Source organism: Cohnella sp. 56, from assembly GCF_037963805.1.
Lineage (GTDB): Bacteria > Bacillota > Bacilli > Paenibacillales > Paenibacillaceae > Cohnella.
Genome location: NZ_JAZDQE010000024.1, coordinates 1 through 54,132 on the forward strand (window position 1 = coordinate 1; position 54,132 = coordinate 54,132).

A 54,132-nucleotide genomic window follows, 5' to 3' on the forward strand; every position below is an offset into this window, starting at 1 on the left:
CTGAGCCAGGATCAAACTCTCCATAAAAGTGCTTTTGACGAAAGACGTTTCGTTAGAAACGACGACAGTCAAACGCACCAGGGTAGTTCGACTTGCTCATGATAATGCTGGTATAACTTTTGCTTCCGCCCCGAAAGGCTTCAGCGTCCGTTTGTTTTAACGCTCGATGTTCAGTTTTCAAGGAGCAATCTTTGCCATCCGTACGTAATATTTCCTCGTAACGGCGACTTTTATAATATATCACAGCGGGCATATGCATTGCAACTTGTAAGATATGTAATTTCTCCACATCGTCAACTTGCAACAGCTTGTCCGTTCCCCTTCAGGAGGGGCGATTGATAATTTAACATATTCCTCGATGGGTCGTCAACCCTTTTATTGCAACTTTTTATCGAAGCCTGTTTGCTCTTCGCATTATTTGTAGCGCTGATTCCGCAGACCGGAGGCGTACCTGGACAGCTCCTTGGGAGCCGCTATTCTTGCATACATTCTGAAGATGGTCTTGTAGCGTTTGAAGATAGCTTCCTTGACCGGTCCTTCCATCCTCCGATCGCCGAGGTCGAGCAGCATCTCGTCAAGCTCTTTGCGGAGCATGTAATCCAACTCTCTGCATTCCTTGTCCGTGAACATCATCCCCAGCATACGTACCGCAGGCCCCCTGTACAATCCCAGCATCGCAGGCGTCCATCCGCCTTTTAGCGTTTTACTGTTATGCACCAATTCCGGCGGATTTATGACAGGGGGCTCCTCAAAAAAATTATGATCTTACGAGATACAGCGTAATTGTGCTCTCGATCGCCGCCGCAGCAAGCAGTAGAAGCGCTACGACAGCGTAGATGACGACCGAGCCGCGCAGAACCCGCACGAACTCCGCCCACGGTTGCGGCTTGCCGGTCATTGACCGCCCCAAGCCTTGCAGTACTCTAGCCCCCAGCAGAATGCCGTATGCCGCCGCCAGGAAAACTGCAGGCAGCTCCAGAATGCCGTGCGGCAATATCCCTCTGACGATCATCGACCAGATGTCTTCACCCTGTCCGGCCAGATTGCCGAACAAATATCCCATGATCAGCCCGTTCAAAGCGAGCGTAAATAGAGGCATGATGCATACCGCGATACCGAGGTACATGGCGAGCGCCGTCGCCTGCAAATTATTCAACAGAATCAAGACGAACATCGTCCTGCTCGGATGAGCCGAATCGTCGGCTCGCTGCGCCAGAGCGCTCAAGCTCTCAAGCTGTTTGTCGAGCCACCCGATATCGCCGTGCGCCATCCCTCCAACGAACAATCCCGCTATAAATATAACGACAGCCGCCCAAAAATAAGGCCGCACATCGCGCCAGGCTTGCACAAGCGTTTTTAGGATCATATTCATCTCTCCCATCGCGCGCATATCTTGCCTTGGGTCAAGCATACATTGCAATTAGAACAAGCTGTAGCGTCCAAGCTTCATTCAAACTTTCTAATCGAGAGGGGATCTGCAATCATGAACTATTTTTTCGTATGGAGCGGCCGCCGCATCAAGCGGTATTTTTTTCTCACGTTGGCCCTGCTTCTGTCCGTAGGCGTCGTCTGGACTGAGAGGAAAAACATCAGCGTCTTCGCCCCCCACCCGCCCGCAGCCGTGTACAGCGTGCCTACCGATCGCAAAGTCGTCGCGCTAACGTTCGATATCAGCTGGGGAGAAAAAAGAGCGGAGCCGATATTGGATATACTGAAACAGAAAAACGTAACGAATGTCACGTTTTTCCTGTCTTCTCCGTGGAGCAAGACGCATCCCGAGATCGTCCAGAAAATTGTGGACGGCGGGTACGAGATCGGCAGCCATGGTCACAAGCATGTCAATTACAGCCAGCTCTCAGACGACGAGATCCGCAAGCAGATTCAGACGGCGCACAGCATGCTCTCTGATCAGACGGGCAAGATTCCTAATCTGATCCGCATGCCGAACGGCGACTTCGACAAGCGCGTCCTGCGTATCGCGGAAGATCTGAACTATAAGGTCATTCAATGGGATACGGACTCGCTCGACTGGAAAAATCCCGGCGTCGGCAATATCGTACAGCGCGTCGTCACAAAAGCTCACCCGGGCGACATCATTCTCCTCCATGCGAGCGATTCATGCCAGCAGACGCATGACGCGCTGCCGCAGATCATCGACCAGCTGCGCGCCCAGGGCTACGAATTCGTCACCGTCTCCCAACTGATGAGTCAGACGGAGACAAAAGGCAAGACCGTCGAAGACAAGCAAACCTGGAATCAAGTTGCTTAGCGGCTCCGCGGTCAGCGCGCACCCGCTTCGGTCTTCATGCCGGCGGCCGGGCGGGGCACGCTCAATATATGATGCAGCCGAAGAATCTGGTAGGCATTGCATACGAAGATCGGTACGAGCGTGAAGGTCAGCTGTGTCCACAAGCCGCCCGATCTGAAGCCGGGCAGACCTTCGATCGTCGTCACCGCAATCATGTAAAACAAGGTCGGGATCCAGGCGCCGGATGTCGTCTCATGGACCTTGCGCCAAGCGACGAGCAGCGAACCAAGCAGGAGCAGCAGCGGCACGATCCAATAGGCGTTCGGCGGAAACGCGCTGTCATGTGTCCAATAAACGATCTCGGCCAGCACAAAAAGCGCGACGAAGCCTTGAAGCGCCACCCACAAGTAAGGCCGCTTGATAATGCTGCGGGCAATGTAGTTAAGCATCAGATAGGCAAAAAAGCCCATATGCGCGAATGCGCCGAAGGAAAGTCCGGCCAGCGCCATCATAATCAGATTAAACGTCCATCCGCGCGCGCCGCCGATCTGGAAGTTCGGGTCGCATACCATCATAATGACGCCGGTGATCAGCGCAGCGCCGCCGCCGATCAGAATCGTCGTGCCGAACAAGGTCATCCATTTACGCAAATTCAATTGTATTCCTCCCCCATCAGTACAAAGACATTTTACCATGTTCGTCCCAAAAAGCCATGAATCCTTACCTTATAATCGGCCCGCCGAAGTCGCATACTACGATCAAATTCCCGGAAAGGGTGATGATCGCGATATGCGGCTTCGCGTGTGGTGGACCGGCCTCGCCCTATCGGCCGTCATGCTGCTCTCCTCCTGCGGTCCCGAATCCAGCGCGGGCAGCGAGCAGATGAGTTATAAAGATGTCAAGTCGATGGTTATAGACATTCTGGGCTCCCAAGAAGCCCAAGAGGCGCTGAACAAGGCATCAACCGAGAAGTATGGCACCAGTTCGCTGCATATGCAATCGTTGACTCCGTCCGATCAGGAGCAGATTCGAACCGCAGTCAAAGACGTGTTGACATCGGCTAACTACTCCAAGGTGCTGCGCGAGATTATGACAGACACCAAGTTCGCGGGCGAATTCGCCAAGGCTGTCAGCAAGGACAACAAGCAAATTCATAAGGAGCTGCTCAAGGATCCGACTTACCAGCAGGAACTCGTCAATGTGTTCAAGACGGGCGATATGAAAACCGTGCTGTTCGAGACGACCAAAACGGCCGAATACCGCAAGCAAATGATGAGCGCAGTGAGCGAAGCGATACAAAATCCGGTATTCAAGCTTGAACTGATGAAAATTTTGCAGGATGTCGTCAAAGAGGAGCTCACGCCGAAGGGTGAACAATCCAAGGAAGGCTCATCCGGCGGGGGCGAGGGCGGCGGCGAAGGCGGCGAAGGCGGGCAATCCAACGGCAACGGCGGACAGTAGCACAGTTATGGCATGAATTAAAAAGACCGCCGGTGCGCAAAATGCGCTCCGGCGGTTTTTGTTGGCGTTATTTGCCGCAGCGGGCGATGACCTCGTCCGCCAACGCCAGATATTCCAGGCCGGTCGGGTGGTCTGCCTTGTAGACGGACGGTGAAAAGTCGGGCTCCGACGGATGGTTGTCCGGTGCGCCGAGCGGCAACTGCGCCAGCAAGGACGTGTGCAGCGTATCTGCCAGCATGCCGCCCCCGCCTCTGCCGAACACATAGTCGCGTTCCCCGTTTTTCTCATACCAGGCCATATTCTCGACCACGCCGAGGATCTCATGGTTCGTCTTGATTGCCATCGCGCCTGCGCGCGCTGCGACGAACGCGGCCGTCGCATGCGGCGTAGTAACGATGATCTCCTTGCTGCGGGGCAGCATCTGGTGAACGTCGAGCGCGATGTCGCCGGTGCCCGGGGGCAGGTCCAGCAGCAGATAATCGAGCTCGCCCCAGTCGATATCCGCAAAAAAATTGCGGAGCATCCGGCCGAGCATCGGACCGCGCCAGACGATCGGGCTGTTGTCCTCGACGAAGAAGCCCATCGAGATAACTTGGACACCGAAGCGCTCGATCGGCTTGATCTTGTCTCCGACCTGCTCCGGCCGCTCCTCGATCCCCATCATATCCGGGACGCTGAAGCCATAGATGTCGCCGTCGATCAATCCGACGCGCTTGCCGCGCCGCGCCAGCGCAACGGCCAGATTGACGGTGACGGTGGACTTGCCGACGCCGCCCTTGCCGCTCGCGATTGCGATCGAGACGACTTCGCTGTCGGGCCGCAGCAGCGGATTCTGCTCTAGTCCCGCGCTGTGCCCTTTGACGGGGACGGCGCCTTTTTTAGGTTCGGCCGCAGTGCCGGCTTGTCCGGTCTCGCCCGAGGCCTTGGCCTGTTGCTGCTCATGCTCTGTCATCGCGCGCACTCTGATATGCGGCTTGCCGGCCTGCAGGGCGCCCAATGCCGCCGTGATCTCCGACTCCAGCCGTACCGACTCCGGCATGCTGTCCGGGTGAAGCACGACGGTCAGCGATACGCCGCTCTCGCGGACGACGATATCCCGCAATAATCCCAATTGGGCTAAAGGCTGCTTCAGCGTCGGCTCTGCGACCGCTCGGAGCGCCTCGATTACATCCTCTCTCGTGGCCATGCGACCTTCAACCTCCACTCGCTGTACGTTTCCATGATTGTTTATTATAGCACAACCGGCCGGGCCCAATGTGCCTGGCCTCGAAGCCTCCGGACCCTGGCGAGGGCGCCTGTCCTATCCCGCGGTCTTGGGAAGCGCGGTTTTGCCCTCTCCTTCAGCATATCGGAGTATGCCTCTGTACAACGCCGCCGCCACTTTGTTCTGATAGCCCGTTCCGGCCAGCAGCCTCGCCTCGTCCGGGTTCGACAGGAAACCGACTTCGACGAGCGCCGTCGGCATCGTCAGCGTCTTGAGCAGGTACACGTTGTCCTTGGACAGCGCTACGCGGTTCGTATGGCCGACGGAGTCGCGGATCTCGGACTGTACGAGTGCGGCCAGACGCCCTCCCTCTTTGTTCGTGGGATAGTAGAACGTCTGCGCGCCCGACCATTTTGCCGAAGGAACACTGTTCATATGTACGGTCAGCACGAGATCCGGCTTTTTCTGCGCGATGACCTCAGCCCGCCGCAGCAGATCCTGCGTCTTGCGCTTGGCATAGCCCTTGATGTCGGAGCCCGCCAGATCGTGATCGCCCTCGCGCGTCAGATATACGACCGCGCCGGCCTGCTGCAGATAATCGCGCAGCTGCAGGACGAGGGCCATGTTGATGTCCTTCTCGATCACGCCGTCCCGGCTGACGGCGCCGCCGTCCACGCCGCCGTGGCCCGCGTCCAATACGATGAACTTGCCGGTCAGCGGCGTGTTCAGATAATGCCCGCCCCCCGTCTCCAGGGCGGGAATCTCCGTCCAGATCAGCAGGGCAGCCAGCAGCATCAGGCCGGCGGCTGCCCCGATGCGGGCGGCCCCCCTGCGCGTAATCCAGACGACCATCCTCCCCGGACGCATGCCTCGCGAATATGTGTGCCGCAGCCAATTCCGCATAATAAAAACCACCCTGTCCATATGATGTACGATACATCTTATGGGACAGGGTGGTTAATTATGATCGTTGTTAACGCGCGGCCGGTTCGGCCGATTGAGACATGCCCTCGATCAGAATCTGGGCGACCTCCGGACGGGAGAACTCGGGCGGCGGGCAGATGCCGTCGCGCAGCAGCGCGCGGACCTTCGTACCCGAGAGCGTCAGATGCTCTTCCTTGTCGTGCGGGCAAGTCTTGCTCGATGCCATGTTGCCGCATTTCTTGCAGAAGAAGCTGTGCTCGAAGTACAGCGGCGTGATGCCAAGCTCGTCAGCCGAGAACGTCTTGAGCAGGTCCTGCGCCTCGTAGGTGCCGTAATAGTCGCCTACGCCGGCGTGGTCGCGGCCCACGATGAAGTGGGTGCAGCCATAGTTCTTGCGGACCATCGCGTGGAAGATCGCCTCGCGCGGCCCCGCGTAACGCATCGCTGCCGGGAATACGCCGAGGAATACGCGGTCCTGCGGATAATAATTCTCAAGCAGGGCGACATAGGAGCGCATACGTACGTTCGCAGGCACGTCGTCGGACTTGGTCTCGCCGACAAGCGGGTTCAGGAAGAGCGCGTCTACAATCTCCATCGCGCACTTCTGGATGTACTCATGCGCGCGGTGGACCGGATTGCGCGTCTGGAAGCCGACGACGGAGCGCCAGCCCTTCTCCGCGAAAATGCGGCGCGTCTCCGCCGGATCGAAATAATACTCGCCGAACTTCTCCGGCTGCGGACGGTTCAGCACTTGAATCGGACCGCCTACGTATACGTTCGGACGCTCAAGCAGCTTGACGACGCCCGGGTGCTCCAGATCGTCGGTCTTGAACACCTGGACGGCCTCATGCTTCTTGTCCGGCGTGTAAATACTATCGATGTCGATGACGCCGTATACGACGCCGTCCTGCTCGCCTACGAGCGCGGCACGGTCGCCTACGGCGAGATTGCCCGCCTGCTCCTCGCTGACCGTCAGCGTGATCGGAATACTCCAGACGAGACCGCTCGTGAGGCGCATGCTCTCGACGACGCTCTTGTAGTCCTGCTCGTTCATAAAGCCTGTCAGCGGGCTGAAGGCGCCGACGCCGATAAGATCAAGATCGGAGATCGTCCATGCATTAACGGGAATCGACTTGAAGCTGCCTGCCTGAGCCAGCAGTTCGTCCCTGGCGGCCCCCTCAAGCACACGGTTAATCAAAGTGCCGCCATGCGGCTGAATCGTACTCATTAAATGTAGCTGCTCCTCTCGAAAGGTCGTTTATTTATGCAGACCGCACTCGGTCTTCTCCTGCCCTGCCCAGCGTCCTGCGCGCGGATCCTCGCCCGGCATCACCTGACGGGTGCAGTATTCGCATCCGATGCTCGGGTAGTAATTGTCATGAAGCGCGTTGTAAATAATGTTGTTGGAGCGGATATAATTCCACACGTCGTCATTCGTCCATGAGGCGATCGGGTTAAACTTCACGAGACCGAACTTCGTATCGTATTCGACCTTCTTGGCGTTGGCGCGCGTAGGCGCCTGGTCGCGGCGAATGCCGGTGATCCAAGCCTCATACTGGCCCAATATACGCGTGAGCGGCTCGACCTTGCGGATGTTGCAGCATGCGTTGGCGTCGGATTTCCACAGCTCGGGGCCGTGCTGCGCCGCCTGCTCTTCAGGCGTGATGACCGGGCTGACACGGACGAACTCCAGGTTATAATAAGCCGCGAGCTTGTCGCGGGTCTCGTACGTCTCCTTGAAATGAAAATCGGTATCCAGGTAAAAAATGTCCGTCTTCGGGCTGATCTTCTGAAGCATATCTACGAGAACGACGTCCTCTGCGCCGAAGCTGCAAGCGAACGTAATGTTCGGAAATGTTTCAACCGCCCAGCGAATAACCGTTTCGGGAGAAGCGTGCTCGAATTCCTCTGCCTTTTCGCGGATGAGCGCTTCTTTTTCCAACAAATTCATTTTCATAACCCCCTGTGGACAAGTAGGCTGCTTAATTCAGACCATTTATATAAGAATTATACGTTTTCTGATCGGAATATTCAATCAAAAAATCCTCTCCTCCCGCAATTGCGGAAAGAGAGGATCTTGATGACAAATTAACGCTTGGAGAACTGAGGCGCACGGCGTGCAGCCTTGAGTCCGTACTTCTTACGTTCCTTCATACGCGGATCGCGCGTCAGGAAACCGGCCTTCTTGAGCGAGCCGCGAAGCTCGGGATCGGCCTTCAGAAGAGCGCGGGAAATGCCATGACGAATCGCGCCGGCTTGGCCGGCGATACCGCCGCCGTTAGCCAGTACGATGATGTCGTACTTGCCAGCGGTCTCGGTCAGGTTCAGCGGTTGCTTGACGATCAGCTTGAGCGTCTCCAGACCGAAGTATTCGTTAATGTCGCGCTTGTTGATCACGATGCGGCCTTCGCCGGGCACGAGACGTACGCGCGCTACCGAATGCTTGCGTCGGCCAGTTCCGATATATTGCACTTGAGCCATTGGTAGGTCCTCCCTCTCGATTAACCGCGAAGTTCGTAAACTTCAGGTTGTTGTGCTTGGTGTGGGTGCTCGGCGCCTGCGTATACTTTCAGCTTCGTCTGAAGCTGGTGACCGAGCTTGTTCTTCGGCAGCATGCCGTAGACTGCGAGCTCGATGATGCGAGCCGGCTTCTTGGCGATCATCTCGCCAGCCGTCGTCGTCTTCAGGCCGCCCGGGTAGTGCGAGTGCGTGTAGTATTTCTTTTGTTGGAGCTTCTTGCCCGTGAGGACGATCTTCTCCGCGTTGATGACGATGACGAAGTCGCCAGTGTCGACATGCGGCGTGAACTCCGGCTTGTGCTTGCCGCGGATCAGCGATGCTGCTTCAGTTGCGAGACGGCCAAGCGTCTTGCCTTCAGCGTCGATGACATGCCACTTGCGTTCAACTTCGTTCGTCTTCGCCATGTACGTTGTGCGCATGTTACTTCCTCCTTCAATCCTGCTCTTATCCGTGATCGGCCTATAGGCCTCATCGTTAACGTATAGTCGGTACTATGTCTGTCCTATCAGTCGTCCGCTTCGCCGATCTCCATCTTCGGGAAAGAGCCGGCGCGGCGCGCAACGGGCCGCTGCGGTATTCTTCATCGGGGCCGTGGGAAGCCATGAAGAACACACAATGACTATTGTACATGATATCGCCGGGCGCCGCAATAGCGAATTGGGTCATTTATCGCATTAATCGTATGGCGGCGTCCAGTCCAATCCCCAGGCCGGATCATAAGCGACGCTGCACATCGTCAGACCGTAAGGCACAGCCGTAGGACCGCTCCTCGCACGGCTCCGGGCAGCCAATATATCGGCGATCGCCGAAGGTGGCCGCTTGCCTTCGCCGACCTGCAGAATGGTGCCTGCGATGATCCGTACCATATTGTACAAAAATCCGTTGCCGGTCACCGTGAGATGGGCGATGCCGCGTCCTGACGCCTCGCTCCCTGTCTTCCCCGTGTCCACCGTCAGAGACGCCTCATACAATGTCCTCACATGATGCGGCTTCGTCGACAGCGGCGAGGTGAAGGAAGTGAAGTCGTGCTCGCCGAGCAGATGCGTCAGCCCCTCCCGCATCGCTGCGAAGTTGAGCGGCGCCGGATGGTGGAATACACGCTGCCTGGCGAACACATCCGGGAAACGGAACGAATTGATGGCGTAGCGGTAGGTTTTGCGGACGGCGCAGCGCCGGGCGTGAAACGCCTCGGCCACTTCGAGCGCCGCATGCACGACGATGTCGCCGGGCAGCCGCGAGTTAAGCGCGATCGCCCAGCGCTCGGCCGGGATGCTGGAAGACGTATAAAAGTTGGCGACCTGCCCGAGCGCATGAACGCCCGCATCGGTACGCCCGGAGCCCGTCAGCTTGACGCGCTCGCCGGAGAGCATAAATATCGCTTCCTCAAGCTTGTCCTGAACGGTATTGCCGCCCGGCTGGCTCTGGAAGCCATAATATCCGGAGCCGTCGTAGCTGACGAGCAGCGCGATGTTGCGCAAGCGCCATTCCTCCTTGTGGCACAAAAAAAGGATGTGCCGAAATGGGTGCTTTCGGTCCATCCTTTTTTGAATTCTAAGCATTATATGCCGAGGACCATATAGAAGCTTGGAATTCTACGCGAACCGGCGCCTCGCCCTCCATAGGACGGCGAAGCCGTTCGCGCTTGTTTCCGCGGGACTTAAGCGCGGTCTACGAGCTCGAGGTACACCATTGGAGCCGAATCGCCCCGGCGAGGACCGAGCTTCAGAATGCGCGTGTAGCCGCCTGCGCGCTCCGCATAACGCGGTGCGAGATCGGAGAACAGCTTTTGGATCGCGTCCTGTTCGCCGTTCAGCGTCTCGCGACGCACGAATGCCGCCACTTGGCGACGCGCATGCAGATCGCCGCGCTTGGCGAGCGTGATCAGCTTCTCGGCGATCGAGCGAATTTCCTTCGCCTTCGCTTCCGTCGTTTGGATACGTTCGTAGAGGAACAGGTCGGTGACCAAGTCACGGAAGAGAGCCTTCCGCGCGCTCGAGTCGCGACTCAGTTTCTGGTAAGCCATCTGTTATTCCCTCCTTGTCGCTTGATGCGGTCTTGACTGGTCTCCTACTCTTCGAAGCGAAGACCGAGACCCAGCTCTTCGAGCTTCTCCTGCACTTCCTCCAAAGACTTGCGGCCCAGGTTGCGGACCTTCATCATGTCTTCTTCGGTCTTGGTGATCAGCTCTTGAACCGTATTGATACCGGCGCGCTTCAGGCAGTTGTAAGAGCGAACGGAGAGATCGAGCTCTTCGATGGTCATCTCGAGCACTTTCTCCTTCTTGTCCTCTTCCTTCTCCTTCATCGTCTCGGTGTCCTTGGCTTCGTCCGTAAGGCCGACGAACAGCGACAAGTGATCCGTCAGGATCTTGGCGCCCAGACTAACCGCTTCTTCGGGCCGGATGCTGCCGTCGGTCCATACTTCAAGCGTGAGCTTGTCGTAGTTGGTAACTTGACCGACGCGGGTATTCTCGACCTTGTAGTTGACGCGGGTAATCGGCGTATAGATCGAATCGATCGGAATGACCCCGATCGGCTGATCTTCCTTCTTGTTGCGATCCGCCGGGACGTAGCCGCGTCCCTGTCTGGCGAAGATGCGCATATGCAGGCGCGCACCGGAAGCCAGCGTAGCGATATGCAGATCCGGATTCAGGATCTCCACGTCGCTGTCTGCCCGAATATCTCCGGCCGTGATGATGCCCTCGCCTTCAGCGTCGATCTCCAGCACCTTCTCCTCGTCGGAATGAATCTTCAGGGAGAGGCGCTTGAGATTGAGGATGATCTCGGTGACGTCCTCAATCACGCCGGGAATGGTGGAGAACTCATGAAGCACTCCATCGATCTGAACCGAGATGACGGCGGCGCCTGGCAGAGACGACAGCAGAATCCGGCGAAGGGAGTTGCCGAGCGTCATGCCATAGCCGCGTTCGAGCGGTTCTACGACGAAGCGTCCGTACCTCTTGTCTTCTTGAATTTCCACCGATTCGATCTTTGGCTTCTCGATCACAATCACAACCAAACCCTCCTTCAAAACGTCGCTGCGTTGCTGACGTTGCCGTTTGTTCGCCCCTTCCGGTCAACCGGGATGACGTTGCAGTCCTTCAACCAGTATAACCGAATTGGGCAAACCATGTAGTATGCCTAACCATTACAACCATTATTCACAAGTTGTTTTTGTTTGATACCACATAGTGGCGCATATTATACGCGGCGACGCTTCGGAGGACGGCAGCCGTTGTGAGGGATCGGCGTTACGTCTTTGATCATGCTGACTTCAAGACCTGCAGCTTGCAGGGAACGGATCGCGGCTTCGCGGCCGGCGCCAGGTCCCTTGACCATGACTTCGACGGCGCGCATGCCGTGTTCCATCGCGGCGCGAGCAGCAGTCTCGGCTGCCATCTGCGCAGCGAACGGCGTGCTCTTGCGCGAACCCTTGAAGCCCATGTTGCCGGAGCTGGCCCAGGAGATCGCGTTGCCGTGCGGATCCGTGATCGTGACGATCGTGTTGTTGAACGTCGAGCGGACGTGCGCGACGCCAGACTCGATATTTTTCCGATCGCGGCGTTTCGTGCGGACAACCTTCTTGCCTTTTTGTGCCATGCTGATTTATCCTCCCTTCTTACTTCTTCTTGTTCGCTACCGTACGACGCGGACCTTTGCGCGTGCGGGCGTTCGTTTTCGTACGTTGGCCGCGGACAGGCAGGCCGCGACGGTGACGGACACCGCGGTAGCAGCCGATTTCGATCAGACGCTTGATGTTCAGCGCGATCTCGCGGCGCAGGTCGCCCTCGACCTTTTGCGTCTTGTCGATTGCATCGCGCAGACGAGCGAGCTCGTCTTCGGTCAGATCGCGGACGCGAGTGTCGGGGTTGATTTCTGCCGTAGCAAGAAGCTTCTGGGACGTCGTCTTGCCGATCCCGAAGATGTACGTCAGGGCGATTTCCACGCGCTTGTCGCGCGGGAGGTCAACACCACTAATACGTGCCATATGTTAGGAGCACCTCCTCTTAGCCTTGTTTTTGTTTGTGCTTCGGATTTTCGCAGATAACCATTACGTTACCCTTGCGGCGAATAACTTTGCATTTTTCGCAGATGGGTTTGACCGATGGTCTCACCTTCATGGTAATAGCCTCCTAAAGTGTGCGGCGGCGCTGACACGCGGTTGCGCGTCGTACTGCCGTCACGTGTGGTTCGGTAGACCGGAAGAACTATTTGCGGTATGTGATGCGGCCTCGCGTCAGATCATACGGCGAGAGCTGGATCACGACCTTGTCTCCCGTCAGAATCCGGATGAAGTGCATCCGGAGCTTGCCGGAGACGTGAGCCAGAATCTCATGGCCGTTCTCGAGCTTCACCCTGAACATCGCGTTCGGCAGCGGTTCGACGACCACGCCTTCCACTTCGATTACGTCCTCTTTGGCCACCGTCATTCTCCTTTCTCTTCAGCATGCGCTTCGAGCCGCCTCAAGGCAGTGACGACGGCATGCCTCAGCTTGCCGTTGGTCACGCGTCCGGTGTCCCGAATGCTGCTTGCGACTTCGTCGCTTACGAACCCGACCGGTTCGAGATGCAGCACGTTTTTGCGCTTGGGCCGGTCGAACCGGCGCCCCGCGCCATCGGCTACGATCGCGAATCGTTCGTCCGCGAGAGCGATGACCACCGTCAGCTGACCTTCGTCTTTGCCGCGGCGGCTCCTCACGACTTCCCCGGGCGACAGCCTTGACGTCTCCGTCATAGCCGCCGCCTAGTCTTCCGTACGGGTCAGTATCTCGTACCCGTCCTCGGTTACGGCGATGGTATGCTCAAAGTGCGCGCACAGCGAGCCGTCCACCGTCACGACCGTCCAGTTGTCCGAGAGGGTGCGCACGTAGCGCGAGCCCAGATTCACCATCGGCTCGATGGCGAGCACCATGCCCGGCTTGAGCCGCGGCCCTCTGTCAGGCACGCCGTAGTTGGGGATCTGCGGCTCCTCGTGGAGCTCGCGTCCGACGCCGTGACCGACGTATTCCCGCACGACCGACATGCCCGCCTCTTCGATCACCTTCTGGATGCCGTGTGACACCGTGAACAGCCTGACATCCGGCTTCACAAGCGCAAGGCCCGCGTACAGCGAAGCTTCGGTTACCTCCAGCAGACGCTGCGCGTCCGCCGAGATGGCGCCGACGCCGTAGGTCCACGCGGAATCGCCGTGGTAGCCTTTGTACTGCGCGCCGATGTCGATGCTGATGATATCGCCCTCTTGAAGCACCCGGGGACCGGGGAAGCCGTGCACCAGCTCTTCATTGACCGATGCGCATATGCTGGATGGAAAACCGTTATAGCCTTTGAAAGAAGGAACCGCGTCCTGGCTTCGGATGTACGCGTCGGCGATCCGGTCAAGCTCCGCGGTCGTCACGCCGGGCTGCACAGCCTGCTTCATCAGGCGATGCGTCTCGGCGACGATCCGCCCGGCTTGCCTCATCAAGTTCAGTTCCGATTCGGACTTGCACACGATCATGGCCGGTTACCCTCTGAGGAGGGAGGATATATCGGCCGTAACCGCGTCGATGTCCTTCTCCCCGTCCACTTCTCGGAGCAGCCCTTGGCCTTCGTAGTAGGCAAGCAGCGGAGCCGTCTTGCTCGTATATTCATCCAGCCGGGTGCCGACCTTCTCCTCCGTATCGTCGGAGCGCTGGTACAGCTCTCCGCCATCCTTGTCGCATACGCCTTCTACCTTCGGCGGATTGAACAGAACGTGATACGTAGCGCCGCAAGTCCGGCAGATCCGCCGACCCGTCAGGCGGGCGAGCAGACGATCGCGGTCCACCTTCAGGTTGACGACGTGATCGATCTTCTTGCCGAGTCCGGCGAGGATCTCGTCAAGCGCTTCGGCCTGTGCCAGCGTGCGGGGGAATCCGTCGAGCAGGAACCCCTTGTCGCAGTCGGCCAGAGACAGCCGGTCCTTGACGATGCCGTTGGTCACTTCGTCGGGGACGAGGAGGCCTTGGTCCACGTATTTCTTGGCTTCGACGCCAAGCGCGGTGCCTTCCTTCATCGCCAGACGGAATGCGTCGCCGGTCGAGATATGCGGCACGCCGAACGAATCGACGATGCGCTCCGCCTGCGTGCCTTTGCCGGCCCCAGGAGGACCCATAAACAGGATGTTCATTGCCGTACCTCCTGAATGTCCCTCATTTTGAAGCAGCTTACTTATTGATGAACCCCTTGTAGTGACGCTTGATCAGGTTGCTCTCGACTTGCTTCATCGTCTCCAGCGCGACGCCGATGACGATGAGGAGCGATGTGCCGCCCAGTTGAACCGACTTCGGCAGACCGAAGGCGGAGCCGAAAATGACCGGCAGAATCGAGATGACAGCCAGGAACAGCGCGCCTGCCAGGGTGATGCGGGTGATGACTCTCATCAGATAGCCTGCCGTCGGCTTGCCAGGACGAATGCCTGGGATGTAGCCGCCGTTCTTCTTCATGTTGTCAGCCAGTTGTTGCGGGTTGAACTGAACGAACGTGTAGAAGAATGTGAATCCGACAATCAGCAGGATATAGAATACCATACCGAGCGGCTTGTCGTAATACAGGTTTCTGATGATCCAGTTGGCCCAAGCATGACCGGCCGCGAATTGGGCGATCGTGATCGGGAACATCAGGAGCGACGAAGCGAAGATGACCGGGATGACGCCCGCGCCGTTAACCTTGAGCGGGATGTGCGTCGATTGACCGCCGTACATCTTCTGTCCGACTACGCGCTTGGCGTATTGGACCGGGATCTTGCGTACGCCCTGCTGGACGAAGATAACGCCGACGATGATCAGCAAGATCACGATCAGGATGATGACCATCTTCAGGACGGCCCAGAAGATCTGGTCGCCGTTCACGAACTGGTCCTGATAGATCTCTTGGATGTAGGTCGGGATCCGGGAGACGATCGCCGCGAACATCAGAATCGAGATGCCGTTGCCGATGCCCTTCTCGTTGATCTGCTCGCCGAGCCACATCAGGAAGGCCGTACCGGCTGTAAGCACGATCGCGATCATGATATAGGTCGCTGCCGACGGGTCGATGACCATCTTCGCGCTGTAGATGCGGTTGAAGCCGATCGAAGTTGCGAACGCCTGGATCAAACCGAGCACGATCGTCAGATAACGGGTCAGCTGAGCCGATTTGCGCTTGCCGATCTCGCCTTCCTTCGCCCATTCCGCCAACTTCGGGATGACGTCCATGGACAGAAGCTGCACGATGATCGATGCCGTGATATACGGCATGATCCCGAGCGCGAAGATCGAGAAGTGGAACAGAGCGCCACCGGAGAACGTGTTGAGCAGGCCGAACAATTCGTTGCCCTGCTCGTTCGCCATGGTCAGAACGTCCTTGTCGATGTTCGGCACCGGAATGAACGAGCCGACGCGATAGACGAGCAGGACGAAAAGCGTGAAGAGGATCCTTCTACGAAGGTCCTCAACCTTCCAGATGTTGCTCACGGTAGCGAACATTAGATCACCTCGGAGTTACCGCCGGCGGCCTGGATTTTTTCAGCAGCGGATTTGGAGAACTTGTGGGCCTTGACGGAGAGAGCTGCAGTCAGCTCGCCGTTGCCCAGAATCTTGATGCCGTCCTTCGGGTTCTTTACAATCCCTTCGGAGAGCAGCAGTTCCGGCGTTACTTCAGTGCCGGCTGCGAATCCGCTCAGTTGATCCAGGTTAACAATCGCGTATTCCGTAGCAAACCGGTCATTGTTGAAACCGCGCTTCGGGAGTCTGCGGTACAACGGGTTTTGGCCGCCTTCGAAGCCGGGGCGTACGCCGCCGCCGGAACGGGCGTTTTGGCCCTTATGGCCGCGCGTGGACGTCTTGCCCATGCCGCTACCGATGCCGCGACCGACGCGTTTGCGGCTGAACTTGGATCCAGTTGCAGGAGAAAGTTCATGCAATTTCATCGTTCGTCGCACCTCCTTGATTGATTTGCCTTGCTTTTGGCTATATCTTCTTATACTTCTTCGACGGAGATCAGATGGCTAACGGTGTTAACCATGCCGCGAATCGCCGCGTTGTCTTCTTTGACGACCGTCGAGTTCACTTTGCCGAGGCCCAGCGACTTGACGGTTTGGCGTTGGTTCTCAGGACGGCCGATGAGGCTGCGCTTGAGGGTGATCTGCAATTTCGCCATTTTAACCCCTCCTTAACCCAACAGCTCTTCCACGGTTTTGCCGCGGAGCTTGGCTACGTCTTCGGCGCGCTTCAGGCGGGACAAACCTTCCAACGTCGCATTGATCATGTTCATCGAGTTGGAGGAACCCAGCGATTTCGTCAAAATATCGCCGACGCCGGCCAGTTCGAGGACCGCACGGACAGGACCGCCCGCGATGACGCCCGTACCTTCGGATGCCGGCTTCAGCAGCACTTTGCCGGCGCCGAAGTGACCCGTAACAGCGTGCGGAATCGTCTTGCCGACAAGCGGAATGAAAATCAGATTTTTCTTGGCATCATCGACGCCTTTGCGGATGGCGTCCGGCACTTCGCCGGCTTTGCCGATGCCTGCGCCAACCCAACCTTTGCCGTCTCCTACGACGACAAGTGCGCTGAAGCTGAAGCGACGGCCGCCCTTGACGACTTTGGAAACGCGGTTGATCTGGACCATTTTTTCGGTGAGTTCCAGGGTGTTAGGATCTACACGCAAGTCGTTAACCTCCTTGTTTGCGTAATATTAGAACTGAAGACCAGCTTCGCGAGCCGCGTCTGCCAGTGCTTGGATGCGTCCGTGGTACAGGTATCCGCCGCGGTCGAATACGATGCTTTCGTATCCTTTCGCCTTGGCGCGCTCTGCCACCAGCTTGCCGACCTTCGCTGCAGCTTCTACGCTGCCGCCGTTGCCGATTTCGCCGATTTCCTTGTCGAGCGTGGATGCCGCTGCCAGGGTTACGCCCTTGACGTCATCGATCAGCTGCGCATAAATATGCTTCGAAGAACGGAAGACGGAGAGACGCGGACGCTCGTTCGTGCCGCTGATCTTCTTGCGCACGCGCAGGTGACGCTTCAGACGGGCCTTGTTCTTGTCGCCTTTGGTAATCATTCCGGGGTTCACTCCCTTCTCACTTCGCTATAACGAGCCGGTCAGGCAACGGATCGCCGTGTGCCGGCCGTGTACCGTATCTCAAGCGGCATGAAGCCGCCGTGCATTACTTTTTCTTGCCGGCTTTGCCTTCCTTGCGGATGATGCGTTCGCCTTCGTACTTGATGCCTTTGCCCTTGTACGGCTCCGGCGGACGGACTTCACGGATCTTGGCTGCGATCGAACCGACCGCTTCCTTGTCGATGCCGCGAACCGTAATGCGGTTCTGAGCAGGCACTTCGAATTCGATGCCGTTAGCGGCGACGAACTCGACCGGATGCGATTTGCCGACGTTCAGCACGAGCTTCTCGCCTTGCTTGCTGGCACGGTAACCGACGCCTACAAGCTCCAGGTTTTTGGCGAAGCCTTCGGTAACGCCGCTGACCATGTTGGCGACGACGGAGCGCGTCGTGCCGTGCAGGGCGCGGTGTTCTTTGTTGTCGGTTGGGCGCTCGACGTTGATGACGCCTTCCTCGACGACCAGCTTCATGTCTTTATGCAGTTCGCGGCTCAGCGTGCCCTTCGGGCCCTTAACCGTGATGACGTTGTTGTCCAGGTTCACGTTCACGCCGTTTGGCACCTGGATGGGTTTGCGTCCGATACGGGACATAGGTACACCTCCTAACTTGTCGCTTTAAATTACCACACGTAGCAAAGAACTTCGCCGCCGGCTTTCCCTTGACGGGCTTCCTTGTCGGTGACGACGCCTTTGGACGTCGAGATGATCGCGATGCCGAGGCCGCCGAGTACGCGAGGTACTTCATTCGACTTCGTGTATACGCGCAGGCCGGGCTTACTGATGCGCTTGAGGCCCGTGATGACGCGCTCGTTGTTCGGTCCGTACTTCAAGAAGATGCGGATCAAACCTTGCTTGTTGTCTTCGACGTATTCGGCGTCGCGGATAAAGCCTTCGCGCTTCAGGATCTCAGCAATTTGCTTCTTGACCGTAGACGCAGGCAGCTCCACCGATTCGTGGCGGACGAGATTCGCGTTGCGAATGCGCGTCAGCATATCTGCAATGGGATCAGACATAACCATGGGTAAACCTCCTTCCCGAACTAGGCTGATTACCAGCTCGCTTTTTTAACGCCAGGAATCTGGCCTTTGTATGCCAATTCGCGGAAACAAATCCGGCAAATTTTAAACTTTTGCAGCACGGAGTGCGGACGTCCGCAGCGCTCGCACCGCGTGTAAGCCCGAACTTGGAACTTCGGCGGACGTTGCTGCTTGATTTTCATCGACGTTTTTGCCACTTTGCTTTCACACCTCCCGTAGGGTACCTTGGCCGGTTAGGCCAGGCTTCGGCGGAGTTACTTCACGAATGGTGCGCCCAGTTGGGACAGCAGTTCGCGCGCTTCTTCGTCCGTATTGGCCGTCGTGACGATGACGATATCCATCCCGCGGACCTTGTCGATCTTGTCGTACTCGATCTCGGGGAAGATCAGTTGTTCCTTCAAGCCGAGCGTGTAGTTGCCGCGACCGTCGAACGATTTGCTCGAGATGCCGCGGAAGTCACGAACGCGAGGGAGCGAGATATTGAACAGCTTGTCGAGGAAGTAGTACATGCGGTCGCCGCGCAGCGTGACCTTCACGCCGATCGGCGCGTTCTCGCGGAGGCGGAAGCCTGCGATGGACTTCTTCGCACGGGTGATGACCGGCTTTTGACCGGCGATCTTTTGCAGATCTTCGACCGCTGCGTCCAGAACCTTGGAGTTCGAGACCGCTTCGCCGACACCCATGTTGATGACGATCTTCTCGATCTTCGGTACTTGCATGACCGATTTGTAGCTGAACTTCTGCACCAGCGCAGGCGCGATTTCAGCGTTGTAACGTTCTTTCATTCTTGCTGCCATGTGTCACAGTGACCTCCTTTCTTTCGGGGATCGTATTAGTCGATTTCTTGGCCGGACTTCTTTGCGACGCGGACTTTCGTGCCGTTGTCCAGCACCTTGTAGCCGATACGCGTAGGCTTGCCGCTCTTCGGATCCACGTGCATGACGTTGGATACGTGAATCGGCGCTTCCTGCTCGATGATGCCGCCTTGCGGGTTCGTCTGGGAAGGACGCGTGTGCTTCTTCACCAGGTTGACGCCTTCGATCAGTACGCGGTTTTGACGCGGGTAAGCGGCGATTACGCGCCCCTTCTTGCCCTTGTCCTTGCCGGTGATGACGATGACGTTGTCGTCTTTTTTGACGTGAAGCTTATTGTTGTGCGATTCCAGCACTTTTTTCAAACGGGGCATGGGTACACCTCCTTGAGTGTTTCTCCATGGACATCGGCCGGATTAGAGCACTTCCGGTGCCAGAGAAATGATTTTCATGAAATCACGTTCGCGAAGCTCGCGTGCGACTGGCCCAAAGATACGGGTACCGCGCGGGCTCTTGTCTTCCTTAACGATGACGGCTGCGTTCTCGTCGAACGCGATGTAGGAACCGTCCTTGCGGCGTACCGAACGCTTCGTGCGAACGATAACGCATTTGACTACGTCGCCCTTCTTGACAACGCCGCCTGGTGTTGCTTGTTTGACGGAAGCGACGATCAGATCGCCGATGTGACCGACGCGACGTCCCGTGCCGCCAAGCACGCGGATGCACATCAGTTCCTTTGCGCCCGAGTTATCGGCCACGCGCAATCGTGTAAAAGGTTGAATCATCGTGAGGTCCTCCTTTCAAAGCTAAGGTGGCGTAACTTACAGAATAACGGCTTTCTCGGTGATCTCGACCAGGCGCCAGTTCTTGTCCTTGGACAGCTTGCGGGTCTCCATGATCTTTACGGTGTCGCCGATTTGCGCTTCGTTGTTCTCGTCGTGCGCCTTGAACTTCTTCGTGTACTTGATCCGCTTATGGTACAGGCTGTGCTTCTTGTGCGTTTCGACAGCCACCACGATCGTTTTGTCCATCTTGTCGCTTACGACTTTGCCGATCTGAACCTTACGGTTGTTGCGTTCGCTCATGGTAATACTCCTTCCCGGAGGCGTCTTGGGTTCGTATCAGCAATTAGCTGATGATGCCCAGTTCACGCTCGCGCAAAATGGTTTTGGCCCGGGCAATCTCTTTCCGCAGCTCGCTGATGCGGTGCGGGTTGTCCAGTTGGCCGGTAGCCAGTTGGAAACGAAGGTTGAACAGCTCTTCCTTGAAGCCGGAAACCTTCTGTTCGATTTCAACCGAAGTGAGGTTGCGGAATTCACTGGCCTTCATTTGCTTCACCACCCAGTTCTTCGCGTTTCACGAACTTCGTCTTGATCGGCAACTTGTGCGCGGCCAGACGCATCGCTTCGCGTGCGATTTCCTCGGGGACGCCTGCGAGCTCGAACAGAATCTTGCCCGGCTTCACGACGGCTACCCACTTCTCGACGTTACCTTTACCGCTACCCATCCGCACCTCGAGAGGCTTTTGGGTGATTGGCTTGGACGGGAAGATCTTGATCCATACCTTACCGCCACGCTTGATATAGCGGGTCATCGCGATACGCGCAGATTCGATCTGGCGGTTCGTCACCCACGAAGGCTCCAATGCTTGCAAGCCGTATTCGCCGAAGCTCACTTCCGTGCCGCCCTTGGCACGGCCTTTCATCTTCCCGCGGTGCTGCTTGCGGTGTTTGACGCGTTTAGGGACCAACATGCTTAGTTGCCTCCTTCCTCAGCTACTACTCTCTTCTTCTTGGCTGGAAGGACTTCGCCGCGGTAGATCCAGACCTTAACGCCGATGCGACCGTAGGTCGTGTGCGCTTCAGCCGTACCGTAGTCGATGTCGGCGCGCAGCGTGTGAAGCGGAACCGTTCCTTCGCTGTAGCCTTCCGTACGTGCGATCTCGGCGCCGCCCAGACGTCCGCTGACGAGGGTCTTGATGCCCTTCGCGCCCATGCGCAGCGTGCGCTGCATCGATTGCTTCATGGCGCGGCGGAAGGAGATACGGCGTTCGAGTTGTTGTGCGATGCTCTCGGCGACGAGGATGGCATCCATCTCCGGCGTCTTGATCTCGGAGATATTGATGTGTACCTTCTTGCCGTTCGTCAGCTTCGTCAGCTGACCGCGGATTACTTCTACTTCGGAACCGCCCTTGCCGATGACCATACCCGGCTTGGCAGTATGAATCGTGACATTGACGCGGTTCGCTGCGCGTTCGATCTCGAAGCGCGATACGGATGCGTCCTTAAGCTTGGCCTTGAGGAATTCGCGGATTTTGACATCTTCCATCAGGAGGGTGCCAAAGTCCTTGTCGGCGTACCACTTGGATTCCCAATCGCGGATGACGCCGATACGAAGACCGACCGGATTTACTTTCTGACCCACACGTTATCCCTCCTTATTTCTCGGATACGACCAGCGTGATGTGGCTGGAACGCTTGAAGATACTGAATGCGCGGCCCTGCGAACGGGGTTGGAACCGTTTGAGGGTCGGGCCTTCGTTGACGAAAGCTTCGCTGATGACCAGCTTGTTGACGTCGAGCTGATAGTTGTGCTCTGCGTTAGCCACTGCGGAGTTCAGCAGCTTCTCCAGGATCGGGGAAGCCGAACGCGGCGTGTGGCGCAGAATGGCGATTGCGTCGCCTACCTTCTTGCCGCGAATCAGATCAGCGACCAGACGGACTTTGCGGGCCGGGATACGAATGTATCGCGCTACGGCCTTGGCTTCTTGTGCCATCGATGTACCTCCTCCCGTGTTGCATTCGCCGGACTAAGCCGGCGCATCACATTTTATCGTTTGCCGGTTTTCTTGTCGTCGGCGGTATGGCCTTTGTACGTGCGCGTAGGCGCGAATTCACCAAGCTTGTGACCGACCATGTCTTCCGATACGTATACCGGCACATGCTTGCGGCCATCGTAGACGGCGAACGTGTGACCTACGAATTGCGGGAAAATCGTCGAGCGACGCGACCACGTCTTGATGACGACTTTCTTGCTGGACTCGTTCAACACTTCGACTTTCTTCAGCAGATAGCCGTCGATGAACGGGCCTTTCTTTAAGCTGCGACCCATGGGTAAATCCTCCCTTCAGCCCGGAATGGACTCGCCTTTACTTGCGGCGGCGTACGATGTATTGGCTCGAGGCCTTCTTCTTTTTGCGCGTCTTGTAACCGAGCGTCGGCTTGCCCCAAGGGGACAGAGGAGACTTGCGGCCGATTGGAGCGCGGCCTTCGCCACCGCCGTGCGGGTGATCTACCGGGTTCATGACGACACCGCGGACGACCGGGCGTTTGCCGAGGTTGCGGGAGCGGCCGGCTTTACCGATGTTGATCAGCTCGTGGTCTTGGTTGCCCACGGAACCGATCGTAGCGCGGCACTGCTTCAGGATGCGGCGAATCTCGCCGGATGCCAGGCGGATGGTGACATAAGTCTCTTCCTTGCCGAGCAGTTGAGCTTCGGTGCCTGCTGCGCGAACCAGTTGGCCGCCCTTGCCAGGCTTCAGCTCGATGTTGTGGATAACCGTACCGACCGGGATGTTCTCCAGCGGCAGCGTGTTGCCCACCTTGATGTCGGCGTCAGGACCGGAGACGATCTGGTCGCCGACCTTCAGACCCTTAGGAGCGACGATGTAGCTCTTCGCGCCGTCCAGATAGTGGATCAGAGCGATGTAGGAGGTACGGTTCGGATCGTACTCGATCTGAGCGACCTTGCCCGGCACGCCGTCCTTGTTGCGCTTGAAGTCGATGATACGATACTTGCGCTTGTGTCCGCCGCCTTGGTGACGAACCGTAATCTTACCTTGGTGGTTACGGCCGCCGCGCTTCGGCAGCGGTGCAAGCAAGGATTTCTCCGGTACGTTCGTGGTTACTTCCTCGAACGTCGACATCGTCATTTCGCGACGGCTAGGCGATGTCGGATTAAACTTTTTGACTGGCACTTGGTTTCCCTCCTTACTTTACGAAGATGTTAGACCGATGCTTCGAAAAATTCGAGCGGCTTGCTGTCTGCGGACAGCTGCACGATGGCCTTCTTCCATTCGGAAGTGTAGCCCGAGTGACGGCCGTAGCGGCGTGGCTTCGGCGGTACGCGCATCGTGTTGACGCTGACGACCTTCACCTTGAAGATCGCTTCGATCGCTTGCTTGATTTCCGTCTTGTTCGTGCGAAGGTCGACTTCGAAGACGTACTTCAGCTGATCGATGAATTCACTCGTGCGTTCCGTGATGACGGGGCGCTTGATAATATCGCGAGGGTCTTTCATTACGCGAATACCTCCTCGACTTTAGCGACCGCGTCCTTCGTGATGATCAGCTTGTCATGGACAAGAACATCGAGCACGTTGATTCCGTTGGCGGAGACGAACTTGACGCCGGGAATATTGCGTGCGGACAGGGCCACATTATTCTCATAGTCGGCGGTGACGACGAGCGCCTTGCGACCGACCTTGAGGTTGTTCAGAATACCTTGGAATTCCTTCGTCTTAGGCGATGCCAGGCTCAGTTGGTCCAGGACGATGATGTCGCTGGCGATGACTTTGCTGGACAGCGCGGACTTGATCGCCAGACGGCGAACCTTCCGCGGAAGCTTGAAGCCGTAGCTGCGTGGAGTCGGTCCGAAAACGATGCCGCCGCCCTTCCATTGCGGGGAACGGATCGAGCCCTGACGAGCGCGGCCTGTACCCTTTTGCTTCCATGGCTTGCGGCCGCCCCCGCGTACTTCGGAGCGTCCTTTGGTCTTGTGAGTGCCTTGGCGCACGGCTGCTTGTTGAAGCACGACTGCGCTGTGCATGGCCGATGCATGCGGGTTGATGCCGAAGATCAGGTCCGACAGCTCGATCTCGCCGACCGCACTGCCGCTCACGTTGTATACAGATACTTTAGGCATGTGGTAGTCCTCCTTTCCTGTTAAATCCGATTATTTCTTCACCGACGAGCGGAGTTTGAGGTAGCTGTTGCGAGCGCCCGGCACGGAACCCTTGATCAGGATGACGTTGCGTTCAACGTCGATCTTGACGACTTCGAGGTTTTGAACCGTGATCGTCTCGGAGCCGAGACGGCCGTGCATTTTCTTGCCCTTCGGCACGCGGTTTGCGTCGCGAATCGTCGCGAGCGAGCCGTTACCGCGGTGGTACTTGGAACCGTGGGTCATCTTGCCGCGTTGGAAGCCCCAACGCTTGATGGCGCCGGCCGTGCCTTTACCCTTGGAGATACCCGTTACGTCAACAAACTGCCCTTCGGCAAATACGTCAACCTTAACTTCAGCGCCGACTTCGAGTTCCGAAGATCCGCTAACTTCGCGGATGAAGCGCTTGGGCGCCGTACCGGCCTTCTTTGCATGGCCCGTTTCCGGCTTGTTTGCGAGCTTTTCGCGCTTGTCGGCAAAGCCGAGTTGCACAGCTTCGTATCCGTCGTTGTCGGAAGTTTTCTTCTGCAGCACGACGTTTGGCGTTGCTTCGATGACGGTGACCGGCACGACGCTTCCGTCAGCCGCGAACACTTGCGTCATACCGAGCTTACGTCCCAAGATTCCTGGCATGTTGACACCTCTCTTCTACTTCTTATTCACATCTGGATAACTTGCATTTGCTTATTACAGCTTGATCTCGATGTCAACGCCGGACGGCAGGTCCAGACGCATCAGCGCGTCGACCGTTTGCGGCGTCGGATTGACGATGTCGATCAGGCGCTTGTGCGTACGCATTTCGAACTGCTCACGCGAATCCTTGTACTTGTGGACCGCGCGCAGGATCGTGATGATCTGCTTCTCGGTCGGCAGCGGGATCGGACCGGATACGCCGGCACCCGTGCGCTTCGCCGTTTCTACGATCTTCTCCGCGGATTGATCAAGAATGCGGTGGTCGTAGGCTTTCAAACGGATACGGATTTTTTGCTTTGCCATAGAAAATTCCCTCCTTCATTCGCCCAATTTTGGAATCGGACATACTCCGCGAGAATACCCCGACATCAACCCTTCTGCCACCCTATGGCAAAGGGGCCGGGTGTGTCGGCAACCTCTCACATCATCGCACAGTCGCAGACCAACATTCACTATTATAGCGATTCGCCCAGACCAATGCAACAAATTTTTAAATCAATTTTCATTCGTCGTTTCATTCGTCGTGTTTCTTCTATTATATAGGTTCTACACACGGAAGCGGCTCACCGTCCGATTCAGCGACAAGGCGAGCCCTCTCAGCTGCTCTGCAGAGCCGGCGATCTCTTCGACCGATGCGAGCTGCTGCTCGGAAGCCGCGGCCACCTGCTGGGATTCCTCCGACGAGAGCTTGGCCACGCGCTCCAGCTCTTCGACCGAAGCAGCTACCTCTTCGCTGCCCGCGGACATTTGCTGGGCTGCCGCCGAGATATCCTGCACTTGATCCGATACACGCTTGACTGCTTCAAGAATCGTCCGGAACGATTCACCTGTGCGGATGGCCAACTCGGTGCCGGTACGCGCTTCGTCGGCGGACTGCGAGAGCGAAGCCGCCGCTTGCGTCGTCTTGTCGCCGATGACATGCAGTATCGTCACGATCGCTTCGGACGATTGTCTGGATCGCTCGGCCAGCTTGCGGATCTCTTGGGCGACGACCGCGAAGCCCTTGCCGTGCTCGCCTGCGCGCGCCGCTTCAATCGAGGCGTTCAGCGCCAGCAGATTCGTCTGATTCGCCACTTCGGTGATCAGCGATACAATTCCTTGGATCTGGGCGCTGGATGCCTGCAGATCGCTCATCGTGTCGCTCGCGCTGAATACTTTGCTCTCGATCTGCTGCATCTGGCGCGCGGTATCTTCGAGCGCCCGTCTGCCTTCGGTTGCCAGATTGGCCGTACCGCTCGCCAGATCCGATACGGTCGAAGACGATTCCGCAATACGGCTGATGCCGATCGCGATCTCCGACATCGCACGCTGGCATTCTTGCGAGCTCGTGAGCTGACTTTCCGCGCCGGAAGCGACCGTCTGGATCGACTCGGTAATTTCTCCCGTTGCAACCGCGGTCTGCGCAGACGTATCCTTAAGCGCCACGGATGCGGACGACACCTCTCCCGCCGTGCGCTGAATGCTGCTGGTCAGCTCCCGCAGACTGCGCACCATACTGTTGAACGATTCAGCGGCTTGCCCGATTTCATTTTTCGTACGAATCGGCACTTGTACGGTCAGATCACCCGAAGCCGCCTGCTGCGCCGTGACAGCCAGCCTTTGGAGCGGTCGCAGCGAATACCGGACGAGCAGGACGAGCAGCAGTATCGCAAGCCCCGTGGCAACGATGCCGATCCATATCGTCTTGATCAGGATCGCATTCATCTTCTTTATTACTTTGCCATAATCGTAGTCGAGTCCGAGCACTGCGATGATTTTGCCGTTCTCGTCTTTGACGGGGCCAAGATACGATATCCAAGTGCCTACATTATCCGTATAAGGCTTGCTCAGCGAAGACCTGCCGGCCAACGCATCCCGATAGGCCCGCTTGAAGTCCCCTTTGAGCACATAATTGCTTCCCATGCGATTTCCCGAATCCTCAAGCTGCTGGTTGACTTGAAGATTGATGACTTGAGTTCCCTCCTTCGCTTCTGTGCTGAATGCCGAGAAATAATACCCATTAATCAGCATATCTCCGTCAGTCATTGCGTTGAGCAGCCTGCGAAGAATAGCCTGGCTTTCCGCGTCGGGCGTTCCCCCTTTTTCGAAGGCTGCCGCGACAGGCGCCAGCAGACTCGTGTTCGCCGCGGCTTGCGCCGTCAGCCGGTCACCGATCGTATGGAAGCTTTCGTACGCGTCGTTCTTCTGCGTATGATACTGCATCCAGGACATCATGCCGATCAGAATAATAAATAGTACGGATAAAACAAGCGAGCTTGTGAGCACGAGGCTCTTGCGCAACTGAAGCTTGGACAGATAAATACACCTCACCTTTTAATTTATTTTTATTATAAGGGAGAAAACTTAGAAATACATGTCCTCGAATGTCGAAAAACAACAGAATAAGTCGAATTCCAACTATCCAAATTTCGCCATAAATTTAGGCGTAAAAAAAGACCTTACCGGGCGTAAACCCGATAAGGTCTTTTTAAGAAGCTTGAATTACTTTTGGATCGTAGCAACGGCGCCGGCGCCAACCGTACGGCCGCCTTCGCGGATGGAGAAGCGCGTGCCTTCTTCAACAGCGATCGGAGCGATCAGTTCAACCGTAACGGTGATGTTGTCGCCAGGCATAACCATCTCAGTGCCTTCCGGCAGGTTGATGATGCCCGTAACGTCCGTCGTACGGAAGTAGAACTGCGGACGGTAGCCCGTGAAGAAAGGCTTGTGACGGCCGCCTTCTTCTTTGGTCAGGACGTAGATTTGAGCCGTGAAGTTCGTGTGCGGCTTAACCGAACCCGGCTTAGCCAGAACTTGGCCGCGCTCGATGTCCTTGCGGTCAACGCCGCGCAGCAGTGCGCCGATGTTGTCGCCGGCTTGAGCGGAGTCAAGCAGCTTGCGGAACATTTCAACGCCCGTTACGACGGACTTGCGGGAGTCTTCTACGAGACCGATGATCTCGATTTCGTCGCCGATCTTGATCGTACCGCGTTCTACACGGCCGGTAGCAACCGTACCGCGACCCGTGATCGTGAACACGTCCTCGACAGGCATCAGGAAAGGCTTAGCTACGTCGCGCTCAGGTTGCGGGATGTAGGTGTCGACTTGTTCGAACAGCTCAACGATCTTGTCAGCCCAAGGGCCGTCAGGATTTTGCAGAGCTTCGCGAGCAGCGCCGCGGATGATCGGCGTGTCGTCGCCCGGGAACTCATACTCGTTCAGCAGGTCGCGGACTTCCATCTCAACCAGCTCGAGCAGCTCTTCGTCTTCAACCATGTCGCACTTGTTCAGGAATACGACGATGTAAGGAACGCCGACTTGCTTGGACAGCAGGATGTGCTCGCGCGTTTGCGGCATAGGGCCGTCAGCTGCGGATACAACCAGGATTGCGCCGTCCATTTGAGCAGCGCCGGTGATCATGTTCTTGACATAGTCGGCGTGTCCAGGGCAGTCAACGTGTGCATAGTGACGGTTAGGCGTTTCGTATTCAACGTGAGCCGTGGAGATCGTGATACCGCGCTCGCGCTCTTCTGGAGCCTTGTCGATTTGGTCGAACGCAACAGCTGCGCCGCCGTACTTCTTGGACAGAACCGTCGTGATGGCAGCCGTCAGCGTCGTCTTGCCGTGGTCGACGTGGCCGATCGTACCGATGTTAACGTGGGGTTTGTTACGTTCAAATTTAGCCTTTGCCATGGATCTTTTCTCCTCCTTGTTAGTAAAGCCATTTTATAGGGAGGACGAGGCCGCCAGAGCTCACGCTCCGCGACTCGTCCGAATGCCCGTAAACTTAAGCGCCCTTGCTCTTGGAGATGATCTCTTCGGAGATCGACTTCGGCACTTCTTCGTAGTGCGACAGTTCCATGGAGAATACGCCACGGCCCTGCGTACCGGAACGAAGAACGGTCGAGTAGCCGAACATTTCAGCCAGCGGCACCTTGGCGCGCACGATGAGCGCACCGTGACGGGTGTCGCTGCCTTCGATGCGTCCGCGGCGGGAGCTGAGCATGCCCATGACATCGCCCATGTACTCTTCCGGAACGGTTACTTCGACCTTCATGATCGGCTCGAGCAGGACAGGGTTACACTTGTCCTTGGCAGCCTTGAGGGCCATCGAACCTGCGATCTTGAACGCCATTTCGTTCGAGTCGACGTCGTGGTACGATCCGTCGAAGATCGTCGCTTTGATATCGACGAGCGGGAAGCCGGCAAGTACGCCGTTCTTCATCGACTCTTCGATACCGGCTTGTACCGGCGCGATGTATTCGCGAGGTACGACACCGCCGACAACCTTGTTCTCGAATACGAAGCCCGAGCCCGGCTCGAGCGGTTCGAACTCAACCCAACAGTGGCCGTATTGGCCGCGGCCGCCGGATTGACGAACGAACTTGCCTTCGACCTTCGCAGTCGATTTGAACGTCTCGCGGTACGCGACCTGCGGCTTGCCGACATTCGTCTCAACCTTGAATTCGCGAAGCATGCGGTCGACGAGAATCTCCAGATGAAGCTCGCCCATGCCGGCGATAATCGTCTGGCCCGTCTCTTCGTCCGTGTGCGCACGGAAGGTCGGATCTTCTTCGGAGAGCTTCTGGAGCGCGATACCCATCTTGTCTTGGTCAGCCTTGGTCTTAGGCTCGACCGCAAGCTGGATAACCGGCTCAGGGAAGTTCATCGATTCGAGGATAACCGGATTCTTCTCGTCACACAGCGTATCGCCGGTCGTCGTGTCCTTCAGACCGACTGCAGCGGCGATGTCGCCGGAGTAGACGATGCTGATCTCTTGACGGCTGTTCGCGTGCATCTGCAGAATACGGCCGATACGTTCGCGCTTGTTCTTCGTCGCATTGACGACATACGAACCGGAGTTCAGAACGCCGGAATATACGCGGAAGAACGTCAGCTTGCCGACAAACGGGTCGGTCATGATCTTGAACGCCAGCGCCGAGAACGGCTCTGTGTCGGAAGAATGACGAACCGTCTCTTCGCCGTCTTCGGTCGTGCCCTTGATAGCAGGGACGTCGATCGGAGCCGGGAGGAAGTCGACGACAGCATCCAGCATCGGCTGAACGCCCTTGTTGCGGTAAGAAGAGCCGCAGACGACCGGGAAGATACGGACTTCTACGACGCCCTTGCGAAGAGCTGCCTTGATCTCGGCGACCGACAGTTCTTCCCCTTCAAGATACTTGGCCATCAGATCGTCGTCAAGCTCGGCGACCTTCTCGACGAGCTCAAGACGGAGCTCTTCGGCTTGGTCGGCCAAGTCAGCCGGAATCTCTACGGTCTTCGGATCTTTGCCGAGATCGTCCTCATAAACATAAGCAACCCGTTCGATCAGGTCGATCATGCCTACGAAGCCGTTCTCCGCTCCGATCGGAAGCTGGATGGCGACAGCATTGGCTTGCAGACGCAAGCGCATGTCGCGGACGACGTTCAAGAAGTCTGCGCCGATGATGTCCATCTTGTTAACGTAAGCGATGCGCGGAACGCCGTAACGGTCGGCTTGACGCCATACCGTCTCGGACTGAGGTTCTACGCCTTCTTTGGCGCTGAATACGCCGACAGCCCCGTCCAATACGCGCAGCGAGCGCTCGACCTCGACCGTAAAGTCAACGTGTCCCGGTGTGTCGATGATATTGATGCGGTGACCTTTCCACTGAGCGGTGGTGGCGGCAGACGTAATCGTGATGCCGCGCTCCTGCTCTTGCTCCATCCAGTCCATCGTAGCGGCGCCTTCGTGCACTTCGCCGATCTTGTGGACACGGCCGGTATAGAACAGAATCCGCTCGGTCGTGGTCGTCTTGCCTGCATCGATATGCGCCATGATGCCGATGTTGCGCGTATTTTGCAAGGAGAACTCCCTAGCCATGCATTTGTCTCCTTTCGTTCCCTAGTGTCCGCGGAATTACCAGCGGTAGTGGGCGTACGCTTTGTTGGCTTCAGCCATCTTGTGCGTGTCTTCGCGCTTCTTGACGGCAGCGCCGGTGTTGTTCGAGGCGTCGAGGATCTCGGCCGCCAGACGCTCTTCCATCGTCTTCTCGCCGCGATTGCGGGAGTAGTTGACGAGCCAGCGCAGTCCGAGGGACGTGCGGCGCTCCGGCTTGACTTCGATCGGAACTTGGTAGTTGGCGCCGCCTACGCGGCGAGCCTTGACTTCGAGCACGGGCATGATGTTCTTGATGGCAGCTTCGAAAACTTCCATCGGATCCTTGCCCGAACGCTCTTGAATCAGCGTGAACGCATTGTAAAGCAACTGCTGGGCTACGCCCTTCTTGCCGTCGATCATGATGCGGTTGACAAGGCGGGTGACGAGCTTGCTGTTGTACACCGGATCCGGGAGCACGTCCCGCTTCGGTACTGGTCCTTTACGTGGCATCTTTAGTTCCTCCTTTCCCATATCAATGATAAAGCCGAATTATTCCGGCTGTATAATCTTACTTCTTCACCTTAGCGCGCTTCGTGCCGTACTTGGAACGAGCTTGCTTGCGGTTGTTAACGCCTGCGGTATCGAGCGCGCCGCGTACGATGTGATAACGAACGCCCGGAAGGTCCTTGACCCGGCCGCCGCGAATCAGTACGACGCTGTGCTCCTGCAGGTTGTGACCGATACCCGGAATGTAAGCTGTAACCTCGACGCGGTTCGTCAGACGCACACGTGCGTACTTACGGAGTGCGGAGTTCGGCTTCTTCGGCGTCATCGTGCCTACGCGCGTGCATACGCCGCGCTTTTGAGGAGCGCTCAGATCGGTCTCGATGCGCTTCAGGGCGTTGAATCCCTTTTGCAGTGCAGGAGACTTGGACTTGACCACCTTCGGCTCGCGGCCTTTGCGTACGAGCTGGTTGATTGTTGGCATGTTGCCACCCCCTTCCTATGAATGCCTTGCATAAACTTACGGCTACCGGTTCCCGAGGCGCGAAGCCCACAGATCCAGGCGGTTCATTTTGAGAAAAACGAAAGGGTCCGTCCGCTGGCCTCCTCTAACAAGAAGCGCGGTTAGGTCCCGGTTCATGCTCTCTCTACTACCACGGCCATGGCCGTACCGACATCGACTCCGCATAGCCTGCCGAGCTCGCGCATGGTGTTCACCTCGGTGAGAGGAACGCCTCGCTGGCGGCAAAGCTGGGCGATACGGCCGGTCAGGCGCGAATCTGCATCTTGCGCGGCATAGACATAGGTGGCCTTGCCCTGCTCCACCATTCTGGTCGTCTGCTTGGTGCCGACTTTGACGTTGCCCGCAAGATGATGATCATGCAAATCCATCATAGCATCTCCCACGTAACGATCAAAATCAACCACGTCGGGCACACACATAGGCTATCTTAACACCTCATATGGGCAGTGTCAAGAACGTCATAACTGCAAATATATTTCCGCTGGGAAGGCGCTCCGGGTATGACACGGTTATGGCTCGGAGCGTATCGGATTCGACTCAGACGCGCTTGAGCAGCAGATAGATGAAGTAAGGCGCGCCGATAAACGAGACGACGACGCCCGCGGCGATGACCTGCGGGTCCGCCAGATTGCGGCCGAGCGTGTCCGCCAGCAGCAGCAGCAGTCCGCCCGTCAGCACGGCGACCGGGACGAATCGCTGATAACGCGGTCCGACCAGCGACTTGGCAATATGCGGCGCCATCAGACCGACGAACGCGATGCCGCCCGTAACGGCCACCGCCGACGCCGCGAGCGCCACTGCTGCGAGCAGGAGCCCCCCGCGCTCGCGCGCAATCGGCACGCCGCTGCCGATCGCCGTCGCATCGTTGAGCGACAGCAGGTTAAGCGTGTTGGACTTGTACAATGTATACGGCAGGAGCACGGCAAACCAGGGCAGCTGCGCCCACAGGAACTTCCAGTCCGTCCCCCATACGCTGCCGGCGAGCCACCGCGCGATGAAGTCGACCTTGTATATGTCTACGGCGGAGGTGATGAACACCATGAGGCCGGACAAGGCCAGCGAGAAGCCGATGCCGACCAGCACAAGGCGCATCGGATCGAGCCCCGACTGCCTGCTGTAGGAGAAGACGTACAGCAGCACGGCCGTCGCGATCGCGCCGATAAAAGCGGATATCGGAATCACATACACGAACGCCCCCGGTTCGGCGGGAATGAGCAGGAAGCTGATCGCGACGCCCAGACCGGCGCCTGAGTTGATGCCGAGGATGCCCGGATCGGCCAGATCATTGTTGGTGATGCCCTGCAGGATGGAGCCGGACAATGCAAGCGCCATGCCGGCCGCCACGACGATGCATATGCGGGGCAGGCGCAGATCGAAGAGGACGAACCGCTCCTTGAAGTCCCCGTGTCCGAATATCGTGGGGACGATGCGCCCGTAGGAAACGGAGGAGGAGCCTAAGCCTAGGCTGACGACGATGGTCAACAGCGTGAGTGCGACCAGCACGACGACAATAATGCGCTGCTTGCGCAGCGAGCGGGCGTCTGTCATAGGGTGGTCTTCACTCCTTTGCGCACGATGAACAGGAAGAACGGCAGTCCCATGACGGCGATGACCGAAGCCATCGGCGCCTCATATGGCGCGATGGCGGTACGGGAGATCGTATCCGCCGCCAGCATGAAGATCGCGCCCACGATGGCGGACATCGGGACGACCTTGCGGTAATCCGTCCCGACGATATAGCGCACGATGTGCGGAATCATCAGTCCGACGAACGCCATGTTGCCGATCAGCGCGACCGAAGCGCCGGTCAGCACGACGACCGCCGCATAGAGGACGAACTTGACTTGTCCGGTGCGCAGTCCGACGCCGATCGCAGCTTCCTCGTTGGCGCTGAGCAGCGTGAGCGCGCGTCCGAGCACGATGGCTCCCGCGATGCCGGCCCCGATGAACGGCGCGATCGTCCCGATCTGCTCCCAGGTCGTGCCGACCAGTCCGCCTGCCGTCCACATCGATACCCGCTTGGATATTTTGAAGGCGAGGCCGATCCCCTCCGCCACGGCAAAGAGAAAAGCCGAGACGGCCGATCCTGCCAGCACCATCCGGATCGGGGACATGCCCCCTCTGCGTGCTGCGCCGATGCCGAGCACCAGGATCGCGCCGAGCGCCGCGCCGACGAAGCACGCGACCATCATGCCGAAGTAACCGAGCGCCGGCAGCATCGCGATCGAGAACGCGAGCGCCGCATAGGCGCCGGCCGACAAGCCGATCAAGCCCGGATCGGCCAGCGGATTGCGCGTGAGGCCTTGCATGACGGCGCCCGCCACGCCGAGTGCTGCGCCGACGATCATGCCGGCCGTCTCCCGCGGCAGCCGAAGCTCGCGCAGCACCGTCAGCTGTTCGCCGACGGCATGGGAGGTCAGCGCCAGCCATACGTCACGGGCGGACGTATCTTTGGCGCCGTATATCATGGAGATGGTGAACATGCCTGCCAACGCGATCAAGCCCGCGATGACGGCCAGGGCAAACGCCGGTTTGTTATTCGTACGCATCAGTCGCTCCGCTTTCTCTTAAAATAGGAAAGGGGAACCTCGCGCCTTGGCGAAATTCCCGGTTTGAATTAATTGCCGAGGAACTTTTCCTTGAAGAACTCAAGCTGCCACTCCAGCGTCATCGCATCGTTGAAGTAGAACGTACGGGCGTCGACTTCGTAGACACGGTTGTTTTTGACCGCAGGGATGTTTTTGTAGGTCTCGGTCTGCTGGAACGAGGCATCCGCGCCGGGTTCCTTGCTCAGGATAATGTAGTCGCCCGCATAGTCGGGCAGCACTTCGGCGGACAATGTGAAGTAACCGTCTTTTTGGGTCGCTTCTTTAATTTTGGGAGGCATGTTGAGGCCCATGAGCTGGAACAGAATCTCCGTACCGCGTCCCCATGCATCGCCGAATGTGTATACCTCTTTGTCGTAGGTTTCGAATACCGCGACGGTTGCATCCGCACCGATTTTCGCCTTGATCTGCTCGCCGGCTTCTCCCGCCCGCTTCTTGAAGTCGTCGATCCAGGCCTGGGCCTCCTTCTCTTTGTTCAGCGCCTTGCCGATTTCCAGATGCTGCGTGAGATAATCGACCTTGTTGTAAGTGTAAGTGACGAGCGGCGCGATTTTTTTCAGCTTGTCCGCATTTTTCGACGTAGACGAGCCGATGATCAGATCCGGCTTCAGCTCGATGATTTTCTCCAGATTCTCGTCCGATACCTCCGCCACGCCCTTGAGCTTGTCGGCGAATCGGGGATTGCCCAGCGACCACGAATCGACGCCGACGATCGGTACGCCCAGCTGCAGCACATCGCCCGTATAGCCTGTCAGCACGACGACGCGCTGCGGATTCGCGGGCACTTCGATCGGTCCGGTCTCGGACTGGTATGTAATCGTGCCGTTCCGGTCCTCCGCCGAAGAGCTGGCGGACGGGCTGGCCGATGCGCTCCCCGAAGCGACGGATGTCGCGGATGCGGAGCTGCCCGCGACAGGCGAAGCGTCGCTTCCCTTATTATTGTTGCCGCATGCTGCCAGCGCGAATGCGGCGATCATGAGCAATGCGGTCAGCAGCAGACCCTTCCCAAGCTTCGTGTAGTTCAATTGCGATGGTGCCTGTCTGTTCATTTCTTTGCCCCCAACTATTAATGATAATCATTATCACTGATAACGCTTATCATTAATTTAGGTTCTTCCGCCCTTTTTGTCAATGAGAAAAACAAACAATTACCGTGCCGGCGGCTAAAATTTCTTGCCGGCAGCCCGCGCGATAAAGCCTCCGCACAGCAATCCTGCATACGCAAGCGCATACAAAACAACGCCGGCGGTCGACCACATGGAACTGCTGTGCAGACGAGTCAGCTGCTCCGACAACATGCCCGCAGGCGGCAGCAGCCAGCGTATGCATGCCATACCGTCGGGCAGCACTGCGACCGCCTTGGCAGAAGCAAGCGCCAGCACCTGCACGACGATCAGGGCCGGCAGCGAAGCGGCAGACCTGCCGAAGCCGCGCTCCGTGAACCAGAGCGCGACGCCGGTACCCAGTGCGAACATCGCGATATGGACCCCGGCAGCCGCGATCCATTCTTCGGGAGCTGGCAAGCGCTCCAGCTTCCCGGCCAGCGCCGGATACAGGACGGCAAACGAAGCGAGCAGCATGCCGACAGCCGCCATCAGCAGCTGCTTGGACACATGGTAGGCGACAGCGCCGCCCGCATGAAGCGCCGTTACTGCTTGCTGAACCTCCGGCTCCAGATCCGTGAAGCTCCAAGCCAGCCAGGCGGCTACGACGAACAGCCAGACGGAGGAGAACGCATAGCTCTCCGGGACCGGATTCGGCGTTATCGTGTAGACGAACAGCAGCATACCGACGTAAGCGATTAACGGCGCCAAGTAACGGTAGGATCTCGTATAGTAAGTCAAATGATATCGAGTCAGCGGCAGCACGCCTTACACCATCCTCCCGGAGCCCATCGTGACAGTATCGATTGAAGCGCCCGCCTCCAGCAGCTCCCGCAGCAGCCCATCGCTGCTATCGGGGTCTGTCCAGTAGACGGCCTGCCGTCTCTCCGCCCGGCATCTCATCATGCCCGGCCAGCTTGCGAATACCTTCGCATCCTCCACCCGTCCTTCGGGCCACTGGCAGGCGATGCGACGCCAGCGCTTCCCCTCCGTCGAGTCGGATGGCGTCGTGACCGACTGAATTCGCCCCTCCGAGATCGCCATGATCCGGTCCGCCCATTGGCCGATCAGCGCCTGCTCATGGCCCGCCACCACGATGGCCGTCCCTTTCTGTCTCAAGCTCATCAATGTGGCGGCCAGCACGCCTTGGGCTTCTTCGTCCAGACCGCCGATCGGCTCGTCCAGCAGGAGCAGCTCGGGCTCGCCGAGCAGCGCTTGTACGAGATTCACCTTTTGCAGCATGCCCTTCGAGAAAAACTTCATCTGCTGCCCGGGCCTGTCCCGCAGATCCACCAGCTGCAGCAGCTCCTCGATTCTCCTCGTCCTCGTCGCCGCATCGAGCCCTCGAATCGAAGCCATATGATTCAAATATTCGCGCGCCGTAAATTTGAGCTTCGGAAGATGATCCGGCGCATAGCCAATGACGAGACCGCCGCCTTCGCCGGCTCCGCTCACTTCTCTTTTGCCGGAGGAGAGCGCGGAGAGACCCGCCATCAGCTTCAGCAGGGTGCTCTTGCCCGAGCCGTTCGGCCCGGTGACGGCCAGCGTCTCTCCCCTGTTCATCTCCAGGGAAATGCGGTTAAGCACCATTTTTCCTTTATACTGCTTGCTCGCCTGCACGAGACGGAGTATGACATTCGGATTCATGGTCCTTCACTCCCGTTCTTTAACGGACATTTATATTAATACTATTAAAATTAAAGTCCGTTTCACAATGCGTTTACTCACAATCGCAGTGGATTTATCCAGAACTTGTGGGCAGATTGGGGAAATATTGGCGTTATGCCATACTTTTCTCACTTATTCACAGGCGGATAACCGTTCGACCGACTATCCACGGTGGACATTGTGCGGCCGGTACCCACTGTCCACATGTGGACAAGCGGCGGCGCGCCAAATAGCCCGTCCCCTGGCTCCCGGAAGAAGCTGGCGGACAGGCTGGTGTTAAGTGACTGTCATACACAACGAATAAAACGCGTTCCCTCACTGCGTTCGTCTAGAAGGCGTCCAGAAAGAAGACGACATAGATGGCGGCCAGCAGCCATAGTACCGGGATGAAGCCCCACCAGAGCGCGCCTTTGAATCTGCGCTTGTGGTATAGCGCCCAGCTGACGATGAGACTGACAATCAACGCGAGTGGATAGGCCCAGTAAAAAACGACGATGGCGTACGGCCATGTGTCTATGACGGAGTCCGGAGAATCGAACGCAATAAAAGACGTTAAGGCGACAACGACCCAAGGAACAATGAGAAGGACAAAGATGAACTGGCTAACCAGCAGCGTAGCAGCAGTTTTCGCATTTTTCATGGCGCATCACGGCCCCCTTCCCTTTGGTCCCCGGCTGCAAGACGATGGCATTGCCGCCTTCGTCCTATATCGCATAGGGCTTGTTTAGAGTTTACCCGCTTTTTGGGGGTTTCGTAAACACCGTTCGACAGAAAAACTGCCGGGCAGCGTGCCCGGCAGTCTGCGAAACATGGCTTAAGCGAAACGATCGGACGGACGGCGGTGTATTACTCCGCCGATACCGGCTCCAGCTCGGCTTCGTCCTCGTAGCCTTCTTCGGTCGGATCGACGACGCGGATGTTGCGGTAGCGCGACATCCCCGTACCCGCCGGAATGAGCTTGCCGATGATGACATTCTCCTTCAGGCCGAGCAGGCGGTCGACCTTGCCCTTGATGGCTGCGTCGGTGAGGACGCGGGTCGTCTCTTGGAACGAAGCGGCCGAGAGGAACGAGTCGGTCTCGAGCGACGCCTTGGTGATGCCGAGCAGGACCGGACGCGCGACCGCAGGCTCGTTGCCTGCGAAGATCGCTTCGCGGTTGGCTGCTTCGTATTCATGCACGTCGACGAACGAGCCCGGCAGCAGCGTCGTGTCGCCCGGATCGACGATCCGGATCTTGCGAAGCATCTGCTTGATCATGACTTCGACGTGCTTGTCGTTGATCTCAACGCCCTGGTTCCGGTATACGCGCTGTACTTCTTGCAGAATGTAATTCTGCACGCCGCGTATGCCCTTGATGCGCAGCATCTCCTTCGGATCGATCGAACCGTCGGTCAGCTCGTCGCCGGCTTCGATGTGCAGACCTTCGTAGACGCGGATGCGGGAACCGTACGTGACAGGATATACCTTGGTCTCGGCCTCTCCCTGCACTTCGATCTCGCGGCGGTCCTTCGTCTCGCGAATTTCCTTGACGACGCCGTCGATCTCGGAGATGACCGCCTGGCCCTTCGGATTCCGGGCTTCGAACAGCTCCTGAATACGCGGCAGACCTTGGGTGATGTCGTCTCCGGCAACGCCGCCGGTGTGGAACGTACGCATCGTCAGCTGGGTACCCGGCTCGCCGATCGATTGAGCGGCGATGATGCCGACTGCTTCGCCGATCTCGACCTTCTTGCCCGTCGCCAGGTTGCGGCCGTAGCACATCTTGCACACGCCGTGGCGCGCGCGGCAGCTCAGCACGGAGCGGATCTGCAGCTTCTGTATGCCTGCGCGGATCAGTTCCTCCGCCTTCGGCGTATCGATCAGATCGTTGCGGCCAACGATGATCTCGCCGGTCTCCGGATGACGGATCGTCTCGAACGCATAGCGTCCTTCGATCCGGTCGAACAGCTCCTCGATGACTTCCTTGCCGTCTTCGATGCGGCTGACGACGATACCTTTGTCCGTGCCGCAATCTTCTTCGCGGACGATGACGTCCTGCGCTACGTCGACGAGACGGCGGGTCAGGTAGCCCGAGTCGGCGGTACGAAGCGCCGTATCGGCCAGACCTTTACGCGCTCCGTGCGTCGAGATGAAGTACTCGAGGACCGTCAGGCCTTCGCGGAAGTTCGACTTGATCGGGAGCTCGAAGATCCGGCCCGACGGCGTCGCCATCAGACCGCGCATGCCGCCCAGCTGGGTGATCTGCGACTTGTTGCCCCGCGCCTTGGAGTCGACCATGAGCATGATGGAGTTGTAGCGGTCCATCGACTTCATGAGCACTTCCGTGATCTCGTCCTTCGTCTTCGACCAGATGTCGATGACGCGGTCGTAGCGCTCGCTGTCCGTGATCAGACCGCGGCGGTACTGCGTCGTGATCATCTTGACGCTCTCGTCGGACTTCTTCAGAATCTCGAACTTCTCCTGCGGTACCGTGACGTCCGCCACGGCAACCGTGATGCCCGCACGCGTCGAGTACGTGAAGCCGAGCTGCTTGATATCGTCGAGGATGATCGACGTCCGCATCGTATGGTAGATGCGGAAGCACTCGCCGATGATCTGGCCGAGATATTCCTTGCCTACGGCGCCCGGCGTCGGGATGGACTGGATGATCTCGTCGAGGTTCGCGCCCTTGTCGTACACGAAGTACTTCTCCGGCGTGCCCTTCAGCAGATTGTCCTTCGTCGCCTCGTTGATGTACGGGAACGTGTCCGGGAAAATCTCGTTGAAAATGATCTTGCCGATCGTCGTCACGAGCAGCGCTTCCTGCTGCTTTTCGTTAAACGTCTTCTTGCCGAGCGCCTTGACCGGAATGACGACGCGTGCGTGAAGGTCGGCTGCGCCGCGCTGGTACGCGGATACGGCTTCGTTCACCTCGGCGATGCGCATGCCGGATCCCGGCGCGTCCTTGTTGTCCATCGTCAGATAATAGCAGCCGAGGACCATGTCCTGCGACGGCGTGACGACAGGCTTGCCGTCCTTCGGGTTCAGGATGTTGCCGGACGCCAGCATGAGCAGGCGGGCTTCAGCCTGGGCTTCGGCGGACAGCGGCACGTGCACGGCCATCTGGTCGCCGTCGAAGTCGGCGTTGTACGCCGTACAGACGAGCGGGTGCAGTCTGATCGCGCGGCCTTCGACCAGAATCGGCTCGAACGCCTGGATGCCGAGACGGTGCAGCGTCGGCGCGCGGTTCAGCAGTACCGGGTGCTCCTTGATGACTTCCTCGAGCACGTCCCATACTTCCGGGCTGACGCGTTCGACCTTGCGCTTTGCGCTCTTGATGTTGTGCGCCTGGCCCTTGAGCACGAGTTCCTTCATGACGAACGGCTTGAACAGCTCGAGCGCCATTTCCTTCGGCAGACCGCACTGATACATCTTCAGGCTCGGTCCGACGACGATAACCGAACGGCCCGAGTAGTCGACGCGCTTGCCGAGCAGGTTCTGACGGAAACGGCCTTGCTTGCCCTTCAGCATATGGCTGAGGGACTTCAGCGGACGGTTGCCGGGACCCGTGACCGGGCGGCCGCGACGGCCGTTGTCGATCAGCGCGTCGACGGCTTCCTGGAGCATCCGCTTTTCGTTCTGTACGATGATGTCCGGCGCGCCCAGGTCGAGCAGACGCTTCAGACGGTTGTTCCGGTTGATGACGCGGCGGTACAGATCGTTCAGGTCGGAGGTCGCGAAGCGGCCGCCGTCCAGCTGCACCATCGGACGCAGCTCCGGCGGGATAACCGGCAGCACGTCGAGAATCATCCAATCCGGCAGGTTGCCGGAGTTGCGGAACGACTCGATGACCTCGAGGCGTTTGATCGCGCGGTTGCGGCGCTGGCCCTGGGCCGTGCGCAGCTCTTCCTTCAGCATGTCGAGCTCGCGGTCGAGATCGATATCCTGCAGCAGCCTCTTCACCGCTTCGGCGCCCATGCCGGCGCTGAACGCGTAGCCGTATTTCTCGCGGTAGCTGCGGTACTCTTTCTCCGACAGCAGCTGCTTTTTTTCAAGCGGCGTATCGCCTGGATCCGTCACGACGTACGATGCGAAGTAGATGATCTCTTCGAGCGAACGCGGCGACATGTCGAGCGCGAGACCCATGCGGCTCGGGATGCCTTTGAAGTACCAGATATGGGAGACGGGAGCGGCGAGCTCGATATGGCCCATGCGCTCGCGGCGGACCTTGGCGCGGGTGACTTCGACGCCGCAGCGGTCGCACACGACGCCCTTGTAGCGGACGCGCTTGTACTTGCCGCAGTGGCATTCCCAGTCCTTGGTCGGCCCGAAGATCTTTTCGCAGAACAGACCTTCTTTTTCCGGCTTCAAGGTGCGGTAGTTAATCGTCTCGGGCTTTTTGACTTCGCCTCTGGACCAAGAACGGATCTTGTCCGGGGAAGCCAGCCCGATCTTCATAAACTCAAAATTGTTAACGTCTAACAAGGAGCAAGCCCTCCTTCATCGTGGCTCGGATTACGTTGCGATTGACGAACGTCGTGACGATCTTAGCTTCTTCGTCGGCGATGCTCCGGCAGCCGGCCGCACGACTGGGCGCGCGGTCCGGTCCGGATCATGTCGGCATTACTCGGCGCTGACTTCGGAGCCTTCCAGGTTCAAGTTCAGCTTGTCGCCGGTCGTATCGTCCTCGTCGTCGATCTCTTTCATCTCGATCTCCTGCTCGTCGCCCGACAGAATCTTCACGTCCATGCCAAGGCTCTGAAGCTCCTTGATCAATACCTTGAACGATTCCGGCACGCCAGGTTCAGGCACATTCTCGCCCTTGACGATCGATTCGTACGTCTTCACGCGGCCGACGACGTCGTCGGACTTCACGGTCAGAATTTCTTGCAGCGTATAGGCCGCGCCGTAGGCTTCGAGCGCCCACACTTCCATCTCGCCGAAGCGCTGGCCGCCGAATTGGGCCTTGCCGCCCAGCGGCTGCTGCGTGACGAGCGAGTACGGGCCCGTGGAGCGCGCATGGATCTTGTCGTCGACCATGTGCGCGAGCTTGATCATATACAGAACGCCGACGGTGACTTCGCGCTCGAACGGCTCGCCCGTGCGGCCGTCGTACAGCCTGGTCTTGCCGTTGCGCTGCATGCCGGCTTCTTCCATCGTGTCGAACACGTCGTGCTCGCGGGCGCCGTCAAATACCGGCGTCGCGGCTCGAATGCCAAGGTAGCGGCAGGCCATGCCGAGGTGAACCTCGAGCACTTGACCGATGTTCATCCGCGACGGTACGCCCAGCGGGTTCAGGACGACCTGGACCGGCGTGCCGTCCGGCAGGAACGGCATGTCTTCTTCTGGCAGGATGCGGGCGATGACGCCCTTGTTGCCGTGGCGTCCGGCCATCTTGTCGCCTTCGGAGATTTTGCGCTTTTGCGCGATATAAGCGCGCACCAGCTGGTTGACGCCCGGCGGCAGCTCGTCGCCGTTCTCCCGCGTGAATACCTTGACGTCGACGACGATGCCGTCGGTGCCGTGCGGTACGCGAAGCGAAGTGTCGCGCACTTCGCGCGCCTTCTCGCCGAAGATCGCGTGCAGCAGGCGCTCCTCGGCGGTCAGCTCGGTGACGCCCTTCGGCGTGACCTTGCCGACGAGGATGTCGCCCGCGCTGATCTCGGCGCCGACGCGGATGATGCCGCGCTCGTCGAGATTGCGGAGCGCGTCTTCGCCGACGTTCGGGATGTCGCGCGTGATCTCTTCCGGCCCGAGCTTGGTGTCGCGCGCTTCGGACTCGTATTCTTCAATATGAATCGAGGTGTAGACGTCCTCTCTCACGAGCTTCTCGGAGAGCAGGATCGCATCCTCGTAGTTGTAGCCTTCCCACGTCATGAACGCGACGACGACGTTGCGGCCGAGCGCCAGCTCGCCGGTATCCGTGGACGGTCCGTCCGCGAGGATGTCGCCCTTCTTGACGATCTCTCCCTTGCGGCAGATCGGACGCTGGTTGATGCATGTGCCTTGGTTCGAGCGCATGAACTTCTGCAGCTTGTACTTGATCACGTCGCCCTTGACTTCTTTGCCGTCGAGCAGCTCGGTGCGGCGCAGCCAGATCTCGTTGGCCGTGACGCGCTCGATGACGCCGTCGTACTTGGATACGATGCAGACGCCGGAGTCCTTGGCGGCCTTGTGCTCCATGCCGGTGCCGACGTACGGCGAATCCGGGACGAGCAGCGGCACCGCTTGACGCTGCATGTTCGAACCCATCAGCGCGCGGTTGGAGTCATCGTTCTCGAGGAACGGAATCATCGCCGTCGCGACGGATACGACCTGCTTCGGCGATACGTCCATGTAGTCGACGCGGTCGCTCGGCATCGTCAGGATGTTGTCCGCCTGCTTGTTGTAACGGACGATGACCATATCGTCGGCGAACCTGCCCTCTTCGGTGAGCTGGGCGTTCGCTTGGGCGATGATGTAGTTGTCCTCTTCGTCGGCCGTCATGTAGTCGATCTCTTCGGTGACGATACCTGTGCTGTGATCGACCTTGCGGTACGGCGCTTCGATGAAGCCGTACTCGTTGATCCGCGCGAACGTGGACAGCGAGTTGATCAGACCGATGTTCGGACCTTCAGGCGTCTCGATCGGGCACATCCGGCCGTAGTGGGACGGGTGTACGTCACGCACTTCGAAGCCTGCGCGCTCCCGCGTCAGACCGCCCGGGCCGAGCGCGGACAGACGGCGCTTGTGCGTCAGCTCCGCGAGCGGGTTCGTCTGGTCCATGAACTGCGACAACTGGGACGAACCGAAGAACTCCTTGATCGCCGCGATGACAGGACGGATGTTGATCAGCGCCTGCGGCGTGATCGCATTCTGGTCCTGGATCGACATCCGCTCGCGCACGACGCGCTCCATCCGGGACAGACCGATGCGGAACTGGTTCTGCAGCAGCTCGCCGACCGAACGCAGACGACGGTTGCCCAGGTGGTCGATATCGTCGGTGCTGCCGATGCCGTGCAGCAGATCGATGAAGTAGTTGATGGACGAGATGATATCCGCCGGCGTGATATGCTTCACCGACTTGTCGATGATGCCGTTGGAGATGATCTTGACGACCTTGCCTTCCTCAACCGGCGAGTGAACGAGGATGCTCTGCAGCGGGATGTCCTCCGCCTCGTTGACGCCGGTCACGCGATAGTTCTTGAAGCCGACGTTCTTCTCCAGCATCGGCAGGATCTGGTCGAGCAGACGGCGGTCGATGACCTGTCCGGACTCCGCGATGATCTCGCCGGTCGACGGATCGACGAGCGTCTCCGCCAGCCGCTGGTTGAACAGACGGTTCTTAATATGAAGCTTCTTGTTGATCTTGTAGCGGCCGACATTGGCCAGATCGTAGCGCTTCGGATCGAAGAAGCGGGCGATCAGGAGGCTGCGCGCGTTCTCCAGCGTCGGAGGTTCGCCCGGACGCAGACGCTCGTAGATCTCGATCAGCGCCTTCTCCGTGGAGTCGGTGTTGTCCTTCTCGAGCGTATTGCGGATATACTCGTCCTGTCCGAGCAAGTCCAGAATCTCGGCGTCCATGCCGAATCCGAGCGCGCGGAGCAGCACCGTAACCGGAATCTTGCGGGTACGGTCGATACGGACGTAGATGATGTCCTTGGCGTCGGTCTCGAGCTCAAGCCATGCTCCCCGGTTCGGGATGACCGTTGCCGTATACGTTTTCTTGCCGTTCTTGTCGACCTTGGTGCTGTAGTAAACGCTAGGCGAGCGTACCAATTGGCTGACGATGACGCGCTCGGCGCCGTTGATGATGAAGGTGCCGGTCTCCGTCATGAGCGGGAAGTCGCCCATGAACACTTCCTGTTCCTTGACTTCGCCCGTCTCCTTGTTGAGAAGGCGTACCTTGACGCGCAGCGGAGCCGCATAAGTGACGTCGCGTTCCTTGGAATCGTCGACCGAATACTTCGGCTCTCCAAGGCTGTAATCGACGAACTCGAGGACAAGATTGCCCGTGAAGTCCGAGATCGGAGAGATGTCCTGGAAGATCTCGCGCAGTCCGTCGTCCAGAAACTTCTGGTACGATTGCTGCTGGATCTCAATCAGGTTCGGAATGTCCAGCACCTCATGAATGCGGGCATAACTGCGCCTGGTGCGGCGACCATACTGAACAAGATGTCCTGCCAACTTATCCTCACCCCTTCAGTCTACTGTGAAGCATATGGTAGCGGAGCGAGATCCTCTCTCCAGCACTAGCAGAGGCAGCCGTCCCGCGGGGAACCCTACGGTATGATAAATCGCGGAAAAGGGGTAAAATAGGAGCGAACGCAATAATAAGCGCAAAGTCCATCCATCAATCGAGGCGGCAAACAAATAAAAGCCCCTATGCCCCCAAGCGGAACACAATGGCGCCTATAAACAGCCCATTCACCCAATATACGCCAAATGGCGCATTTTTATTCCTGCGTCGGGAATAGACCCAACGGCTCGCAAACATACAGACAACTAGCCCATTTTAATTCTGACATCTTCTTATAGTAACACAAGCGCATACGGCGGTCAAACGATTATTCAGTCGGCGGACGATTTGACTGCACGATATACGCGATAGCCCTTGTCCTTGCCGACTTCCTCCACCTGGTCCTCGCCGAAGCAGGACTCCAGCTTGGCTCTGGTGCTGGGCGCGCCTTGCTTGTTCTGAATAACGACCCAGAGCGAGCCGCCCGGCTTCAGATGCGCGGTCGCTTCTTCAAGTATGCGGTGCACGACCGCCTTGCCCGCCCTTATCGGCGGATTGGACAAGATGACGTCGAATGTCCGGCCCCATACGGCCGAATACAGATCGCTCTCCATGATCTCGACGTTGCCGATGCCGTTGAGCGCGGCATTCTCCCGGCTCAGCGCGACCGCCCGCTCGTTCACGTCCAGCATCGTCACATGTCCTCGCGGCACCAGGCGGGCCGCTGTCAGTCCGATCGGGCCGTAGCCGCAGCCGACATCCAGCACGCGGTCTTCCTCCCTCAGCTCGATATGCTCGATAAGCACCCGGCTGCCGTAGTCCACCCCGTCCCGCGAGAACACGCCGGAGTCGGAGACGAACTGAAGCTTGTGTCCGCGCAGCGCGGCTTCGATTTTTTTGCGGTCGCTGCGTGCGCTGGGCTGCTGCGAGTAATAGTGATCAGCCATCTCCGTATCCCCTTTCTCATGCACAAACCCCTCGAAGACAAGCTTCAAGGGGTTCGCTATTCATAGTCAAGCCGAATTACTTAACTTCGACCTTGGCGCCGGCTTCTTCGAGCTTAGCCTTAACAGCGTCAGCTTCGTCCTTAGCCACTTTTTCTTTAACAGCTTTAGGCGCGTTGTCGACAACGTCCTTCGCTTCCTTCAGGCCAAGGCCCGTGATCTCGCGAACAACCTTGATGACGTTGATCTTGGAAGCGCCAGCTTCGAGCAGGATAACGTCGAATTCAGTTTGCTCTTCAACTTCTGCTACTGCAACTGCGCCAGCAGCAACCGGTGCTGCAGCGGTTACGCCGAATTCTTCTTCGATTGCCTTGACCAGGTCGTTCAGTTCCAGGACGCTCATGCCTTTGATGGCTTCCAAGATGGACTCTTTGCTCATGGTAGTACCTCCGTTAAATTAGATGATTTGTTGGTGGGAAATCAATTCGCGCGCCCCGAGAGCCGAGGCGTTCGACTTATGCGCTTGCTTCGTTCTTCTCGGCGACAGCCTTGACAGCGAGCGCGAAGTTGCGCATCGGCGCTTGCAGGACGCTGAGGAGCATGGAGAGCAAACCTTCGCGGGAAGGCAGGTCCGCCAGTGCCTTGACTTGAACGGCATCGATAAAGCGGCCTTCGATAACGCCGCCCTTCAGCTTGAGGGCATCGTTCTTCTTCGCGAAGTCGTTCAGGATCTTCGCGGCGGCAACGACGTCGGTGGAGCTGAACGCGACAGCGGTAGGACCCGTCAGGACGGAGTCCAACTCGCCGAGCTCGACGCTAGCTGCAGCACGGCTGACGAGCGAGTTCTTCAGTACTTGGAACTCGATGCCGGCATCGCGCAGACGCTTGCGGAGTTCGGTGACTTGAGCGACGTTCAGGCCGCGGTAATCGGCAACAACCGTGCTCGCGCTGGACTTCAGCTTGGCAGCGATCACTTCGACTTCCTGGGCTTTTGCTTCGATAATCTTTGCATTTGCCATTTGGTACACCTCCTGGTCGTAGGACTTCACCGCATCGATCGTCTGCGGGACATTAAAAATGCCCCCGCAGACATCGCGGAGGCATGAAAGTTACATCGGTCATACCGAGCCCTGCGGACAGGGAAGGTAATGAATGTATTCACACACCTCGGTAGGAAATTAAGCCTCGCGGCACCTACGGTCTACGGCATCATATTCAACTTGTTAAAAGTAACACGTCGGGCTTGGCCTGTCAATCGCCAATCGCTGGCAATTAGAGGCGATAAGCCGATACGTTCAGACGCGCGCCCGGGCCCATCGTCGAAGAGATCGAGATGTTCTTCAGGTATACGCCTTTCGCAGCGGACGGCTTGGCGCGGTTCAGCGCGTCGACCAGGGCCTTCAGGTTGTCGGCGAGCTTCGCCGAATCGAAGGATACCTTGCCGATCGGAGCGTGAATCTGGCCTGCTTTGTCCAGACGGTACTCGATCTTACCGGCCTTGATCTCTTGAACGGCCTTGGTCACGTCGTTCGTAACCGTGCCGGCCTTCGGGTTAGGCATGAGGCCCTTACCGCCGAGAATACGGCCGAGCTTGCCGACTTCACTCATCATGTCCGGCGTCGCTACGCAGACGTCGAATTCGAACCAGCCCTGCTGGATCTTGTTGATGAGGTCCGTGTCGCCGACATAGTCAGCGCCAGCGGCTTCGGCTTCTTTGAGCTTTTCGCCTTTGGCGAATACAAGCACGCGCTGGGTCTTACCCGTGCCGTGAGGCAGGACGACGACGCCGCGCACGTTCTGGTCTTGCTTTCTCGGATCGACGCCGAGACGGACAGCCACTTCGACGGACTCGTCGAACTTGGCTTTGGCCGCTTGCTTCACAAGCTCGATCGCTTCGGCAGCTTCATAAGTTGCGTCGCGGTCGATCAGCTTGGCGGCTTCTTGATACTTCTTGCCGTGTTTAGCCATGTAGTTCTCCTCCTTGTGTGGTAGTAACGGAAGTCTCCTCCCACATCGCACTTCGTCCCGCAAGCGGGGCCAAGCGCGATCGCGATCCCTAGATCAGGTCCGCTGTTATTAGTCTTCGATGACGACGCCCATGCTGCGGGCAGTGCCTTCGACCATACGCATAGCCGCTTCGACGGAAGCCGCGTTGAGATCCTGCATCTTCTGCTCGGCGATCTCGCGCACCTTCGCACGCTTGACGGTAGCAACCTTCTTCTTGTTCGGCTCGCCGGACCCCTTCGGGATGCCAGCAGCGACGCGAAGCAGAACGGCCGCAGGCGGCGTCTTCGTCTCGAACGTGAAGGAACGGTCTTCGAATACGGTGATGACGACCGGAATGATCAGGCCGGCTTGATCAGCCGTACGCGCGTTGAATTCCTTACAGAAGGCCATGATGTTAACACCTGCTTGACCCAGCGCGGGACCGATAGGCGGCGCAGGGTTAGCCTTGCCGGCCGGCACCTGCAGCTTGACCATTTTAATGACCTTTTTTGCCATGTTGTTACACCTCCAGCTCAAAATGCGGTATAGCGGAACGCATCGTCCCTCCCGCTCAAATCCAGAAACCTGCGGTCGGCGGCGCGAACGCCCCCGGACGCCAGACTATTATATCTTCTCCACCTGAGTGTAATCCAGCTCAAGCGGGGTTTCTCTGCCGAACATGTTGACGTGCACCTTCAGCTTGCTTTTGTCGTGAAGGATCTCCTCGACCGATCCGACGAAGTTCGCGAAGGGGCCTACCTTGACGCGGACATTTTCCTTCAATTCGAAGTCGATGACCGGCTTCGGTTCCTCCATACCCATGTGTTTCAGAATCTGATCCACTTCTTCGGGCAGCAGGGCCGTAGGCTTCGATCCCGATCCCGTCGATCCGACAAACCCCGTCACGCCGGGCGTATTGCGGACCACGTACCAGGAATCGTCCGTCTGAATCATCTCGACGAGGACGTAGCCCGGATACACCTTGCGCATCACGGTCTTTTTCTTGCCGTCCTTGTTGACGAGTTCTTCCTCCATGGGCACGAGTACGCGAAAAATCTTGTCCTGCATGCCCATCGATTCCACGCGCTTCTCCAGGTTCGTCTTAACCTTGTTCTCGTAACCGGAGTACGTGTGAACTACATACCATCTTTTTTCCATCGGAAAAGCCACCTTTGGGTTCCGCGTTAAATGACGAGGTCGATCAAGCGCGAAATGATGACGTCCAGCACCCAGAAGTAAACCGTGATGATCAGCACGGTCACGATCACGACGAGCGTGTAGCTGATCAACTCTTTACGTTTGGGCCAGCGGACCTTCTTCAGTTCACTCCAACTATCGGCAAAGAACGAAGTAAAGGACCCAAAGCTCTGTTTCATTTTGGCCAGGAAAGTCACGTCCCAAAACCTCCTAGAGCTTAGCGCGTCTCGCGATGAGCCGTGTGCTCATTGCAGAACTTGCAGAACTTCTTCAGTTCGATGCGATCGGAGTGCGTGCGCTTGTTCTTGGTCGTCGCATAATTCCGCTGCTTGCAGTTCGTGCAAGCGAGAGTGATGATTACCCGCATCTGTTCCACCTCCCGGGCTGTGCCAAATCACAAAAAAAAAGACATTGAATCCGGGTTAATACGCCTAAGCCGTTACGTACGACAACGACACCTGGCGTATCACACCATATTCAGGGCTGCGCATAAAACTCCACCTTAAGGTTACTAAAATAACTTATCACAGCGCCCATACGTTGTCAATTAAAAGCTTGCCTTCGCAATTGAACGCCGGTTCGGACGACGGGACGGCTCCGGCCGCAGAGCTCTCTATTATTCTAGCCAGGCGTGCCTTCGGTTTAAACGCGGGCGAAATGAAAAAAGCAGCCTGCCGTCCGGCGCTGCCCCTGTCTGCCCTCTGTTGGGTGAAGTATGTAGTTGACGCTCCGTCGGACTAAAGTCCGATATCCCTGACCTCCAAATACCGCTCCAGCTTGCGCTTCACGCGCTGCAGCGCGTTGTCGATCGACTTGACGTGGCGGTCCAGGTCGACGGCGATCTCCTGATAGGAGCGCCCGTCCAGATACAGCATCAGCACCTTGCGCTCCAGGTCGCTCAGAATCTCCGACATCTTGTCCTCGAGCCCGCAGAACTCTTCCTGGTTGATGATCATCTCCTCGGGGTCGCATACGCGCGAGCCGCAGATGACGTCCAGCAGCGTGCGGTCGGAATCCTCGTCGTAGATCGGCTTGTCCAGAGAAACGTAGGAGTTGAGCGGTATATGCTTCTGCCGGGTAGCGGTCTTGATCGCGGTGATGATCTGGCGGGTGATGCACAGCTCGGCGAACGCCTTGAAGGAGGCCAGCTTGTCCCCCTTGAAGTCGCGAATCGACTTGTACAGGCCGATCATGCCCTCCTGTACGATATCTTCGCGCTCCGCGCCGATCAGAAAATAAGAACGGGCCTTCGCCCGAACGAAATTGCGATACTTGTTGATCAAATACTCCAGTGCCTCGGCATCGCCCGTGCGGACCGACTCTACGATGTCTTCGTCGGTCTTGAAGTCGTATTCATATGTTGTCAGCTCGTTCACGTCGACGCTCACGGATTATCCCTCCGGCTTCAAGACTCTCGGAATCACCACAGGATCTACCAAACTATTACCAATATACTTGATGAATCCCATAGCGTCAATGAAGAAAGCCTTATCTCTCAAGGCTTCCGGGCGAATCGGCCCCGCGGAGCGCGTCAATCGCAGCCCGTCGCATGATGCGATTCTCTCAATCTCTGCCTGCGCTCCGCAGGAGCGCGCCGGACGATCGGCCGCCTTGAATGGCGCGCTGCGCGGCTATCCGACCGTCCGAAGCGGTTAGCCGCAGGCGCTAGGACCCTGCGCCCGGCCCGCCCGGAGGCCCGTTCCCTCGGCGCCACAGCTCCAGCACGCGCGCGATATCCTCGCCGATCACGCCGCCGAGCGGATTGCGCTTGGGCGGAGGCTCCCGTCGAATCGTCTTGCCGATCTCCCGCTCGCTCTCCTCGATCGCCAGCAGCAGCTCGCGCGCGGACAGCCTGAGCGCGCCCCTGCCAAAAGCGACATGCTGCTCCGTCTGGTCCGAGGTCGCTACGTATACGTGGCGGCGAACCGACGTCACTTCGCCGACCAGCCGCTCGATGCATTCGTCCGCCGTTTCCTTCTCGCGGGTGAACACGACGCGTACCCGCTGCTGCTCGTACTTCGCGCCGGCGCCCGGCACGCGAAACGCATCGAACACGACGATCACCTTGATTCCCCGGTAGCCCTGGTAATCCGCGAGCAAGTCGAGCAGCCGGTCGCGCGCGTCCTCCAGCCGGGTCGCCTTGAGGCGCTCCAGCTCGGGCCAGGCGCCGATCATATTGTAGCCGTCGACGATCAGAACGTCCTCACGGCGAAGCATGGCCGCCCTTGCCCGGACCGCCGCCGCGCTTCGCGAGCCGCTGACGCACGGCTTCGTAGAGGATGATGCCCGCGGCGACCGAAGCGTTGAGCGAGTTGAGCTTGCCGAACATCGGCAGCGAGATCAGGAAGTCGCATTTCTCGCGAATCAGCCGGGACAGGCCCTTGCCCTCGCTGCCGATGACGATCGCGATCGGCCCGGTGAGGTCTGTCGCGTAGACGTCGGTCTTCGCCTCGCCGGCCGCGCCGGCGATCCAGACGCCGGCTTCCTTGAGCCGGTCGATCGTCTGCGCCAGATTGGACACGCGCGCGACGGGCACATACTCGACCGCGCCCGCGCTCGTCTTGGCGACGACGGCCGTGAGGCTGGCGCTGCGGCGCTTGGGCACGATGACGCCGTGGGCGCCCGTGCAATCGACCGAGCGGAGGATCGAGCCGAGATTGTGCGGATCCTCGACCTCGTCGAGCAGCACGATGAGCGGCGCTTCGCCCCGCTCGGCCGCCCGCGCCAGCAGCTCCTCCGGCTCCGAATAGGAGACGCTGGCCGCCTGCGCCACGACGCCCTGGTGCTGGATGCCCGGCACGAGGCTGTCCAGCTTGCGCTTGTCGGCGTACTGCACGACGACGCCGCGGCCCTTCGCCTCCTCGAGAATCGGCTGCACCAGGTTCTTCTGCGCCTGGCTGGAGAGCCAGATCTTGTTCAGCGAGCGGCCGGCCTTGAGCGCTTCGAGCACCGGATGCTTGCCGGCCAGATACTGCTCGCCCTCGTCCGCCGCTTCGTCCACGGCTGCGCCCGCCTCATTCGTCTCGCCTGCATAGGCGGAGATGCGCGCTTGCTCGCCCAGCCGCGCCTCATCCGCGCCGCCGCGCCGTCCGCGGGCCTGCTCGCCATGACGCTCGGCGCGCTCTCCCTGGCCCGGCCGGGCGTCGCCCGCCGGCCTGCGGTCCCCGGCGCGCGGCCGCCCTGCGCGCTCGGGCGCCGCTGCGGAGCGGCCGTCCGCGGACCCGCCGCGGCCGCTGCCTCCCGCGACCCGGCGATCCGGCGCGCGCCCCTCCGCTGCGCCCCCCCGGCTGCCCGCCTGTCTGCGGGCGCCTTGGTCCTCGCCGCTTCTGCGGCTCCCCGCGAACGGCGCCCCGCCGCCTTGACCGGGCCGCTCCGTTTTTCCCGGGCCTCCCGGGCGATTGCTGCGATTGCTCATGTCGTTTCTCCCTCTGGCCCGGGTCTTCGCGATCCCTTCGGCTTGTTCTCTTCGTCATTAAAAGCAAGGCCGATCAATTCCTCGAGCCTCGCCCGTTCTCCGCGGTAATACAAATATCCGACCAGACACTCCAGCCCGGTCGCATGCCGGTAATCGCCGGGGTCCGCATTGCGCGGGGGCTGACCCGACTTCGCATTGCGGCCGCGCCGCGCGACGTCCGCCTCTTCCTCCGTCAGCACAGCTCCCCAGCGCTGCAGCAGGCGGGCCTGTGCGGCGGCGGACACATACCGCGTGGCCGCCTTGTGCAGCTCATGAGGCTTGCGCGAGCTGGAGGCGATCAGCCGCTGACGGATGTACACTTCGAACACCGCGTCTCCGACATACGCGAGCACGATCGGATTGAGCAAGTTCACCGGCTGGTCTGGCGGCAGCTCCGGTGCGATGACCGGCATCGGCAGCGTGGGGATGCGGGACTCCGTCATTTCCGCCGCCACCGCATTCCTTGCGCCGTGTCCTCCAGGATGATTCCTTTTGCCGCCAGCAGATCCCGGATCTCGTCCGCACGCGCGAAGTTGCGGTGCTGGCGCGCCTGGGCCCGCTCCGCGATGAGGCCGTCGATCTCGGCGTCCAGCAGCTCCGCTCCCGCTTCGGGCGGCAGCAGTCCGAGCACGCGGTCGAATTCACCCATCAGCTCCAGATAAGCATGAATGTCCGCTGCGGACGCCGCATCCCGTTTCAGATACGCATTGGCGTCGGACACCGTCTGGAACCAGACCGTAATCGCGTCCGCCGTGTTGAAGTCGTCGTCCATCTTGGCGTCGAACGCCGCCCGCAGCTGCGCGAGCCTGGGCGCGACCGCCGGATCGGCGGGCACCAGCTCGGAGACGGAGGACAGTCTGTGCTTCAGATTGTCCCGCGCGTTGGCCAGCCGCTGGATGCTGTTCTCGCTCTGCGACACCGACTCCTCGCTGAAGTTGATCGGGCTCCGGTAATGCCCCGTGAGCATGATGTACCGGATCGCCTGCGCGCTCGTCTGCTGCAGCAGCTCGCGCGGGTTGACGACGTTGCCGATCGACTTGGACATCTTCTCGTTGTCGATGTTGACGAAGCCGTTGTGCATCCAGTAGCGGGCGAGCGGCTTGCCGGTCAGCGCCTCGGACTGGGCGATCTCGCACTCGTGATGCGGGAACTGCA

General features: G+C 58.6%; 70 protein-coding genes and 1 other annotated feature (1 of these 71 only partly in view). Of the genes, 2 read left to right on the top strand and 68 right to left on the bottom strand.

Annotation, left to right across the window (positions count from 1 at the left end; translation table 11 throughout):
• Positions 1-414: 414 nt before the first annotated feature.
• Positions 415-642 carry a hypothetical protein gene (locus tag VQ071_RS26970; protein WP_340517666.1) on the bottom strand — a complete coding sequence of 76 codons (228 nt, stop codon included), beginning with the start codon at positions 640-642 and terminating at the stop codon, positions 415-417.
• 115 nt (positions 643-757) lie between these two features.
• Complete coding sequence (locus VQ071_RS26975; protein ID WP_340517668.1) at positions 758-1,366, bottom strand: stage II sporulation protein M; 609 nt, start codon at positions 1,364-1,366, stop codon at positions 758-760.
• A 117-nt stretch (positions 1,367-1,483) separates the two neighbouring features.
• Here VQ071_RS26975 and pdaB point away from each other — a divergent pair, with 117 nt between their 5' ends.
• Positions 1,484-2,269, top strand: coding sequence for a polysaccharide deacetylase family sporulation protein PdaB (pdaB, locus tag VQ071_RS26980; protein WP_340517670.1), 786 nt, complete (start codon positions 1,484-1,486; stop codon positions 2,267-2,269).
• An 11-nt stretch (positions 2,270-2,280) separates the two neighbouring features.
• Here the strand turns inward: pdaB and VQ071_RS26985 are convergent, their stop codons facing one another.
• Complete coding sequence (locus VQ071_RS26985; RefSeq protein ID WP_340517672.1) at positions 2,281-2,904, bottom strand: KinB-signaling pathway activation protein; 624 nt, start codon at positions 2,902-2,904, stop codon at positions 2,281-2,283.
• A gap of 133 nt (positions 2,905-3,037) precedes the next feature.
• Here VQ071_RS26985 and gerD point away from each other — a divergent pair, with 133 nt between their 5' ends.
• Positions 3,038-3,709, top strand: coding sequence for a spore germination lipoprotein GerD (gene gerD / locus VQ071_RS26990; protein ID WP_340517674.1), 672 nt, complete (start codon positions 3,038-3,040; stop codon positions 3,707-3,709).
• Positions 3,710-3,776: 67 nt separating this feature from the next.
• Here the strand turns inward: gerD and VQ071_RS26995 are convergent, their stop codons facing one another.
• The 65 genes from VQ071_RS26995 to cysS form a co-directional block, all read right to left on the bottom strand.
• Entirely contained in the window at positions 3,777-4,895 is a 1,119-nt protein-coding gene (locus VQ071_RS26995) for a P-loop NTPase (protein WP_340517676.1), read from the bottom strand.
• Between the two features lie 114 nt (positions 4,896-5,009).
• The gene (gene cwlD / locus VQ071_RS27000; RefSeq protein WP_340517678.1) at positions 5,010-5,765 is read right to left on the bottom strand and encodes an N-acetylmuramoyl-L-alanine amidase CwlD; all 756 of its coding nucleotides are present in this window, start codon (positions 5,763-5,765) and stop codon (positions 5,010-5,012) included.
• 121 nt (positions 5,766-5,886) lie between these two features.
• On the bottom strand, positions 5,887-7,065 hold the full coding sequence (sat, locus tag VQ071_RS27005; RefSeq protein ID WP_340517681.1) for a sulfate adenylyltransferase: 1,179 nt from the start codon (positions 7,063-7,065) through the stop codon (positions 5,887-5,889).
• Positions 7,066-7,095: 30 nt separating this feature from the next.
• The gene (locus VQ071_RS27010) at positions 7,096-7,788 is read right to left on the bottom strand and encodes a phosphoadenylyl-sulfate reductase (RefSeq protein WP_340517683.1); all 693 of its coding nucleotides are present in this window, start codon (positions 7,786-7,788) and stop codon (positions 7,096-7,098) included.
• 137 nt (positions 7,789-7,925) lie between these two features.
• Positions 7,926-8,318 (bottom strand): 30S ribosomal protein S9, encoded by a 393-nt coding sequence (rpsI, locus tag VQ071_RS27015; protein WP_217597898.1) that lies wholly within the window; start codon positions 8,316-8,318, stop codon positions 7,926-7,928.
• A gap of 20 nt (positions 8,319-8,338) precedes the next feature.
• A complete protein-coding gene (gene rplM, locus VQ071_RS27020; protein ID WP_340517687.1) occupies positions 8,339-8,776 on the bottom strand; it encodes a 50S ribosomal protein L13 in 438 nt (145 codons plus the stop codon).
• Between the two features lie 255 nt (positions 8,777-9,031).
• Positions 9,032-9,835, bottom strand: coding sequence for a tRNA pseudouridine(38-40) synthase TruA (gene truA, locus VQ071_RS27025; RefSeq protein WP_340517689.1), 804 nt, complete (start codon positions 9,833-9,835; stop codon positions 9,032-9,034).
• Between the two features lie 179 nt (positions 9,836-10,014).
• On the bottom strand, positions 10,015-10,380 hold the full coding sequence (rplQ, locus tag VQ071_RS27030; RefSeq protein ID WP_340517691.1) for a 50S ribosomal protein L17: 366 nt from the start codon (positions 10,378-10,380) through the stop codon (positions 10,015-10,017).
• Between the two features lie 44 nt (positions 10,381-10,424).
• Positions 10,425-11,369 (bottom strand): DNA-directed RNA polymerase subunit alpha, encoded by a 945-nt coding sequence (locus tag VQ071_RS27035; RefSeq protein WP_271754068.1) that lies wholly within the window; start codon positions 11,367-11,369, stop codon positions 10,425-10,427.
• 188 nt (positions 11,370-11,557) lie between these two features.
• Positions 11,558-11,956, bottom strand: a complete 399-nt coding sequence (rpsK, locus tag VQ071_RS27040) for a 30S ribosomal protein S11 (RefSeq protein WP_090117891.1) — start codon at positions 11,954-11,956, stop codon at positions 11,558-11,560.
• 19 nt (positions 11,957-11,975) lie between these two features.
• Positions 11,976-12,344 carry a 30S ribosomal protein S13 gene (rpsM, locus tag VQ071_RS27045; RefSeq protein ID WP_090117892.1) on the bottom strand — a complete coding sequence of 123 codons (369 nt, stop codon included), beginning with the start codon at positions 12,342-12,344 and terminating at the stop codon, positions 11,976-11,978.
• Between the two features lie 19 nt (positions 12,345-12,363).
• Positions 12,364-12,477 carry a 50S ribosomal protein L36 gene (rpmJ, locus tag VQ071_RS27050; protein ID WP_003333770.1) on the bottom strand — a complete coding sequence of 38 codons (114 nt, stop codon included), beginning with the start codon at positions 12,475-12,477 and terminating at the stop codon, positions 12,364-12,366.
• A gap of 87 nt (positions 12,478-12,564) precedes the next feature.
• Entirely contained in the window at positions 12,565-12,780 is a 216-nt protein-coding gene (infA, locus tag VQ071_RS27055; protein WP_090117962.1) for a translation initiation factor IF-1, read from the bottom strand.
• Positions 12,781-12,782: 2 nt separating this feature from the next.
• Positions 12,783-13,091: a KOW domain-containing RNA-binding protein gene (locus VQ071_RS27060; protein WP_340517697.1), complete on the bottom strand. Its 309-nt coding sequence runs from the start codon at positions 13,089-13,091 to the stop codon at positions 12,783-12,785.
• A 9-nt stretch (positions 13,092-13,100) separates the two neighbouring features.
• Entirely contained in the window at positions 13,101-13,853 is a 753-nt protein-coding gene (gene map / locus VQ071_RS27065) for a type I methionyl aminopeptidase (protein WP_340517699.1), read from the bottom strand.
• A 6-nt stretch (positions 13,854-13,859) separates the two neighbouring features.
• Positions 13,860-14,504: an adenylate kinase gene (locus tag VQ071_RS27070; protein WP_340517701.1), complete on the bottom strand. Its 645-nt coding sequence runs from the start codon at positions 14,502-14,504 to the stop codon at positions 13,860-13,862.
• A 37-nt stretch (positions 14,505-14,541) separates the two neighbouring features.
• A complete protein-coding gene (secY, locus tag VQ071_RS27075) occupies positions 14,542-15,840 on the bottom strand; it encodes a preprotein translocase subunit SecY (protein WP_340517703.1) in 1,299 nt (432 codons plus the stop codon).
• On the bottom strand, positions 15,840-16,283 hold the full coding sequence (rplO, locus tag VQ071_RS27080; RefSeq protein WP_340517705.1) for a 50S ribosomal protein L15: 444 nt from the start codon (positions 16,281-16,283) through the stop codon (positions 15,840-15,842). The genes secY and rplO overlap by 1 nt, the downstream gene beginning before the upstream one ends.
• A gap of 50 nt (positions 16,284-16,333) precedes the next feature.
• A complete protein-coding gene (rpmD, locus tag VQ071_RS27085) occupies positions 16,334-16,513 on the bottom strand; it encodes a 50S ribosomal protein L30 (RefSeq protein ID WP_217597974.1) in 180 nt (59 codons plus the stop codon).
• Between the two features lie 12 nt (positions 16,514-16,525).
• On the bottom strand, positions 16,526-17,023 hold the full coding sequence (gene rpsE / locus VQ071_RS27090; RefSeq protein WP_340517707.1) for a 30S ribosomal protein S5: 498 nt from the start codon (positions 17,021-17,023) through the stop codon (positions 16,526-16,528).
• A 27-nt stretch (positions 17,024-17,050) separates the two neighbouring features.
• Positions 17,051-17,416 (bottom strand): 50S ribosomal protein L18, encoded by a 366-nt coding sequence (gene rplR, locus VQ071_RS27095; protein WP_340517709.1) that lies wholly within the window; start codon positions 17,414-17,416, stop codon positions 17,051-17,053.
• Positions 17,417-17,522: 106 nt separating this feature from the next.
• Positions 17,523-18,065 (bottom strand): 50S ribosomal protein L6, encoded by a 543-nt coding sequence (gene rplF, locus VQ071_RS27100; protein WP_340517711.1) that lies wholly within the window; start codon positions 18,063-18,065, stop codon positions 17,523-17,525.
• Between the two features lie 29 nt (positions 18,066-18,094).
• The gene (rpsH, locus tag VQ071_RS27105; RefSeq protein ID WP_340517712.1) at positions 18,095-18,493 is read right to left on the bottom strand and encodes a 30S ribosomal protein S8; all 399 of its coding nucleotides are present in this window, start codon (positions 18,491-18,493) and stop codon (positions 18,095-18,097) included.
• A gap of 29 nt (positions 18,494-18,522) precedes the next feature.
• On the bottom strand, positions 18,523-18,708 hold the full coding sequence (locus VQ071_RS27110; RefSeq protein ID WP_090117903.1) for a type Z 30S ribosomal protein S14: 186 nt from the start codon (positions 18,706-18,708) through the stop codon (positions 18,523-18,525).
• Between the two features lie 57 nt (positions 18,709-18,765).
• Entirely contained in the window at positions 18,766-19,308 is a 543-nt protein-coding gene (gene rplE / locus VQ071_RS27115; RefSeq protein WP_340517713.1) for a 50S ribosomal protein L5, read from the bottom strand.
• A 35-nt stretch (positions 19,309-19,343) separates the two neighbouring features.
• Positions 19,344-19,697: a 50S ribosomal protein L24 gene (gene rplX / locus VQ071_RS27120; RefSeq protein ID WP_090117905.1), complete on the bottom strand. Its 354-nt coding sequence runs from the start codon at positions 19,695-19,697 to the stop codon at positions 19,344-19,346.
• A gap of 42 nt (positions 19,698-19,739) precedes the next feature.
• Positions 19,740-20,108 carry a 50S ribosomal protein L14 gene (gene rplN, locus VQ071_RS27125; RefSeq protein ID WP_090117906.1) on the bottom strand — a complete coding sequence of 123 codons (369 nt, stop codon included), beginning with the start codon at positions 20,106-20,108 and terminating at the stop codon, positions 19,740-19,742.
• Between the two features lie 36 nt (positions 20,109-20,144).
• Positions 20,145-20,408, bottom strand: coding sequence for a 30S ribosomal protein S17 (gene rpsQ / locus VQ071_RS27130; protein ID WP_090117907.1), 264 nt, complete (start codon positions 20,406-20,408; stop codon positions 20,145-20,147).
• A 43-nt stretch (positions 20,409-20,451) separates the two neighbouring features.
• Positions 20,452-20,652 carry a 50S ribosomal protein L29 gene (gene rpmC, locus VQ071_RS27135; protein WP_090117908.1) on the bottom strand — a complete coding sequence of 67 codons (201 nt, stop codon included), beginning with the start codon at positions 20,650-20,652 and terminating at the stop codon, positions 20,452-20,454.
• A complete protein-coding gene (gene rplP / locus VQ071_RS27140) occupies positions 20,639-21,076 on the bottom strand; it encodes a 50S ribosomal protein L16 (protein ID WP_217597942.1) in 438 nt (145 codons plus the stop codon). Before rplP ends, rpmC begins: the two co-directional genes overlap by 14 nt.
• Positions 21,077-21,078: 2 nt before the next feature.
• Entirely contained in the window at positions 21,079-21,747 is a 669-nt protein-coding gene (rpsC, locus tag VQ071_RS27145; protein WP_090117910.1) for a 30S ribosomal protein S3, read from the bottom strand.
• Positions 21,748-21,760: 13 nt separating this feature from the next.
• The gene (gene rplV, locus VQ071_RS27150) at positions 21,761-22,099 is read right to left on the bottom strand and encodes a 50S ribosomal protein L22 (protein ID WP_090117911.1); all 339 of its coding nucleotides are present in this window, start codon (positions 22,097-22,099) and stop codon (positions 21,761-21,763) included.
• 53 nt (positions 22,100-22,152) lie between these two features.
• Positions 22,153-22,434 carry a 30S ribosomal protein S19 gene (gene rpsS / locus VQ071_RS27155; protein WP_271754045.1) on the bottom strand — a complete coding sequence of 94 codons (282 nt, stop codon included), beginning with the start codon at positions 22,432-22,434 and terminating at the stop codon, positions 22,153-22,155.
• A 37-nt stretch (positions 22,435-22,471) separates the two neighbouring features.
• A complete protein-coding gene (gene rplB / locus VQ071_RS27160) occupies positions 22,472-23,299 on the bottom strand; it encodes a 50S ribosomal protein L2 (protein ID WP_340517717.1) in 828 nt (275 codons plus the stop codon).
• 29 nt (positions 23,300-23,328) lie between these two features.
• Complete coding sequence (rplW, locus tag VQ071_RS27165) at positions 23,329-23,622, bottom strand: 50S ribosomal protein L23 (protein WP_090117914.1); 294 nt, start codon at positions 23,620-23,622, stop codon at positions 23,329-23,331.
• On the bottom strand, positions 23,622-24,245 hold the full coding sequence (gene rplD / locus VQ071_RS27170) for a 50S ribosomal protein L4 (RefSeq protein ID WP_340517720.1): 624 nt from the start codon (positions 24,243-24,245) through the stop codon (positions 23,622-23,624). Before rplD ends, rplW begins: the two co-directional genes overlap by 1 nt.
• A 30-nt stretch (positions 24,246-24,275) precedes the next feature.
• Entirely contained in the window at positions 24,276-24,896 is a 621-nt protein-coding gene (gene rplC, locus VQ071_RS27175; protein WP_090117916.1) for a 50S ribosomal protein L3, read from the bottom strand.
• Positions 24,897-24,950: 54 nt separating this feature from the next.
• The gene (gene rpsJ, locus VQ071_RS27180; RefSeq protein ID WP_027087350.1) at positions 24,951-25,259 is read right to left on the bottom strand and encodes a 30S ribosomal protein S10; all 309 of its coding nucleotides are present in this window, start codon (positions 25,257-25,259) and stop codon (positions 24,951-24,953) included.
• Between the two features lie 243 nt (positions 25,260-25,502).
• Positions 25,503-27,266: a methyl-accepting chemotaxis protein gene (locus VQ071_RS27185; protein ID WP_340517722.1), complete on the bottom strand. Its 1,764-nt coding sequence runs from the start codon at positions 27,264-27,266 to the stop codon at positions 25,503-25,505.
• 171 nt (positions 27,267-27,437) lie between these two features.
• A complete protein-coding gene (gene tuf / locus VQ071_RS27190; protein WP_340517724.1) occupies positions 27,438-28,628 on the bottom strand; it encodes an elongation factor Tu in 1,191 nt (396 codons plus the stop codon).
• Positions 28,629-28,722: 94 nt separating this feature from the next.
• Positions 28,723-30,798, bottom strand: a complete 2,076-nt coding sequence (gene fusA, locus VQ071_RS27195; RefSeq protein WP_340517726.1) for an elongation factor G — start codon at positions 30,796-30,798, stop codon at positions 28,723-28,725.
• Between the two features lie 36 nt (positions 30,799-30,834).
• Positions 30,835-31,305 carry a 30S ribosomal protein S7 gene (rpsG, locus tag VQ071_RS27200; RefSeq protein ID WP_090117920.1) on the bottom strand — a complete coding sequence of 157 codons (471 nt, stop codon included), beginning with the start codon at positions 31,303-31,305 and terminating at the stop codon, positions 30,835-30,837.
• A gap of 58 nt (positions 31,306-31,363) precedes the next feature.
• Entirely contained in the window at positions 31,364-31,783 is a 420-nt protein-coding gene (gene rpsL / locus VQ071_RS27205) for a 30S ribosomal protein S12 (RefSeq protein WP_090117921.1), read from the bottom strand.
• Between the two features lie 152 nt (positions 31,784-31,935).
• Positions 31,936-32,190 carry a L7Ae/L30e/S12e/Gadd45 family ribosomal protein gene (locus VQ071_RS27210; protein WP_340517728.1) on the bottom strand — a complete coding sequence of 85 codons (255 nt, stop codon included), beginning with the start codon at positions 32,188-32,190 and terminating at the stop codon, positions 31,936-31,938.
• A gap of 169 nt (positions 32,191-32,359) precedes the next feature.
• A complete protein-coding gene (locus VQ071_RS27215) occupies positions 32,360-33,370 on the bottom strand; it encodes a FecCD family ABC transporter permease (protein ID WP_340517730.1) in 1,011 nt (336 codons plus the stop codon).
• On the bottom strand, positions 33,367-34,371 hold the full coding sequence (locus tag VQ071_RS27220) for a FecCD family ABC transporter permease (protein ID WP_340517731.1): 1,005 nt from the start codon (positions 34,369-34,371) through the stop codon (positions 33,367-33,369). The genes VQ071_RS27215 and VQ071_RS27220 overlap by 4 nt, the downstream gene beginning before the upstream one ends.
• A gap of 68 nt (positions 34,372-34,439) precedes the next feature.
• The gene (locus VQ071_RS27225; protein WP_445293345.1) at positions 34,440-35,477 is read right to left on the bottom strand and encodes an iron-hydroxamate ABC transporter substrate-binding protein; all 1,038 of its coding nucleotides are present in this window, start codon (positions 35,475-35,477) and stop codon (positions 34,440-34,442) included.
• Positions 35,478-35,591: 114 nt separating this feature from the next.
• A complete protein-coding gene (locus tag VQ071_RS27230; RefSeq protein WP_340517733.1) occupies positions 35,592-36,296 on the bottom strand; it encodes a hypothetical protein in 705 nt (234 codons plus the stop codon).
• A gap of 3 nt (positions 36,297-36,299) precedes the next feature.
• Positions 36,300-37,178 (bottom strand): ATP-binding cassette domain-containing protein, encoded by an 879-nt coding sequence (locus tag VQ071_RS27235; RefSeq protein ID WP_340517735.1) that lies wholly within the window; start codon positions 37,176-37,178, stop codon positions 36,300-36,302.
• Between the two features lie 349 nt (positions 37,179-37,527).
• Positions 37,528-37,839, bottom strand: a complete 312-nt coding sequence (locus tag VQ071_RS27240) for a hypothetical protein (protein ID WP_340517737.1) — start codon at positions 37,837-37,839, stop codon at positions 37,528-37,530.
• Positions 37,840-38,045: 206 nt separating this feature from the next.
• Complete coding sequence (rpoC, locus tag VQ071_RS27245) at positions 38,046-41,663, bottom strand: DNA-directed RNA polymerase subunit beta' (protein ID WP_340517739.1); 3,618 nt, start codon at positions 41,661-41,663, stop codon at positions 38,046-38,048.
• A gap of 138 nt (positions 41,664-41,801) precedes the next feature.
• A complete protein-coding gene (gene rpoB, locus VQ071_RS27250; protein ID WP_340517741.1) occupies positions 41,802-45,344 on the bottom strand; it encodes a DNA-directed RNA polymerase subunit beta in 3,543 nt (1,180 codons plus the stop codon).
• Positions 45,345-45,728: 384 nt separating this feature from the next.
• On the bottom strand, positions 45,729-46,343 hold the full coding sequence (locus VQ071_RS27255; protein WP_340517743.1) for a class I SAM-dependent methyltransferase: 615 nt from the start codon (positions 46,341-46,343) through the stop codon (positions 45,729-45,731).
• 76 nt (positions 46,344-46,419) lie between these two features.
• Positions 46,420-46,779: a 50S ribosomal protein L7/L12 gene (gene rplL / locus VQ071_RS27260; RefSeq protein WP_090117931.1), complete on the bottom strand. Its 360-nt coding sequence runs from the start codon at positions 46,777-46,779 to the stop codon at positions 46,420-46,422.
• 76 nt (positions 46,780-46,855) lie between these two features.
• Entirely contained in the window at positions 46,856-47,359 is a 504-nt protein-coding gene (gene rplJ / locus VQ071_RS27265; RefSeq protein ID WP_340517745.1) for a 50S ribosomal protein L10, read from the bottom strand.
• Between the two features lie 45 nt (positions 47,360-47,404).
• Positions 47,405-47,565: a sequence feature (ribosomal protein L10 leader region), on the bottom strand.
• 47 nt (positions 47,566-47,612) lie between these two features.
• The gene (gene rplA / locus VQ071_RS27270) at positions 47,613-48,308 is read right to left on the bottom strand and encodes a 50S ribosomal protein L1 (RefSeq protein ID WP_340517746.1); all 696 of its coding nucleotides are present in this window, start codon (positions 48,306-48,308) and stop codon (positions 47,613-47,615) included.
• Between the two features lie 108 nt (positions 48,309-48,416).
• The gene (rplK, locus tag VQ071_RS27275) at positions 48,417-48,842 is read right to left on the bottom strand and encodes a 50S ribosomal protein L11 (RefSeq protein WP_090117934.1); all 426 of its coding nucleotides are present in this window, start codon (positions 48,840-48,842) and stop codon (positions 48,417-48,419) included.
• Positions 48,843-48,950: 108 nt separating this feature from the next.
• A complete protein-coding gene (nusG, locus tag VQ071_RS27280) occupies positions 48,951-49,484 on the bottom strand; it encodes a transcription termination/antitermination protein NusG (protein WP_217597499.1) in 534 nt (177 codons plus the stop codon).
• 26 nt (positions 49,485-49,510) lie between these two features.
• Entirely contained in the window at positions 49,511-49,720 is a 210-nt protein-coding gene (gene secE / locus VQ071_RS27285; RefSeq protein ID WP_340517749.1) for a preprotein translocase subunit SecE, read from the bottom strand.
• A 20-nt stretch (positions 49,721-49,740) separates the two neighbouring features.
• Positions 49,741-49,890 carry a 50S ribosomal protein L33 gene (gene rpmG / locus VQ071_RS27290; protein WP_090117937.1) on the bottom strand — a complete coding sequence of 50 codons (150 nt, stop codon included), beginning with the start codon at positions 49,888-49,890 and terminating at the stop codon, positions 49,741-49,743.
• Positions 49,891-50,260: 370 nt separating this feature from the next.
• On the bottom strand, positions 50,261-50,911 hold the full coding sequence (gene sigH / locus VQ071_RS27295; RefSeq protein ID WP_340517751.1) for an RNA polymerase sporulation sigma factor SigH: 651 nt from the start codon (positions 50,909-50,911) through the stop codon (positions 50,261-50,263).
• Positions 50,912-51,188: 277 nt separating this feature from the next.
• A complete protein-coding gene (locus VQ071_RS27300) occupies positions 51,189-51,740 on the bottom strand; it encodes an NYN domain-containing protein (protein ID WP_340517753.1) in 552 nt (183 codons plus the stop codon).
• Entirely contained in the window at positions 51,727-52,524 is a 798-nt protein-coding gene (rlmB, locus tag VQ071_RS27305; protein WP_340517796.1) for a 23S rRNA (guanosine(2251)-2'-O)-methyltransferase RlmB, read from the bottom strand. Before rlmB ends, VQ071_RS27300 begins: the two co-directional genes overlap by 14 nt.
• Before the next feature lie 410 nt (positions 52,525-52,934).
• Complete coding sequence (locus VQ071_RS27310) at positions 52,935-53,420, bottom strand: Mini-ribonuclease 3 (RefSeq protein WP_340517755.1); 486 nt, start codon at positions 53,418-53,420, stop codon at positions 52,935-52,937.
• On the bottom strand, positions 53,417-54,132 hold the 3' portion of the coding sequence (cysS, locus tag VQ071_RS27315; RefSeq protein ID WP_340517757.1) for a cysteine--tRNA ligase. The gene runs 688 nt beyond the window's last position; 716 of the gene's 1,404 nt are visible here — the last part of the coding sequence; its start codon lies off the right edge, out of view; the stop codon is at positions 53,417-53,419. Before cysS ends, VQ071_RS27310 begins: the two co-directional genes overlap by 4 nt.

What these genes read in the sequence shown, in the direction of transcription:
- VQ071_RS26970 (WP_340517666.1), bottom strand. Translation starts at nt 642, where the DNA reads ATGCTGGGGATGATGTTCACGGACAAGGAATGCAGAGAGTTGGATTAC.
- VQ071_RS26975 (WP_340517668.1), bottom strand. Translation starts at nt 1,366, where the DNA reads ATGATCCTAAAAACGCTTGTGCAAGCCTGGCGCGATGTGCGGCCTTAT.
- pdaB (WP_340517670.1), top strand. Translation starts at nt 1,484, where the DNA reads ATGAACTATTTTTTCGTATGGAGCGGCCGCCGCATCAAGCGGTATTTT.
- gerD (WP_340517674.1), top strand. Translation starts at nt 3,038, where the DNA reads ATGCGGCTTCGCGTGTGGTGGACCGGCCTCGCCCTATCGGCCGTCATG.
- VQ071_RS26995 (WP_340517676.1), bottom strand. Translation starts at nt 4,895, where the DNA reads ATGGCCACGAGAGAGGATGTAATCGAGGCGCTCCGAGCGGTCGCAGAG.
- cwlD (WP_340517678.1), bottom strand. Translation starts at nt 5,765, where the DNA reads ATGGTCGTCTGGATTACGCGCAGGGGGGCCGCCCGCATCGGGGCAGCC.
- sat (WP_340517681.1), bottom strand. Translation starts at nt 7,065, where the DNA reads ATGAGTACGATTCAGCCGCATGGCGGCACTTTGATTAACCGTGTGCTT.
- VQ071_RS27010 (WP_340517683.1), bottom strand. Translation starts at nt 7,788, where the DNA reads ATGAATTTGTTGGAAAAAGAAGCGCTCATCCGCGAAAAGGCAGAGGAA.
- rpsI (WP_217597898.1), bottom strand. Translation starts at nt 8,318, where the DNA reads ATGGCTCAAGTGCAATATATCGGAACTGGCCGACGCAAGCATTCGGTA.
- rplM (WP_340517687.1), bottom strand. Translation starts at nt 8,776, where the DNA reads ATGCGCACAACGTACATGGCGAAGACGAACGAAGTTGAACGCAAGTGG.
- rplQ (WP_340517691.1), bottom strand. Translation starts at nt 10,380, where the DNA reads ATGGCTTACCAGAAACTGAGTCGCGACTCGAGCGCGCGGAAGGCTCTC.
- rpsK (WP_090117891.1), bottom strand. Translation starts at nt 11,956, where the DNA reads ATGGCACAAAAAGGCAAGAAGGTTGTCCGCACGAAACGCCGCGATCGG.
- rpsM (WP_090117892.1), bottom strand. Translation starts at nt 12,344, where the DNA reads ATGGCACGTATTAGTGGTGTTGACCTCCCGCGCGACAAGCGCGTGGAA.
- rpmJ (WP_003333770.1), bottom strand. Translation starts at nt 12,477, where the DNA reads ATGAAGGTGAGACCATCGGTCAAACCCATCTGCGAAAAATGCAAAGTT.
- VQ071_RS27060 (WP_340517697.1), bottom strand. Translation starts at nt 13,091, where the DNA reads ATGACGGAGACGTCAAGGCTGTCGCCCGGGGAAGTCGTGAGGAGCCGC.
- map (WP_340517699.1), bottom strand. Translation starts at nt 13,853, where the DNA reads ATGATCGTGTGCAAGTCCGAATCGGAACTGAACTTGATGAGGCAAGCC.
- VQ071_RS27070 (WP_340517701.1), bottom strand. Translation starts at nt 14,504, where the DNA reads ATGAACATCCTGTTTATGGGTCCTCCTGGGGCCGGCAAAGGCACGCAG.
- secY (WP_340517703.1), bottom strand. Translation starts at nt 15,840, where the DNA reads ATGTTCGCTACCGTGAGCAACATCTGGAAGGTTGAGGACCTTCGTAGA.
- rplO (WP_340517705.1), bottom strand. Translation starts at nt 16,283, where the DNA reads ATGAAATTGCATGAACTTTCTCCTGCAACTGGATCCAAGTTCAGCCGC.
- rpmD (WP_217597974.1), bottom strand. Translation starts at nt 16,513, where the DNA reads ATGGCGAAATTGCAGATCACCCTCAAGCGCAGCCTCATCGGCCGTCCT.
- rplR (WP_340517709.1), bottom strand. Translation starts at nt 17,416, where the DNA reads ATGATTACCAAAGGCGACAAGAACAAGGCCCGTCTGAAGCGTCACCTG.
- rplF (WP_340517711.1), bottom strand. Translation starts at nt 18,065, where the DNA reads ATGTCCCGTATCGGACGCAAACCCATCCAGGTGCCAAACGGCGTGAAC.
- rpsH (WP_340517712.1), bottom strand. Translation starts at nt 18,493, where the DNA reads ATGGTTATGTCTGATCCCATTGCAGATATGCTGACGCGCATTCGCAAC.
- rplE (WP_340517713.1), bottom strand. Translation starts at nt 19,308, where the DNA reads ATGGCAGCAAGAATGAAAGAACGTTACAACGCTGAAATCGCGCCTGCG.
- rplX (WP_090117905.1), bottom strand. Translation starts at nt 19,697, where the DNA reads ATGCCCCGTTTGAAAAAAGTGCTGGAATCGCACAACAATAAGCTTCAC.
- rplN (WP_090117906.1), bottom strand. Translation starts at nt 20,108, where the DNA reads ATGATTCAACCTTTTACACGATTGCGCGTGGCCGATAACTCGGGCGCA.
- rpsQ (WP_090117907.1), bottom strand. Translation starts at nt 20,408, where the DNA reads ATGAGCGAACGCAACAACCGTAAGGTTCAGATCGGCAAAGTCGTAAGC.
- rpmC (WP_090117908.1), bottom strand. Translation starts at nt 20,652, where the DNA reads ATGAAGGCCAGTGAATTCCGCAACCTCACTTCGGTTGAAATCGAACAG.
- rplP (WP_217597942.1), bottom strand. Translation starts at nt 21,076, where the DNA reads ATGTTGGTCCCTAAACGCGTCAAACACCGCAAGCAGCACCGCGGGAAG.
- rplV (WP_090117911.1), bottom strand. Translation starts at nt 22,099, where the DNA reads ATGGCACAAGAAGCCAAGGCCGTAGCGCGATACATTCGTATCCCGGCC.
- rpsS (WP_271754045.1), bottom strand. Translation starts at nt 22,434, where the DNA reads ATGGGTCGCAGCTTAAAGAAAGGCCCGTTCATCGACGGCTATCTGCTG.
- rplW (WP_090117914.1), bottom strand. Translation starts at nt 23,622, where the DNA reads ATGAAAGACCCTCGCGATATTATCAAGCGCCCCGTCATCACGGAACGC.
- rplD (WP_340517720.1), bottom strand. Translation starts at nt 24,245, where the DNA reads ATGCCTAAAGTATCTGTATACAACGTGAGCGGCAGTGCGGTCGGCGAG.
- rplC (WP_090117916.1), bottom strand. Translation starts at nt 24,896, where the DNA reads ATGCCAGGAATCTTGGGACGTAAGCTCGGTATGACGCAAGTGTTCGCG.
- rpsJ (WP_027087350.1), bottom strand. Translation starts at nt 25,259, where the DNA reads ATGGCAAAGCAAAAAATCCGTATCCGTTTGAAAGCCTACGACCACCGC.
- tuf (WP_340517724.1), bottom strand. Translation starts at nt 28,628, where the DNA reads ATGGCAAAGGCTAAATTTGAACGTAACAAACCCCACGTTAACATCGGT.
- fusA (WP_340517726.1), bottom strand. Translation starts at nt 30,798, where the DNA reads ATGGCTAGGGAGTTCTCCTTGCAAAATACGCGCAACATCGGCATCATG.
- rpsG (WP_090117920.1), bottom strand. Translation starts at nt 31,305, where the DNA reads ATGCCACGTAAAGGACCAGTACCGAAGCGGGACGTGCTCCCGGATCCG.
- rpsL (WP_090117921.1), bottom strand. Translation starts at nt 31,783, where the DNA reads ATGCCAACAATCAACCAGCTCGTACGCAAAGGCCGCGAGCCGAAGGTG.
- VQ071_RS27210 (WP_340517728.1), bottom strand. Translation starts at nt 32,190, where the DNA reads ATGGATTTGCATGATCATCATCTTGCGGGCAACGTCAAAGTCGGCACC.
- VQ071_RS27215 (WP_340517730.1), bottom strand. Translation starts at nt 33,370, where the DNA reads ATGACAGACGCCCGCTCGCTGCGCAAGCAGCGCATTATTGTCGTCGTG.
- VQ071_RS27220 (WP_340517731.1), bottom strand. Translation starts at nt 34,371, where the DNA reads ATGCGTACGAATAACAAACCGGCGTTTGCCCTGGCCGTCATCGCGGGC.
- VQ071_RS27225 (WP_445293345.1), bottom strand. Translation starts at nt 35,477, where the DNA reads ATGAACAGACAGGCACCATCGCAATTGAACTACACGAAGCTTGGGAAG.
- VQ071_RS27235 (WP_340517735.1), bottom strand. Translation starts at nt 37,178, where the DNA reads ATGAATCCGAATGTCATACTCCGTCTCGTGCAGGCGAGCAAGCAGTAT.
- VQ071_RS27240 (WP_340517737.1), bottom strand. Translation starts at nt 37,839, where the DNA reads ATGAAAAATGCGAAAACTGCTGCTACGCTGCTGGTTAGCCAGTTCATC.
- VQ071_RS27255 (WP_340517743.1), bottom strand. Translation starts at nt 46,343, where the DNA reads ATGGCTGATCACTATTACTCGCAGCAGCCCAGCGCACGCAGCGACCGC.
- rplL (WP_090117931.1), bottom strand. Translation starts at nt 46,779, where the DNA reads ATGAGCAAAGAGTCCATCTTGGAAGCCATCAAAGGCATGAGCGTCCTG.
- rplJ (WP_340517745.1), bottom strand. Translation starts at nt 47,359, where the DNA reads ATGGCAAATGCAAAGATTATCGAAGCAAAAGCCCAGGAAGTCGAAGTG.
- rplA (WP_340517746.1), bottom strand. Translation starts at nt 48,308, where the DNA reads ATGGCTAAACACGGCAAGAAGTATCAAGAAGCCGCCAAGCTGATCGAC.
- rplK (WP_090117934.1), bottom strand. Translation starts at nt 48,842, where the DNA reads ATGGCAAAAAAGGTCATTAAAATGGTCAAGCTGCAGGTGCCGGCCGGC.
- nusG (WP_217597499.1), bottom strand. Translation starts at nt 49,484, where the DNA reads ATGGAAAAAAGATGGTATGTAGTTCACACGTACTCCGGTTACGAGAAC.
- rpmG (WP_090117937.1), bottom strand. Translation starts at nt 49,890, where the DNA reads ATGCGGGTAATCATCACTCTCGCTTGCACGAACTGCAAGCAGCGGAAT.
- VQ071_RS27300 (WP_340517753.1), bottom strand. Translation starts at nt 51,740, where the DNA reads ATGCTTCGCCGTGAGGACGTTCTGATCGTCGACGGCTACAATATGATC.
- VQ071_RS27310 (WP_340517755.1), bottom strand. Translation starts at nt 53,420, where the DNA reads ATGACGGAGTCCCGCATCCCCACGCTGCCGATGCCGGTCATCGCACCG.